Source organism: Nocardia sp. NPDC005978 (genome assembly GCF_040614455.1).
In the GTDB taxonomy this organism is placed as follows: Bacteria; Actinomycetota; Actinomycetes; order Mycobacteriales; family Mycobacteriaceae; genus Nocardia.
In genome coordinates this window covers 1-56,792 of record NZ_JBEXUS010000032.1, presented here as the reverse complement: position 1 = coordinate 56,792, position 56,792 = coordinate 1, and the positions used below count along the sequence as shown (strand labels likewise).

General features: G+C 69.1%; 51 protein-coding genes, 1 pseudogene and 1 riboswitch (1 of these 53 running past the window's edge). Of the genes and pseudogenes, 25 read left to right on the top strand and 27 right to left on the bottom strand.

The genetic code is table 11. From position 1 onward, the window contains the following. From ABZ319_RS17050 to bluB, 3 genes are all read left to right on the top strand, one after another. A protein-coding gene (locus ABZ319_RS17050; protein WP_354987355.1) for a fatty acid desaturase crosses the window boundary here: on the top strand, positions 1-622 show its 3' portion. It extends 824 nt beyond the left edge of the window; the window shows 622 of its 1,446 coding nt (coding positions 825-1,446); its start codon lies off the left edge, out of view; its stop codon occupies positions 620-622. Positions 623-717: 95 nt separating this feature from the next. Next, positions 718-1,968 carry a fatty acid desaturase gene (locus ABZ319_RS17045; protein WP_354987354.1) on the top strand — a complete coding sequence of 417 codons (1,251 nt, stop codon included), beginning with the start codon at positions 718-720 and terminating at the stop codon, positions 1,966-1,968. 341 nt (positions 1,969-2,309) lie between these two features. Further along, the gene (gene bluB / locus ABZ319_RS17040; protein WP_354987353.1) at positions 2,310-2,948 is read left to right on the top strand and encodes a 5,6-dimethylbenzimidazole synthase; all 639 of its coding nucleotides are present in this window, start codon (positions 2,310-2,312) and stop codon (positions 2,946-2,948) included. A gap of 375 nt (positions 2,949-3,323) precedes the next feature. Here the strand turns inward: bluB and ABZ319_RS17035 are convergent, their stop codons facing one another. From ABZ319_RS17035 to ABZ319_RS17005, 7 genes and pseudogenes are all read right to left on the bottom strand, one after another. Further along, positions 3,324-4,616, bottom strand: a complete 1,293-nt coding sequence (locus ABZ319_RS17035; protein ID WP_354987352.1) for an acetyl-CoA C-acyltransferase — start codon at positions 4,614-4,616, stop codon at positions 3,324-3,326. A gap of 239 nt (positions 4,617-4,855) precedes the next feature. After that, entirely contained in the window at positions 4,856-5,536 is a 681-nt protein-coding gene (gene raiA / locus ABZ319_RS17030) for a ribosome-associated translation inhibitor RaiA (RefSeq protein WP_354987351.1), read from the bottom strand. 227 nt (positions 5,537-5,763) lie between these two features. Then, positions 5,764-6,420 (bottom strand): ComF family protein, encoded by a 657-nt coding sequence (locus tag ABZ319_RS17025; protein WP_354987350.1) that lies wholly within the window; start codon positions 6,418-6,420, stop codon positions 5,764-5,766. Between the two features lie 15 nt (positions 6,421-6,435). Beyond that, positions 6,436-8,244 (bottom strand): MtrAB system accessory lipoprotein LpqB, encoded by a 1,809-nt coding sequence (lpqB, locus tag ABZ319_RS17020; protein WP_354987349.1) that lies wholly within the window; start codon positions 8,242-8,244, stop codon positions 6,436-6,438. Positions 8,245-8,732: 488 nt separating this feature from the next. Then, positions 8,733-10,274 (bottom strand): annotated as a pseudogene (mtrB, locus tag ABZ319_RS17015) (MtrAB system histidine kinase MtrB); the annotation flags it as partial. A 44-nt stretch (positions 10,275-10,318) separates the two neighbouring features. Next, complete coding sequence (mtrA, locus tag ABZ319_RS17010) at positions 10,319-10,996, bottom strand: MtrAB system response regulator MtrA (RefSeq protein WP_029931579.1); 678 nt, start codon at positions 10,994-10,996, stop codon at positions 10,319-10,321. Between the two features lie 77 nt (positions 10,997-11,073). Then, positions 11,074-11,721: a dTMP kinase gene (locus tag ABZ319_RS17005; RefSeq protein ID WP_354987348.1), complete on the bottom strand. Its 648-nt coding sequence runs from the start codon at positions 11,719-11,721 to the stop codon at positions 11,074-11,076. A gap of 498 nt (positions 11,722-12,219) precedes the next feature. Between ABZ319_RS17005 and ABZ319_RS17000 the strand changes: the two genes are divergently transcribed. After that, on the top strand, positions 12,220-12,495 hold the full coding sequence (locus ABZ319_RS17000; RefSeq protein WP_354987347.1) for a hypothetical protein: 276 nt from the start codon (positions 12,220-12,222) through the stop codon (positions 12,493-12,495). Positions 12,496-12,666: 171 nt separating this feature from the next. Here the strand turns inward: ABZ319_RS17000 and ahcY are convergent, their stop codons facing one another. The 4 genes from ahcY to ABZ319_RS16980 form a co-directional block, all read right to left on the bottom strand. Then, positions 12,667-14,142: an adenosylhomocysteinase gene (gene ahcY, locus ABZ319_RS16995; RefSeq protein ID WP_354987346.1), complete on the bottom strand. Its 1,476-nt coding sequence runs from the start codon at positions 14,140-14,142 to the stop codon at positions 12,667-12,669. Positions 14,143-14,312: 170 nt separating this feature from the next. Next, positions 14,313-15,398 (bottom strand): alkane 1-monooxygenase, encoded by a 1,086-nt coding sequence (locus ABZ319_RS16990; protein ID WP_354987345.1) that lies wholly within the window; start codon positions 15,396-15,398, stop codon positions 14,313-14,315. Between the two features lie 260 nt (positions 15,399-15,658). Further along, positions 15,659-16,351, bottom strand: coding sequence for a response regulator (locus ABZ319_RS16985; RefSeq protein ID WP_354987344.1), 693 nt, complete (start codon positions 16,349-16,351; stop codon positions 15,659-15,661). Continuing rightward, positions 16,348-17,928, bottom strand: a complete 1,581-nt coding sequence (locus ABZ319_RS16980) for a sensor histidine kinase (RefSeq protein ID WP_354987343.1) — start codon at positions 17,926-17,928, stop codon at positions 16,348-16,350. The genes ABZ319_RS16985 and ABZ319_RS16980 overlap by 4 nt, the downstream gene beginning before the upstream one ends. A 269-nt stretch (positions 17,929-18,197) precedes the next feature. On the opposite strand from ABZ319_RS16980, the gene ABZ319_RS16975 reads away from it, so the two are divergent. The 4 genes from ABZ319_RS16975 (at position 18,198) to ABZ319_RS16960 (ending at position 20,588) form a co-directional block, all read left to right on the top strand. Next, a complete protein-coding gene (locus ABZ319_RS16975) occupies positions 18,198-19,505 on the top strand; it encodes a cation:dicarboxylase symporter family transporter (protein ID WP_354987372.1) in 1,308 nt (435 codons plus the stop codon). Between the two features lie 193 nt (positions 19,506-19,698). Continuing rightward, a complete protein-coding gene (locus tag ABZ319_RS16970) occupies positions 19,699-20,178 on the top strand; it encodes a type II toxin-antitoxin system Phd/YefM family antitoxin (RefSeq protein WP_354987342.1) in 480 nt (159 codons plus the stop codon). Between the two features lie 2 nt (positions 20,179-20,180). Next, on the top strand, positions 20,181-20,450 hold the full coding sequence (locus ABZ319_RS16965) for a Txe/YoeB family addiction module toxin (protein WP_354987371.1): 270 nt from the start codon (positions 20,181-20,183) through the stop codon (positions 20,448-20,450). 9 nt (positions 20,451-20,459) lie between these two features. Continuing rightward, positions 20,460-20,588: a hypothetical protein gene (locus ABZ319_RS16960; RefSeq protein WP_354987341.1), complete on the top strand. Its 129-nt coding sequence runs from the start codon at positions 20,460-20,462 to the stop codon at positions 20,586-20,588. A gap of 44 nt (positions 20,589-20,632) precedes the next feature. On the opposite strand, the gene ABZ319_RS16955 is transcribed toward ABZ319_RS16960, so the two are convergent. The 8 genes from ABZ319_RS16955 to cofD all read right to left on the bottom strand — a co-directional run bounded on the left by ABZ319_RS16955 (position 20,633) and on the right by cofD (position 27,227). After that, positions 20,633-21,079: a 6,7-dimethyl-8-ribityllumazine synthase gene (locus ABZ319_RS16955; protein ID WP_354987340.1), complete on the bottom strand. Its 447-nt coding sequence runs from the start codon at positions 21,077-21,079 to the stop codon at positions 20,633-20,635. A gap of 77 nt (positions 21,080-21,156) precedes the next feature. Further along, positions 21,157-21,322: riboswitch (FMN riboswitch) on the bottom strand. A gap of 433 nt (positions 21,323-21,755) precedes the next feature. Then, on the bottom strand, positions 21,756-22,151 hold the full coding sequence (locus ABZ319_RS16950; protein WP_354987339.1) for a hypothetical protein: 396 nt from the start codon (positions 22,149-22,151) through the stop codon (positions 21,756-21,758). After that, a complete protein-coding gene (locus ABZ319_RS16945) occupies positions 22,148-23,545 on the bottom strand; it encodes a hypothetical protein (protein ID WP_354987338.1) in 1,398 nt (465 codons plus the stop codon). Before ABZ319_RS16945 ends, ABZ319_RS16950 begins: the two co-directional genes overlap by 4 nt. Position 23,546: 1 nt before the next feature. After that, positions 23,547-23,846 (bottom strand): WXG100 family type VII secretion target, encoded by a 300-nt coding sequence (locus tag ABZ319_RS16940; protein WP_354987337.1) that lies wholly within the window; start codon positions 23,844-23,846, stop codon positions 23,547-23,549. Positions 23,847-23,859: 13 nt separating this feature from the next. After that, a complete protein-coding gene (locus tag ABZ319_RS16935; RefSeq protein WP_354987336.1) occupies positions 23,860-24,192 on the bottom strand; it encodes a WXG100 family type VII secretion target in 333 nt (110 codons plus the stop codon). A gap of 71 nt (positions 24,193-24,263) precedes the next feature. Continuing rightward, positions 24,264-24,782, bottom strand: a complete 519-nt coding sequence (locus ABZ319_RS16930; RefSeq protein ID WP_354987335.1) for an NUDIX domain-containing protein — start codon at positions 24,780-24,782, stop codon at positions 24,264-24,266. A gap of 139 nt (positions 24,783-24,921) precedes the next feature. Beyond that, complete coding sequence (locus ABZ319_RS16925; protein WP_354987334.1) at positions 24,922-26,271, bottom strand: coenzyme F420-0:L-glutamate ligase; 1,350 nt, start codon at positions 26,269-26,271, stop codon at positions 24,922-24,924. Next, on the bottom strand, positions 26,268-27,227 hold the full coding sequence (gene cofD, locus ABZ319_RS16920) for a 2-phospho-L-lactate transferase (protein WP_354987370.1): 960 nt from the start codon (positions 27,225-27,227) through the stop codon (positions 26,268-26,270). Before cofD ends, ABZ319_RS16925 begins: the two co-directional genes overlap by 4 nt. A 626-nt stretch (positions 27,228-27,853) precedes the next feature. Here cofD and ABZ319_RS16915 point away from each other — a divergent pair. After that, positions 27,854-28,081: a WhiB family transcriptional regulator gene (locus tag ABZ319_RS16915; protein ID WP_033089244.1), complete on the top strand. Its 228-nt coding sequence runs from the start codon at positions 27,854-27,856 to the stop codon at positions 28,079-28,081. A gap of 59 nt (positions 28,082-28,140) precedes the next feature. On the opposite strand, the gene ABZ319_RS16910 is transcribed toward ABZ319_RS16915, so the two are convergent. Beyond that, the gene (locus tag ABZ319_RS16910) at positions 28,141-28,620 is read right to left on the bottom strand and encodes a metallopeptidase family protein (RefSeq protein ID WP_354987333.1); all 480 of its coding nucleotides are present in this window, start codon (positions 28,618-28,620) and stop codon (positions 28,141-28,143) included. A 152-nt stretch (positions 28,621-28,772) separates the two neighbouring features. Here ABZ319_RS16910 and ABZ319_RS16905 point away from each other — a divergent pair, with 152 nt between their 5' ends. The 5 genes from ABZ319_RS16905 (at position 28,773) to ABZ319_RS16885 (ending at position 34,174) form a co-directional block, all read left to right on the top strand. Continuing rightward, complete coding sequence (locus ABZ319_RS16905; protein WP_354987332.1) at positions 28,773-29,183, top strand: DUF3499 domain-containing protein; 411 nt, start codon at positions 28,773-28,775, stop codon at positions 29,181-29,183. A gap of 67 nt (positions 29,184-29,250) precedes the next feature. Beyond that, positions 29,251-30,627, top strand: coding sequence for a phosphomannomutase/phosphoglucomutase (locus ABZ319_RS16900; protein WP_354987331.1), 1,377 nt, complete (start codon positions 29,251-29,253; stop codon positions 30,625-30,627). A 72-nt stretch (positions 30,628-30,699) separates the two neighbouring features. Next, on the top strand, positions 30,700-31,884 hold the full coding sequence (locus tag ABZ319_RS16895; protein ID WP_354987330.1) for a tobH protein: 1,185 nt from the start codon (positions 30,700-30,702) through the stop codon (positions 31,882-31,884). Then, entirely contained in the window at positions 31,884-33,119 is a 1,236-nt protein-coding gene (gene manA / locus ABZ319_RS16890; protein ID WP_354987329.1) for a mannose-6-phosphate isomerase, class I, read from the top strand. The genes ABZ319_RS16895 and manA overlap by 1 nt, the downstream gene beginning before the upstream one ends. Positions 33,120-33,250: 131 nt before the next feature. Further along, a complete protein-coding gene (locus ABZ319_RS16885; protein WP_354987328.1) occupies positions 33,251-34,174 on the top strand; it encodes a cation diffusion facilitator family transporter in 924 nt (307 codons plus the stop codon). Positions 34,175-34,291: 117 nt separating this feature from the next. Here the strand turns inward: ABZ319_RS16885 and ABZ319_RS16880 are convergent, their stop codons facing one another. Together ABZ319_RS16880 and ABZ319_RS16875 are read right to left on the bottom strand one after the other, a co-directional pair. Further along, positions 34,292-35,758 carry an NAD(P)/FAD-dependent oxidoreductase gene (locus tag ABZ319_RS16880; RefSeq protein WP_354987327.1) on the bottom strand — a complete coding sequence of 489 codons (1,467 nt, stop codon included), beginning with the start codon at positions 35,756-35,758 and terminating at the stop codon, positions 34,292-34,294. A gap of 145 nt (positions 35,759-35,903) precedes the next feature. Beyond that, positions 35,904-36,479: a TetR/AcrR family transcriptional regulator gene (locus ABZ319_RS16875; RefSeq protein ID WP_354987326.1), complete on the bottom strand. Its 576-nt coding sequence runs from the start codon at positions 36,477-36,479 to the stop codon at positions 35,904-35,906. Between the two features lie 88 nt (positions 36,480-36,567). On the opposite strand from ABZ319_RS16875, the gene ABZ319_RS16870 reads away from it, so the two are divergent. After that, complete coding sequence (locus ABZ319_RS16870) at positions 36,568-37,008, top strand: DUF4267 domain-containing protein (RefSeq protein ID WP_354987325.1); 441 nt, start codon at positions 36,568-36,570, stop codon at positions 37,006-37,008. Between the two features lie 76 nt (positions 37,009-37,084). Beyond that, entirely contained in the window at positions 37,085-37,303 is a 219-nt protein-coding gene (locus ABZ319_RS16865; RefSeq protein ID WP_354987324.1) for a DUF4287 domain-containing protein, read from the top strand. Positions 37,304-37,387: 84 nt separating this feature from the next. Here the strand turns inward: ABZ319_RS16865 and ABZ319_RS16860 are convergent, their stop codons facing one another. The 3 genes from ABZ319_RS16860 to rfbD all read right to left on the bottom strand — a co-directional run bounded on the left by ABZ319_RS16860 (position 37,388) and on the right by rfbD (position 40,377). Further along, positions 37,388-38,476 carry an NDP-sugar synthase gene (locus tag ABZ319_RS16860; protein ID WP_354987323.1) on the bottom strand — a complete coding sequence of 363 codons (1,089 nt, stop codon included), beginning with the start codon at positions 38,474-38,476 and terminating at the stop codon, positions 37,388-37,390. 78 nt (positions 38,477-38,554) lie between these two features. Next, positions 38,555-39,469, bottom strand: coding sequence for a glycosyltransferase family 2 protein (locus ABZ319_RS16855; RefSeq protein ID WP_354987322.1), 915 nt, complete (start codon positions 39,467-39,469; stop codon positions 38,555-38,557). An 11-nt stretch (positions 39,470-39,480) separates the two neighbouring features. Then, on the bottom strand, positions 39,481-40,377 hold the full coding sequence (gene rfbD / locus ABZ319_RS16850) for a dTDP-4-dehydrorhamnose reductase (protein ID WP_354987321.1): 897 nt from the start codon (positions 40,375-40,377) through the stop codon (positions 39,481-39,483). Between the two features lie 352 nt (positions 40,378-40,729). Here rfbD and ABZ319_RS16845 point away from each other — a divergent pair, with 352 nt between their 5' ends. The 3 genes from ABZ319_RS16845 to ABZ319_RS16835 all read left to right on the top strand — a co-directional run bounded on the left by ABZ319_RS16845 (position 40,730) and on the right by ABZ319_RS16835 (position 44,219). Next, positions 40,730-42,118 (top strand): LCP family protein, encoded by a 1,389-nt coding sequence (locus ABZ319_RS16845; RefSeq protein ID WP_354987320.1) that lies wholly within the window; start codon positions 40,730-40,732, stop codon positions 42,116-42,118. Further along, the gene (locus tag ABZ319_RS16840; protein ID WP_354987319.1) at positions 42,106-42,822 is read left to right on the top strand and encodes a TIGR03089 family protein; all 717 of its coding nucleotides are present in this window, start codon (positions 42,106-42,108) and stop codon (positions 42,820-42,822) included. The genes ABZ319_RS16845 and ABZ319_RS16840 overlap by 13 nt, the downstream gene beginning before the upstream one ends. Positions 42,823-42,920: 98 nt before the next feature. Next, positions 42,921-44,219 (top strand): cytochrome P450, encoded by a 1,299-nt coding sequence (locus ABZ319_RS16835; protein ID WP_354987318.1) that lies wholly within the window; start codon positions 42,921-42,923, stop codon positions 44,217-44,219. Positions 44,220-44,255: 36 nt separating this feature from the next. Here ABZ319_RS16835 and ABZ319_RS16830 read toward each other — a convergent pair whose 3' ends face one another. Beyond that, positions 44,256-45,818, bottom strand: coding sequence for a carboxylesterase/lipase family protein (locus ABZ319_RS16830; protein ID WP_354987317.1), 1,563 nt, complete (start codon positions 45,816-45,818; stop codon positions 44,256-44,258). On the opposite strand from ABZ319_RS16830, the gene ABZ319_RS16825 reads away from it, so the two are divergent. Then, the gene (locus ABZ319_RS16825; RefSeq protein ID WP_354987316.1) at positions 45,703-46,167 is read left to right on the top strand and encodes a zinc ribbon domain-containing protein; all 465 of its coding nucleotides are present in this window, start codon (positions 45,703-45,705) and stop codon (positions 46,165-46,167) included. The genes ABZ319_RS16830 and ABZ319_RS16825 overlap by 116 nt on opposite strands. Positions 46,168-46,193: 26 nt before the next feature. Here ABZ319_RS16825 and ABZ319_RS16820 read toward each other — a convergent pair whose 3' ends face one another. Beyond that, complete coding sequence (locus ABZ319_RS16820) at positions 46,194-46,487, bottom strand: SelT/SelW/SelH family protein (protein WP_354987315.1); 294 nt, start codon at positions 46,485-46,487, stop codon at positions 46,194-46,196. Positions 46,488-46,732: 245 nt separating this feature from the next. Here ABZ319_RS16820 and ABZ319_RS16815 point away from each other — a divergent pair, with 245 nt between their 5' ends. From ABZ319_RS16815 to ABZ319_RS16795, 5 genes are all read left to right on the top strand, one after another. Next, positions 46,733-49,795: an SWIM zinc finger family protein gene (locus ABZ319_RS16815; protein ID WP_354987314.1), complete on the top strand. Its 3,063-nt coding sequence runs from the start codon at positions 46,733-46,735 to the stop codon at positions 49,793-49,795. Next, complete coding sequence (locus ABZ319_RS16810; RefSeq protein WP_354987313.1) at positions 49,792-50,910, top strand: AAA family ATPase; 1,119 nt, start codon at positions 49,792-49,794, stop codon at positions 50,908-50,910. Before ABZ319_RS16815 ends, ABZ319_RS16810 begins: the two co-directional genes overlap by 4 nt. After that, positions 50,910-53,621: a DUF5682 family protein gene (locus ABZ319_RS16805; protein WP_354987312.1), complete on the top strand. Its 2,712-nt coding sequence runs from the start codon at positions 50,910-50,912 to the stop codon at positions 53,619-53,621. Before ABZ319_RS16810 ends, ABZ319_RS16805 begins: the two co-directional genes overlap by 1 nt. A 79-nt stretch (positions 53,622-53,700) precedes the next feature. Next, a complete protein-coding gene (locus ABZ319_RS16800; protein ID WP_354987311.1) occupies positions 53,701-54,870 on the top strand; it encodes a VWA domain-containing protein in 1,170 nt (389 codons plus the stop codon). A 251-nt stretch (positions 54,871-55,121) separates the two neighbouring features. Continuing rightward, positions 55,122-56,690 carry a protein kinase gene (locus tag ABZ319_RS16795; protein ID WP_354987310.1) on the top strand — a complete coding sequence of 523 codons (1,569 nt, stop codon included), beginning with the start codon at positions 55,122-55,124 and terminating at the stop codon, positions 56,688-56,690. Positions 56,691-56,792 lie beyond the last annotated feature (102 nt).

The following is a 56,792-nucleotide window of genomic DNA, read 5'->3' as shown; positions in this document are numbered from 1 at the left end:
GCGGCAGATGCTGGGCAGCGCCAATTTCGAGGCGGGGCCGGCCATGGCGTTCATGAGCGGCAACCTCAGCTTCCAGATCGAACATCATCTGTTCCCGGACATTCCGAGTAATCGGTATGCCGAGGTCTCGGTGAAGGTCAAGGATCTCTGCGACAAGTACGACCTGCCGTACACCACCGGCTCGCTGGGCAAGCAATACCTGTTGGCGTTCCGCACCATTCACAAACTGGCGCTGCCGGACAAGTGGCTGAAGCGGACGTCCGACGATGCGCCGGAGACCTCGTCCGAACGCAAGTTCGTCGGCGTCACCCTGCCGTCGCTGCCGCATATGCCACATATGCCGGCGATGCCGTCCATGCCCTCGATTCCGAACGAGGCCAGTGAATGGCTGGCCGAGCATCATTTCACCGGCATCGACCCGGTGACGGGTCAGCGGCGCGGGCTGCGCTCGGCCATGCAGGAAGCCAAGGTTGCGCTGAAAGAGAAGGCGCAGCACGAAAAGCAGATCCTGCGCGAGGCGAAGGCGTCGCTGCAGGAAAAGGCCCGGGCCGAGAAGGCGCTGCTGCGCGAGAAGGCCGGGCGCAAGCACATCCTCCCGAAGTTCCTGCGCCGCAACGCATAGCAGAGCGAAGTGTCGAATACAATGCGGTATTCGACACGTTCGGGATTCAAGAGCTCGTAACCTACGGAGCCGTAACCTACGGTATCGTAGGCCGTATGGCGATATCGGATGTCAAGGAATACGCACACCTCACCCCGGAAGATGTCGAAGCTATCGGCGCAGAGCTCGACGCCATCCGCCGCGAAATCGAATCTTCCCGGGGTGAACACGACGCCCGCTATATCCGCAATGTCATCCGCCTGCAGCGCGCCCTCGAAATCAGCGGGCGCGGTGTGCTTTTCTTCAGTCTTTTCCCGCCCGCCTGGTTCACCGGCGCGGCCCTGCTCGGCGCGGCCAAGATCATCGAGAATATGGAGATCGGCCACAATGTCATGCACGGGCAATGGGATTGGATGAACGACCCGGAAATCCACTCCACCTCATGGGAATGGGACAACGCCGGGCCCTCGGAGCACTGGAAGATCACCCATAACTTCCTGCACCACAAGTACACCAACGTGCTCGGCATGGACGACGACATCGGCTACGGCCTGCTGCGCGTCACCCGCGATCAACGCTGGTCCCCCTTCTATCTCGGGCAGCCGCTGTACAACCTGCTGCTGCAGAGCTTCTTCGAATACGGCGTCGCCATCCAGCATCTGGAGCTCGGCAAGGTCGCGAAGAAGAAGTGGGCCAAGGACTCCCCCGAGTGGAAGCAGTTCGAGGCCGACCGCACCCTGGTGCTCAAGAAGATCGGCAAGCAGGCGGGCAAGGACTACCTGCTGTTCCCGCTGCTGACCGGTCCCGCGTTCTTCGGCACGCTGACCGCGAACCTGGCCGCCAACGTGATTCGCAACGTGTGGACCAACGCGGTCATCTTCTGCGGCCACTTCCCCGACGGCGCCGAGAAGTTCACCAAGCACGACGTGCTCACCGAGACCCAGGGCGAGTGGTACCTGCGCCAGATGCTGGGCAGCGCGAACATCGACGGCGGCAAGCTGCTGCACTTCATGTCCGGCAACCTGAGCCATCAGATCGAGCACCACCTGTTCCCCGACCTACCCTCGAACCGCCTGGCGTCCATCGCGGTTCGCGTGCGCGCCATGTGCGACAAGTACGACCTGCCGTACACCAGCGGTTCGCTGCCGGTGCAGTACTTCAAGTCGTGGCGCACCATCATGAAGCTGTCGCTGCCCAACAAGTACCTGAGCCGCAGCACCCACGACGCGCCGGAAACCAAGTCGGAGAAGGCGTTCGGCGGCGTGGCCACCATCGATCCGTCGACCGGCCGCCGCTCGGGCCTGCGCACCGCGCTGGCCGCCGGCAAGCGCCGCATCACCCGCAAGGAACCCGCGCTCGTCGGCTGAGCCGGATTCCGGCTCGCCACAAAGCCTTCGACAGTGCCCCCGCCGTGACGGCGGGGGCACTGTCGACTGCGTACGCGTGATCAAGCGACGGAAGGTGAAGGCGGGCGGAGGCAGCCGGGGCGGCTGTGCGGCCGCGACATCTCGCCGACATCGACCACCACGAAGCACTCCCCCGAGCAAACCACATCCGGGGGGGAGCACCGGGCGGAGACAGCGGCGGCGGCCGAGGGGCTGCGCCGGCGGTGATTCGCCATCGCGGCGGGCCCCGCGGGGTGCCGGACACGGGGGCGGGTGCGCCTGGTTCACTGGGGGCCGTGTGTTCCGAAGGTCCGATTGCCCCCGTGGAATGTCCCAGCGTCTACGACGCCATTCGCCTGCGCCGCGATGTGCGCGCGGAGTTCACCGGCGAAGTCGTGGACGACGACACCCTGCTGCGCATCCTCGATGCCGCCCATCGCGCACCCAGCGTCGGCAATTCCATGCCCTGGGACTTCACCGTCATCCGTGACCCGGCGATGCTGACCAAGTTCGCCGACCACGTCGCCGACAAGCGCCGCGAGTTCCACGCGGGCCTGCCCGCCGACCGCGCGGACACCTTCGACCCCATCAAGATCGAAGGCATCACCGAGTCCGGCACCGGGATCGTGGTCACCCACAACCAGTCTCGCGGCGGCACCCACGTGCTGGGCCGCGCGAGCGTCCCCGAGACCGGCATCTACTCCACGATCCTCGCGATCCAGAACCTCTGGCTCGCCGCGACCGCCGAGAACGTAGGCGTCGGCTGGGTCAGCTTCTACGACACCCCGGTCCTGGCCGACCTGCTGAACCTGCCCGACCACGTGAAACCGGTCGCCTGGCTCTGCGTCGGCCCGGTCGAGAAGTTCCAGGAGGTCCCCGACCTGGAACGCTTCGGCTGGCGCACCCGCCGCCCCCTGGAGTCCGCCGTCCACTGGGAGCGTTTCACCGACCGCGACGCCTGAACGCCCGTCCCCGAAGCCCGCGCTCCGCACCGGCGCGTTCCGGGCAGCCCTGCGCCGATGAGAAGGGCTGCCTGCCGCCGCGGCCGTATCGACCTGTCCCGCTGCGCAACCCGGCCCCCTCGGCGCATGGATATCGGAGATGTTCTCGGCTTCCGTCACTCGTCTTGCCGGTTGTGTCCGCCGCCGAGACGGTGATCTCGGTCGCCGACGACGCGGCGCGGCCCTCGGGCTGTGCCGCCGGCCTCGTTCGGCATCTCGCCGCGGCCTCGGCTCGTATCGTCCGTCGGCAGCCGTCGGGCCGATGCGTGATGAGTCCGTTCGGTGGCGCGGCGGGTCGCCCCGGTCGCGCGTGCGGGATGGGGCGACCGGGCCGGGTCAGACGCGTTCCAGGACCGCCGACGCGCCGATGCCGCCTGCCGCGCAGATGCCGAGCAGGGCGGTCGACTTGCCGGTGCGGTGTAGCTCGTTCGCCATCGTCGTCACCATGCGGGCGCCGGTCGCGCCGAAGGGGTGGCCGAGGGAGACCGAGCCGCCGTGCACGTTGAGCTGCGCGGGGTCGATCTCGCCGACGGCGGTGTCGCGGTCCAGGCGGGTCTTGGCCCACTCGTCGCTGGCCAGGGCCGTCACCACCGAGAGGGTCTGGGCGGCGAACGCCTCGTGGATGTCGACCAGGTCGACGTCGGCCAGGGACAGGCCGGCCTTGTCCAGGGCGCGCGGCATCGAGATCGCGGGGCCGATCAGGACCTGGTCGCGGGGATCGACGCTGACGTAGCTCCAGGAGCGGAAGGCCGCGAGGGGGGTGAGGCCGAGGGCGCGGGCCTTCTCCTCGCTCATCAGCAGGACTGCGGACGCGCCGTCGGTGAGCGGGCTCGCGTTGCCCGCGGTGACGGTGCCGCCCTTGGCGAAAACCGGTGCGAGAGAAGCGAGTTTCTCGACGCTGGTGCCGGGGCGCACCAAGCCGTCGCGATCGACGACCTTGCCCTCGGGGGTGGTCACCGACAGCACCTCGTCGGCGAAACGGCCGGAGTCGATGGCCGCGGCGGCGCGTTGGTGCGAGCGCGCGGCGAACTCGTCCTGCGCGGCGCGCGAGATGCCGTGGATGCGCGCCATCTTCTCGGCGCTCTCACCCATGACCTCGCCGGTGGTGCGCTCCTCGATCTTGGGCCGGCGCGGCACCAGGTCGTAGAAGGGCGCGAGCTGCGCGGCGGCGGCCAGGTAGTCCTTGGCCTTGGGCTTGCCCAGGGCCAGGGGCGCGGCCGCGTGCACCATCTTCTGCGGGAGCTTCACCTCGGCGTTGCTGGTGGAATCGCTGCCGCCGGCGATCATGATGTCGTACTCGCCGCGCTCGATGGCGGCCGCGGCCGAGGTCACGGCCTGCAGGCCCGAGGCGCACGCGCGCGTGACGGTGTAGCCCTCGCACCCGGGATCGAGCTGGAGATCCAGCGCGATCTCGCGCGCGATGTTGGGCGCACCGCTGGGCAGGATCACCCCGCCCCACACGATGGCCTGCACGGCGGCCTTGTCCAGCCCACTGCGCTCGAGCAACCCGGCGACCGCGATGTCGGCCAGGTCGATGGAGTCCATCCGGGTGAAGTCCCCGAATGCCCGCACGAACGGGGTCCGAACGCCGGAGACGATGACGGCACGGCGAGCGCCCTTGGAAGCCATGGTGATTTCCCTTCGAGAATGCCTGGCCATCAAACTTACCGCGAGGTAAGAAAGAAAGCGATACACCTCGTAACAGGAAAATGCGCCGCCCCGAATGCGCCCGTACGACGCTGATTCCCCGCCGGCGAACATCGATTGCGGGGTCTCCCCACGACCTGCGACGGCCGCGGGGAGGCGAAAGATGAAGCCGGGGCCCGGTCGAGCCCCGGAGGAAGGAACGAACTGACGAGGGCTACCGGTTACGCGAGACGGATGATGCCGTAATCGAACGCGTGGCGACGGTAGACGACCGACGGTCGGTCGGTCTCCTTGTCCTGGAACAGGAAGAAATCGTGACCGACGAGCTCCATCTGGTAGAGGGCGTCGTCGACCGTCATGGGGATCGCGGGATGGGTCTTGGTGCGCACGACATGACCAGGACCGGCGTTCTCGCCGTCCAGATCCTCGGGCGCGTGATCGTGTGCGTCGGACGACCCGTTCGACGACACGAACAGCGAATCATCGATCAGACCGGCGGTCGCCTGAGACACCGAGATGGGTGTCTTGTCCCCATGATGAACGCGACGACGATCCTTGAGCCGGCGTAAGCGGCCCTCCAGCCTCTCGACCGCCAGTTCCAGGGCGGCGTAGAAACTGTCCGCGCAGGCTTCGGCCCGGACGACCGGACCCTTGCCGCGAGCGGTTATCTCGATTCGCTGGCAATTCTTGCGTTGACGACGGTTGGGTTCGTGGGTGAGTTCCACATCGAAGAGATAGATGGTCGGATCGAAGCGCTCCAAGCGAGAAAGCTTGTCCGCCACATGAACTCGGAAATGATCGGGCACTCCGCCCTCACCGAGTGTTCGTCCCTTGACGACGATCTCCGCCTGCTGGGCGGGGGCCGTCTTGTCTTCGGGTTCGAGAGCGTCTTCCAGCAGCACCGAAGTGACCGCGGACTTCGCTGAAGGTCGTGAAGAAGTCGTCACGCGTACCTCCCGGATCTGGCCGCACAAAGCCGCTCGTGCGGCGGGATTGAAACGTGTGCCGATCGAAATCGCTCGGCACATATGGTCCGAGGCGCCACCTCCAAACGTGCGGTTCGGGTGTCTGATCGCCACGCTAGTTCGCCAGCGACCTGTCCGCCAGTGTTCACGCAAATTTCGAAGAATCAAGCGTGGCAGGTAACCAGCGCGGCACGAACCGTCACTCCGGCCGCAGTGAGCGCACGGACCGATTCCGTCACTGTGGCACCGGTGGTCAACACGTCATCGATCAGCACTACCTCGGCATTTGCCGGAAATCGGGCCTGATTCGGGCGGCCGGGAGCCACTATGATTCGCCCGCGCAGATTGTGCTGGCGGTCGCCGCGGCCCAATCCGACCGAATCGCGCACACCGGCCCGCAGCCGCAACATTCGTACCGGTCGGCAATCGGATAGCCAACTCGCCGCGACGAACGCGGCACCCGTCACCGGGTCACCGCCGCGCCGGCGGGCCGCTCCGGCCCGGGTGGGCGCGGGGACCAAAATAAGCGGTCGCGCGCGATCGCGCAAAGTATCCAGCCCCCTGGCCAAGGCGAACCCCAGCGGCCCCGCCAGATCGGCCCGATGCTGTTCCTTGGCGGCCAGCACCGCGCGCCGGGGCGCACCGCGATAGGGCGCCAGCGCCCAGCACGGCACCCGGGGATCGGCGCGCGGGCGCACCCGGATCGGCGGACCGGACAGCGCCGCGGCGCAGTCCGCGCACCAGTCGGTGCCCGGTGTTCCGCACCCGCCGCAGGCGCGCGGCAGCATCAGATCGATCGCGCTCGCGAAGAACGCCCCCATCGATCCAGTGTGCGCCTAGCCGGGCAGCACCGGGACCGCATTGCCGCCCAGACCCGGAACTTCGCGCCAGTAGTACTCGCCGCCTTCGGGATTGCGGGTCAGCTCCAGCACCGCACGCGAATCGGCCACGTACTCGTTGTTCGGGGTCGCGACCACCACGCGCACCGGCGGGGTCAGGTTCTGGGTGGTCTGCGGCTGGTACCCGGAGCCGTCCACCAGCACGGCCGCAACGGGGTCCACGTTGCCCTCTCGCGTCACGATGACGCGTTCGTCGGACTGCCAGTCGATCGACACCGCCGCGGTGCTCAGACCGACGGCCAGCGGCAGCGGCGAGGACAGCCGGAACTTGCCCCCGGGCTGGGGCACCACGACCGCGACGTACACCTTGCCGTTGGCGATGATGGCCGCGCGCGCCCCCGAGGGCGAGATCCGCAACTCGGTGATCGGCCCGCGCGGGGACTGCGCGCTGGAGTTGGCCACCGGCGCGGTCAGGTCGCTGATGTCCACGTCCTGCACCGACACGTTGCCGGTCGCGCGGTCGTGCACCGCGCGGATGACCCGTTCGCCGTCGACCACCGTCCAGGCCGAGCTGCCGTCCGCGGGCCAGCTCGGACGGGTGAAGGTGCCGCCGGTGGCGACCGGGAAACCCTGTCCGTCGTAGGTGCCGAAGATGAGCGTGCGGCCCGGTTCCGGCTCGGGGCGGCCGGATTTGGCGACCGCGGCGACCAGTCCGCCGTCCAGGGACAGCGCCACCGCCTCGAGGGTGTGCGTGGTGCCGAAGAAACCGGGTGCGGGCGCGATGCCGTTGTCGGTCACCGCGACCAGGGAGCCGTCGCGTACCGCGTGCAGCCCGGCGCGGTTGTGCGCCACCGCTTCCGGGCCCAGGACGTCGACGTCGGCGCGGGTCCATCCGGTGGTGGCGTAGCGCTCGTCGAGGGCCTTGCCGTCGGCCAGCAGCATGTACGGGCCGAGCACCTCGGCCCCGGCCAGGGTCAGCACGACCTGGGTCGCCAAGAGCTCCTTGGCTTTCGGGTCCAGCGCGCCCGCCCCGGCGAAGTCGATCTGCACCCCGCCGCCGCCGACACCGATGCCGTCGGTGTCACCGCCGGCGCTGGTGATGGGTCCGCGCAGGGTCACCGGCCCGGACAGCGGATTGCGCACCGCGGGCGCGAGCGCCTCCTGCGGACCCTCGGCGAGCAGCCCGAGCAGCTTCTGCGGCAGCTGATCCTTGCGGGTGGAGATCCAGCGCAGGTCCGGAACCATCGCGGCCCCGGCCAGATTGGGGAAGAACAGCGAGTACCGCTTGTAGGACTTGGCGAAGGCGGTCTGCTCCACGATGACGCCCGACGGCAGATCGTCCACCCGCCATTCGCCGTCGACCTTGATCAGTTCGACCTTGTTCTCCAGGGTGCCGTCGCTGGTGCGGTAGGAGCCGTCCGGCGCCAGCTCGCCGATCTTGCGGGCGCGGATGACGTAGGTGGCGGTGTCCGCGGTCCGCGATTCGCGCAGGGTGTCGGGCCGGTCCACGATGGTGGTGCCGGCGGCGTCGTCCCAGCGGACATTGGCCGCGGGCGAGAGGAATTGGCGGGCGGCCTGATGCCGATTGGTGGGATCGGCGGTGGCCTGCAGGAAATCGCGCAGCAGCTGATCGGGTTCGCGCCCGGAGATCGGCGGCTGCAGCTCGGCGCTGGTCGGCTGCCGTTCCAGGGTGCCCAGCGCCTGCGGCGCCGAGGAGTCGGGCAGATTCGCGCACGCGGTGGCGCTGAGCAGACAGCCCAGCACCAGCAGCGCCCGCACCAAGCGCGAGTTGCTGCCTTTCCTCATTGCCGTCCGTCTCCTGAGTCGGCGAGCACTGTGCCATCGGGTTTCTCGTCCGGTCCGGCGCCGCCCGCGCCGTTGCTGTCCGGGCTCGCGCCGCCGGGGTCGCCTTCTCCGGCGTCGTTCTCGGCGGCAGGGCTTTCGGCGGCGGAGTCCTCGGCAGCGGGGTGTTCGGCGGCGGCGTCTTCGGATTCCGGTTCGGAGCCTGTCGGATCGGGCCCGGTCTCGGGTAGGGCAGAAAGTCCCTCGCCCGACGGCACGAACAGCGGGATCGGGGTGATGCGGCCCGAACCGGTTTCCGCACCGTCCGAACCCGATGCGCCGGAATCGGATTCGGGCACCGAGCGCAGGATGCGGCCGGAGTCGGCGGCCTCCCCGGCCGCAGCCGCCCCGAAACCCGTTGCGGCCGGACCGGCGTCGGGCGCGGCGTCGGAATCCACCGTGCCGATGTCGAGGGCGAGCTGTTCGGCGGTGATGCCGCCGCGCAGCTTGGGCGGTTCCAGCGGCAGCGGGCTCGAACCGAGTTTCTTGGTGCGCACCAGCGGCAGGGTGAGCCGGAAGCTCGCGCCGACGCCCATCTCGCCCCAGGCTTCGAGCTTGCCCTCGTGCAGGTTCGCGTCCTCCACGCTGATGGACAGGCCCAGACCGGTGCCGCCCGAACGCCGCATACGGGAGGGGTCCGAGCGCCAGAAGCGGTTGAACACCAGCTTCTCCTCGCCCGGGCGCAGGCCCACGCCCTGGTCGCGCACCACGATGGCGACCGCGTTGGCGTCGGTGTCCCCGCGCATGCGCATCAGGACGGGTTTGCCCTCGCTGTGGTCGATGGCGTTGGCGAGCAGATTGCGCAGCACACGTTCCACGCGGCGCGGATCCACTTCCGCGACAAGGGGTTCCTCGGGCATGTCGACGACGAGTTCGACGCCGGACTCCTTGGCCAGATGCCGCACCGTGGACACCGCGGCCCGCGCGCACATGCGCACGTCCAGCGATTCCACCTGGAGTTCGGCCACACCCGCGTCGTGCCTGGAGATTTCGAGCAGATCGTTGAGCAGGCCCTCGAAGCGATCGAGTTCGTTCACCAGCAGTTCGGCCGAGCGCGCGAGCGCGGGATCCAGGTCGTCGCTGGAGCCGTGGATGAGATCGGCGGCCATGCGGACCGTGGTCAGCGGCGTGCGCAGCTCATGGCTGACGTCGGAGGTGAAGCGGCGCTGCAGATTTCCGAACTCTTCCAGTTGGGTGATCTGGTTGGACAGACTCTCGGCCATCTCGTTGAACGACATGGCGAGCCTGGCCATGTCGTCCTCGCCGCGCACCAGCATGCGTTCCTTGAGGCGGCCGTCCGCGAAGCGCGAGGCGATGCGCGCCGCGGATCGAATGGGCAGCACCACCTGTCGCGTCACCAGGGCGGTGATGGCGGCCAGCAGGACCAGCAGCACGATGCCGCCGATGAGCATGGTGCCGCGCATGAGGTCGAGGCTGCGCTGTTCGTTGGTGAGCGGGAAGATCAGGTAGATCTCCAGGCTCGGCACGTCGGTGGCGGGGCTGCCGATGATGAGGGCGCGCCCGCGGAAGCCGTCCGGATCCGAGACCGGCGCGAACTGGTAGCTGATCTGCCGTTCCTGCACGAAATGTCGCAGTTCCGGCGGGATTTCCTGGATCGGCCCGGCCGACAGCTCGGATTGACTGTCCCCGACCATGGCCAGCGCGGAGTTGTAACTGCCCGCCTCACCGCCGGATTGGGCGCCGCCGCCACCGGCCAGGGCGCGGCGGGCATCCTCCAGTCGGGCCAGCTGGGTGCTGGAATCGTGCACGCCGGTGAGCGTGGACTGCACCGTGTTTCGCGCACGGGCCATCTCCTCGACGGCCGCGTTGATCTTCGCGTCCAAGAGCCTGTCGGTGATCCGGGACGTGAGCACGACTCCGAGAATCGTGATCACGATCAGCGACAGGGTCAAGGTCGACACGACGACTCGCAACTGCAGCGAGCGCCGCCACACGTGGCCCAGTTGTTCTCCGCGAGTACGGAACCAGGCCACCACTACTGCCAGCCACCGCTGTACGCGGTTTCTGGAGCCAGCGATCACGGCGGTCCGGCCTTGTAGCCCACGCCACGGACGGTGAGCACGATCTCCGGATTCTCGGGATCCTTCTCCACCTTGGCGCGCAACCGCTGCACGTGCACGTTGACCAGGCGGGTGTCGGCGGCGTGCCGGTAACCCCAGACCTGTTCGAGCAGGACTTCACGGGTGAACACCTGACGCGGCTTGCGCGCCAGTGCCACGAGTAGATCGAATTCCAAGGGAGTCAGCGAGATCTGCTGACCGCCGCGGGTCACCTTGTGCGCCGGCACGTCGATGACGATGTCCGCGATGGACAGAAGCTCTTGTGGCTCCTCCTCGGTACGGCGCAGGCGGGCACGCACGCGAGCGACGAGTTCCTTCGGCTTGAACGGCTTGACGATGTAATCGTCAGCGCCCGACTCCAACCCCAGGACGACGTCGACCGTGTCGGTCTTCGCCGTCAGCATCACGATGGGCACTCCCGAATCGGCACGCAGCACACGGCAGACGTCGATGCCGTTCATGCCGGGCAGCATGAGATCCAGCAACACGAGGTCCGGGCGCAGCTCCCGGACCGCGGTAAGCGCCTGTGTGCCGTCACCGACGACGTGAGGGTCGAATCCCTCACCCCGCAAGACGATCGTGAGCATCTCAGCGAGAGCCATATCGTCGTCGACGACCAGAATCTTGGGCTTCATAAGACTATGTTGTCACCTTCCCGGCTCCGATCAGGCCGCCACGCCAACACTCGTGACCTGTCGGCGCACATCCAACCCTATCCAGCAACGTTTTCCGCGATCCGCGCCGCCAGTGTTGCCGGATCGTCACCGGTCCGATGCGTCCACCATGTCCCGTGCCAGTTGATTTCGGCCAGTTCACGGTAGACCGTTCCGGTGCGCCGCTGGAGTCCACCGTCTTTTTCATAGGCGTCGAGCGCGCGCGTCGCGTCGGCCTCCCCGCGCGATCGAGCACGCTCCTCGGCAACATTAACCGGGACATCCAGCAGAATCTGCATATTCGGGACCGGGAGTCCGAAGCGCTCGAACTCCAATTCCGCGACCCAGGCGACGATTTCGCCCGTTGCGTCCTGTTCCAGCCGGGCGGCGGAATAGGCGGCATTGGAGGCCACGTAGCGGTCCAATAGCACGATGTCGTTGTCCGCCAGCAGTTTCGAGAGTTCGTCGCGCGCGTCGAAGCGATCGAGCGCGAACAGCAGCGCCATGGCGTTCACCGACGCGGCCACGTCGCCGTGCCCGCCCCGCAGCGCCTCGGCCGCCAGATCGGCGTGCACCGAGACCCCGTACCGCGGGAACGCGAGCGTGGCCACCCGCAGTCCACGTCCGGTCAGCTCGCCCACGACGGCCGTGGTGAGCGTGCGTTTACCCGCACCGTCGAGCCCTTCCACCGGAACCAGCACACCCATGATCGCGAGAGTACCGAATGAATGCCCGGGCAAACCGGGGCGGGCGTCCCCGCGCGAGCCCCGGAGCTCGACCTCGAGCGCCCCGGGGCGCCCGCAGAGCGCCCGGAGCGTGCGAGAGCGCCCCGGCCGGGCCGCGATTCACGGTCGCGAACGCCGGGGCCCGCAGAATTGGGGGCAGATGTTCAAAACGCAGTTGCTTCATAACCGGGTGCACGACCGGCGGATGTGGGTACAGTGCGACGCACACTCCCCCTGCAAGGAGAGCAACGCACTAAAACCGGCCGGTCGCCTCACGGGTGACCGGCCGCGTGCTGCGTGCGACCGGGGGTAGCCTCCGAACGCGGCGGCTCGCGGCGGTCAGGGCCACGGCCCGGGCAGGCGAGTTCGGTGCCCGATAGGCCCGATGCGCCAAACATGTCGAATTTTCGACGGTTTTTGAAATGCTGACGCTTCAGTTCTTGTAGGGTCCCACGCACTGTCCCCCGCAAGGAGCGCCCCATGAAATCTCGTCTTGCACACCAGATCCCGCGCGCGGCCGTCGGCGCGTTCGCCATCGCCGCGGTCATCTCCACCGCCGGCGTGGCCACCGCCGCACCGGTCGCGGCCCCGGCCGCGCCCGTGGCCGGGCCCAGCACCGGCTCGCTCGACTCCCTCTCGGGCACCGGTCAGTCGGGTTCGCTGGGCACCGGATCGAGCGCGAGCCAGCTGATCCAGGCGGCGCTGTGCACCCTGCAGGGCAAGCAGTGGATCCCGCTGCTGGACATCTGCATCTAGGCGGCTTCCGCCCCCGCGATGCGACGCGACCCCGGCTCGATCGGGGCGCGAAACGGCCGGTCACCCAGTGGGTGACCGGCCGTTCTCGACTCGGCGGCCGACCCGCGGTTCGACCCGCGGTCGTGCCGTGCGCGGTGCGCGCCGCCGTGATCCGGCGACGCGCGGCCGAGCTCAGTAGCGGTAGTGCTCGGGCTTGTACGGGCCCTCGACGTCCACGCCGATGTACTCGGCCTGGTCCTTGGTGAGCTTGGTCAGGGTGCCGCCGAGCGCCTCGACGTGGATCTTGGCGACCTTCTCGTCCAGGTGCTTGGGCAGGCGGTAGACCTCGTTGTCGTACTCCTCCGGCTTGGTCCACAGCTCGAGCTGCGCGATGACCTGGTTGGAGAACGAGTTCGACATGACGAACGAGGGGTGGCCGGTGGCGTTGCCCAGGTTCAGCAGGCGGCCCTCGGACAGCACGATGATCGAGCGGCCGGTCTCCTTGAACGTCCACAGGTCGACCTGCGGCTTGATGTTCAGCCGCTCGGCGCCCGAGGACTCCAGGGCGGCCATGTCGATCTCGTTGTCGAAGTGGCCGATGTTGCCCAGGATGGCCTGGCCCTTCATCGCCTTCATGTGATCGAGGGTGATGATGTCCTTGTTGCCGGTCGAGGTGACCACGATGTCGGCGTCGGCGATGGCCTGCTCGACGGTGACGACGTCGAAGCCGTCCATGAGCGCCTGCAGCGCGTTGATCGGGTCGATCTCGGTGACCTGCACGCGCGCGCCCTGGCCCTTGAGGGACTCGGCGCAGCCCTTGCCGACGTCGCCGTAGCCGCAGATCAGCACCTTCTTGCCGCCGATGAGCACATCGGTGCCGCGGTTGATGCCGTCGACGAGGGAGTGGCGGGTGCCGTACTTGTTGTCGAACTTGGACTTGGTGACCGAGTCGTTGACGTTGATCGCCGGGAAGCTCAGCTCACCCGCGGCGGCGAACTGGTACAGCCGCAGCACGCCGGTGGTGGTCTCCTCGGTGACGCCCTTGACCGAATCCGCGATCTTGCTCCACTTGGTGCCGTCGGACTCGAGGCTCGCGCGCAGCAGGTTCAGGAAGACCTTGTACTCGGCGGAGTGGGTCTCGTCCTCGGGCGGGACCACACCGGACTTCTCGAACTGCGCGCCGCGCAGCACCAGCATGGTGGCGTCGCCGCCGTCGTCCAGGATCATGTTGGCGGGCTCGCCCGGCCAGGTGAGCATCTGCTCGGCGGCCCACCAGTACTCCTCCAGGGTCTCGCCCTTCCAGGCGAAGACCGGGGTGCCCTTGGGCTCGTCCTCGGTGCCGTGCGGGCCGACGACGACGGCCGCGGCCGCGTGGTCCTGGGTGGAGAAGATGTTGCAGGAGGCCCAGCGGACCTCCGCGCCGAGATCCACGAGGGTCTCGATGAGCACGGCGGTCTGCACGGTCATGTGCAGCGAGCCGGAGATGCGGGCGCCGCGCAGCGGCTGCACCTCGGCGTACTCGCGACGCAGTGCCATCAGGCCCGGCATCTCGTGCTCGGCGAGCCGAATCTCCTTGCGGCCGAACTCGGCCTGCGACAGATCCGCCACCTTGTAATCGATCCCGTTGCGGACGTCGGCGGTCATCATGCTGGTCACTGCGGTCGTCATCTGCCTCTCCTGGTCGGCTGCTTCCCCCGCAAGGCTAGTCGGTGCGTTCGCACTTGCCCCCACCCACGGCAAAGCTCGCACCCGGTAGGGGTGCGAGCTTCGCTTTCACGACGTTCGCCGAACCCCGATGCCCTCCCCTGGTTCATCGGGACCGCGTGGCTGCCGCTGTGTCAGGCAACCGCCATGCCGTGCTGGGAGAGAATCCGCTCGCGCTTGCGCGGTTGGATGTTCGCCCGGGCGACGTCGCCCTCGTAGTGCGCCAGAAGCCGCGCGTCCATGACGTACCGCCACAGCGGCGGCACCAGCGCCAGCAGGATCATGGTGGCGTAGCCGGCCGGGAGTTGCGGCGCCTGCTCCGAACTGCGCAGGGTCTGATACCGGCGGCCCGGATTGGCGTGGTGATCACTGTGCCGCTGCAGATGGAACAGGAAGATGTTGGTCACCAGGCGGTCGCTGTTCCAGCTGTCGCTCGGCGAGCAGCGCGCCCAGTTGCCGTTCGGTCGCCGGCGCCGCAGCAAACCGTAGTGCTCGACATAGTTGACCGTTTCCAGCAGCGCGACCCCGACCACGGCCTGAATCACCAGGTAGGGCAGGATTTTCCAGCCGAATCCCAGCAGCAGCGCCCCGAAGAGCACCACGGACATCGACCAGGCCTGCAGGATGTGATTGCGGTAGTTCCACCAGCCGTGACCGCGTCGCTGCAGCCTGGCCTTTTCGATGCCGACCGCCGAGCGGAACCCGCCGATCACGCTGCGCGGCAGGAATCCCCACAGCGTCTCGCCCATGCGCGCGCTGGCCGGATCCTCGGGGGTCGCGACGCGGGCGTGATGGCCCTTGTTGTGCTCCACGAAGAAGTGGCCGTAGGCCGACTGTGCCAGCGCGAGTTTGGAGAGCCAGCGTTCGAGCCGCTCGACCCGGTGCCCGAGTTCGTGCGCGGCGTTGATGCCGATGCCGCTCACGAAGCCCAGGGTGGCCGCCAGGCCCAGCTTGTCCACCACCGACAGCTCGTCCCCGGCCCACATGATCGCCGCGATGATCAGCCCCGCCAGCTGGATCGGCAGGAACAGATAGGTGCACCACCGGTAGAACCGGTCGTTGCTGAGTAGTTCGTAATCCTCATCTCGCGGGTTGCTGCCGTCTTCCCCGACGACCCAGTCCAGTACCGGTATGACTATGAGAACGATGACCGGCCCGATCCACCAGAACACCTCTGCCTTCGTCCAATACACCAGCTGTGACGGCAACAGCGCACTCATCGGGGCGATGAGCCCCAGTACCCACAGGTGACGTTTGGGATCCGGCGAACCCGACCGTTTGCCGACCAATTGCACGTTTGCCCCGCTAATTAGATACCTCAAAAGTTCGCAGGTAGATATATACGTACCTTACGTCTGTTACACCACTGGCCCGACCCCGAAGGTGGCAACTGTTACATCGTGAGCAGTCACAACTCGGACAACTGACCATGTAACACGGGTCACCGCACATCACAGGCAAACCGGTGGTAAATCCGAACTCAGTGCAACCACGTGTAGCGAACTTGTGGCCGCCCGGTGCGACCGTAGTCGGTCCGCCGATCCACCACGCCGTCTTCGGCGAGACGTTCCAGGTATCGCCAGGCGGTAACCCGCGAAACGCCGACGACTCGCCCGCACTCCCCCGCCGACACTCCATCCGGCGACGCGCGGACCGCGCGGGACACTTCCGCCATCGTCTGTGGCGCAATGCCTTTCGGGGAGGTCGCGCGCGCGTCGGTGGTGCGCAGCGCACCGAATGCCCGGTCTATTTCCTGCTGCGACACCGCGGTCTCGCCGGCGGGCAGCGCCGCCCGGTATTCGAGGTAGCGCTCGAGCTTCTCGCGGAACGCCGAAAACGTAAAGGGCTTCAGCAGATACAGCACTACGCCGTGCGCCACCGCCGCGCGCACCATCGCCAGATCGCGCGCGGAGGTGACCGCGATGACGTCCGGGCGCGGGCGCAGGCCCGCCAGCGCCGCCGCGGCCGCCAGACCGCTCATATCCGGTAAACCGATATCCATCAGCACCAGGTCGATGGATTCGTCACGCTTCTGTGACCTCGTGGCGGCGGTGACGGCCTCGCGCCCGGAGTGCGCGACCGCCGCCACCTCGAAGCCGGGAATTCGCTCGACGTAGGACTTGTGCGCGGCCGCGATGGCCCGGTCGTCCTCCACGATCAGTACCCGGATCATCGCGAGAACCGCACGATCACACCGGATTCCGGCTCGCGCTGGGCGCGCAGTTCGCCGCCGTGCCTGGCCACCAGGCGGCGGACCAGCGCCAATCCCAGACCGTGGTGGTCGGTCTTGGTGGAGTAGCCGCGCTCGGTGGCGCGGGTGAACACTTCCTCGGACATGCCCGGGCCGCTATCGGCCACGCGCACAAGGAGTTCGGTCGGTTCGCCGGGCTCCTGCGGCTCGTCGCGCCGGACAGTCACCTCGACCCAGGAGTCCTCGTCGTGCCCGACCGCGTCTAGTGCGTTGTCGATGAGATTGCCCAGCAGCGTGACCATTTCGTGCGCGCTGAGCGGGTCCGTGCTGTCCAGCAGGGTATCGCCGGTCACGGTCAGCTCCACCCCGTTCTCCGCGGCCTGTTCCACCTTGCCCAGCAGCAGCGCCACCACCGCCGGTTCGGCCACCGCGCCGGTGAGCCGGTCGATGAGCGCCTGGGAGAGTTCGAGTTCGGCGGTGGCGAAGGCCACCGCCTCGCGGGCGCGGCCGAGTTCGACCATCGTCACCACCGCGTGCAGCCGGTTGGCGGCCTCGTGCGCCTGCGCCCGCAGCGATTCGGCGAAGCCGCGCACCGAGTCCAATTCGCCGAGCACGTCGCCCAATTCGGTGTGATCGCGCAGGGTGAGGACGGTGCCCATGCGGCGGCCGTCGTGCTCGACCAGGTCCTGGTTCACCACCAGGACGCGATCCGGGGTCACGTGCATCTCGTCGCGCACGACGTCGGCGCCCAAGCGCTGCAGCGAGATCGGCAGATCGCCGCGCAGCACCGGGCCCTGGGCGGGCAGGTCGAGCAGCTTGCGGGCCTGGTCGTTGACCACGTCGGCGCGTTCGCCGGCTTTGTCGAAGACCAGCAGGCCCTCGTGCACCGAGTGCAGCACGGCGTCGTGGTGCTCGTACATCCCGCGCAGTTCGGCCAGGGCCAGGCCGTGGGTCTGCCGTAAGAGCCTGCGCCGCAGCAGCAGTGCGCCGAGGGTCGCCAGCACGAGGCCGGTGGCGGCCACCGCCAGAATGGTCGGCAGCTGGCCGCGCACCTGATCGCCGATGTGCTCGCGGGTCACGCCCGCGGACACCAGCGCCACCACCGCGCCACCCGCGTCGCGCACCGGGGTGACGGCGCGGATCGAGGGTCCCAGTGTGCCGGTGTAGATCTCGGTGAAGGTCTCGCCCGCCAGGGCGCGATCGATGGTGCCGCTGAACGGCTTTCCGATGCGGCTCGGATCGGTGTGCGTGTAGCGGGTGCGGTCCGGGGCCATGACCACCACGAAGTCCACGCCGGTGCGTTCGCGGATGCTCTCGGTCACCGGTTGCAGCGCCGACACCGGATCGGCGCCGCGCACCGCGGTCAGCGTGGAGGGCGCCTGCGCGAGGGTCACCGCGATGTCGGTAACGCGGTCGCGGGTGGCGTCGTCGTGCGCGGTGCGGGTCTGCAGCACCGCCAGCGCGGTGCCGATGCCGATCACCGCCGCCAGCACCACGAGCTGCACCGCGAACACCTGCCCGGCCAGCGTGCGCCGGGACTCCGTTCTTCGAACGCTCACCTGTGCCTCCGTGCCGCGTGAACTCGTGCCGCGTGAACAAAACTTACGAAACAGTGATCGGCGTCACCGCCCGGGTAATCATTCTTCACGAGCCGGTGTGAACGGGCTCACACCTTCGACTTCGGATCGGTATCGAAGACACTCGGAACGAGGAATCCACAGCGATGACGACAACCGCCACAGCAGAGCCGAACCCGCCGGGCCAGCCGGGAGCGGGCGCCGAACCCACGGGAGCCGCGCCCCGCCGCGACCGCACCCATTGGCTGTACATGGCGGTCATCGTGGCGGTGGTGGCCGGCGTGCTGGCCGGCTGGCTGGCGCCCGGCTTCGGCAAATCCGTCGGTGAACTGGGCACCCTGTTCGTGAACCTGATCAAAATGATGATCTCGCCGGTCATCTTCTGCACCATCGTGCTCGGCATCGGCTCGGTGCGGGCGGCCGCGCGGATCGGCAAGGTCGGCGGGCTGGCCATCGGCTACTTCCTGCTCATGTCCACCGCGGCGCTGGCCATCGGGCTGGTGGTGGGCAATCTGCTGCATCCGGGTAGCGGGCTGGATGTGGCGGGGCATGCCGGGGAGACCGCGAAGTACGTGAAGGACGCGCACAGTGCGGGCGGCACTTGGGATTTCGTCAAGGACATCGTGCCGACCACGCTGGTGTCCGGGCTGACCTCGGGCAAGGTGCTGCAGACGCTGTTCATCGCGCTGCTGGTCGGTTTCGCCATCCAGGCCATGGGCACGGCGGGTGAACCGCTGCTGCGCGGCGTCGCGCTGATCCAGAAGCTGGTGTTCCGGGTGCTCACCATGATCCTGTGGCTGGCGCCGATCGGCGCGTTCGGCGCGATCGCGAACGTGGTGGCGCGCACCGGGTTGGACGCGGTCAAGCAGTTGGCGCTGCTCATGGTGGCGTTCTATCTGACCTGCGTGGTGTTCGTGTTCGGGGTGCTGGGTGCGCTGCTGCGGGCGGCGGCCGGGGTGTCGATCTTCAAGCTGGTGCGCTTTCTGGCGCGGGAGTATCTGCTGATCGTGGCGACCTCGTCGTCGGAGTCGGCGCTGCCGCGCCTGATCGCGAAGATGGAGCATCTGGGCGTGGAGCGCCCGACCGTGGGTGTCGTTGTGCCGACCGGCTATTCGTTCAATCTGGACGGCACCGCGATCTACCTGACCATGGCCACGCTGTTCGTCGCCGACGCGATGGGCCAGCCGCTGTCCTGGTCCGAGCAGCTGAGCCTGCTGGTGTTCATGATCGTCGCCTCGAAGGGCGCGGCGGGCGTGACCGGCGCGGGTCTGGCCACCCTGGCCGGCGGCATCCAGAGCCACCGCCCCGACCTGCTCGACGGCGTCGGCCTGATCGTCGGGATCGACAGGTTCATGTCCGAGGCCCGCGCGGTCACGAACTTCTCCGGCAACGCGGTCGCGACGGTGCTGATCGGCACCTGGACCAAGACGATCGATCCCCTCCGGGTGCAGGCGGTCCTGGACCGCCGGATCCCCTTCGACGAGACCACGATGGTCGACGACCACCCGGCCACCCCGGCCCCCTCGGCCACCCCCGAAAAAAGCCTGATTCCCGCCTGAGCTGCCCAAATCTCGGTTGGAATCCGGAACCGCCGGCGCGCAGCCTGCACTGCGCGTCGGCGGCCTTCGCCTGTCCGGCTTCGATCGGCCCGCGTGCGGCGGCACTCGACCGGGGATCGATACTCGTACGACATGTTGTACGAGTACGACGTACGATAAGTCGTACAACTATCGTCACGAAGGAGTGGCCCAGATGCCCTCGCTCCCGATCTCCAAGGTTCGCGAAAACCTCTTCGGTCTCGTGAAACAGGTCAACGACGATCACGACACCCTCACAGTCGTCACCAAGACCGGCGAAAACGCGGTCCTGATCGCCGAGGCCGACTGGAACTCGCTCATGGAGACCCTGTACGTCCTGCAAACCCACGGCGGCATCCAGCTGCTGAAATCCGCCGCCGACGCGCGTGCGGGCCGCACCAGCGTCCACGCCCTCATCGACCCCGACGACGACGATGCGACGCCGGCCGAACTCATGCGGGTCGAACAGGTGACCGAGCAGATCGCAGAGGCGATCCTGGGGCTGGGCGAACCCACGCTCACCCGTCTCATCCGGGACCGTGAAGTCCTGTACCAGCTCGTTGCACTACTGCTCGATGACGACGCGACCACGGAGTTCGCGCAAGAACTACTACAGCGGCATACGACGACAGGCAGCGCGAAACCCGGGGCGTGAGCATGCCGGATCGCAAGCTGACCTTCACCGATCAAGGCTGGAAGAGCTACGAGAGCTGGCTCGCGCGCGACCGCCAGGTCCTCAAAGCTGCCAACAAGATGATCAACGCCGCGCTGTCCGACCCGTTCACCGGAATCGGAAAACCCGAGCCCTTGCGACACCAACTCGCCGGGCACTGGTCTCGGCGTATCACTCAGGAGCACCGGCTCATCTACTACGTGACCGACACCGAGATAGCGATTGTCCAGGTCGGTGGCCACTATGACGAATGAGCCCTGCCCATGTCGCGCTCGCAGGTGAGCGCTCGCATCGCCGAGCAGGCGGGCGTATCGGTATCGACCGCGAGTTGCTTCGCGGCGACGCGTGATCGGCTGCCTGCCAACCTTTTTCGCTACCGCCGCAACGACTGAGGCCGGAATGCCGCTGCGCGGTGTGCACCGCGCAGCGGCAGCTGTCAGTTCGCGGCGACCGGCTCCAGGGCCAGCGTGGCCGCGATCGCGTTGGCCAGCTCGGTGCCCTTCACCACGAAGTGGCGGGTGAAGTAGTCGCGGTGTTCGGCGTGCTCGTGGAAGTGGTGCGGGGTCAGCACCGCGGAGAACACCGGGACGTCGGTGTCGAGCTGCACCCGCATGAGGGCGTCGACGACGGTGCCCGCGACGAAGTCGTGGCGGTAGATGCCGCCGTCGACGACCAGCGCCAGGCCGGCGATCGCCGCGTACCGGCCGCTGGTGGCCAAACGCTTTGCCTGCAGCGGGATTTCGAAGGCGCCGGGCACCTCGATGACGTCGATCTCGTAACCCCGGTCCGCGAGCCCGATGCGGGCGGCCTCCACGGCCTGCCCGACGATCTCGCTGTGCCACTGCGCGGCGACCAGAGCGATTCGGCTAGAGATGGGTGACATGTCCTGCTCCTGTTCGTGTTGTCACCCAGGGCAAGACGGCACGGCCGGCCCGCCGCCGCAGCGGAGGTACGCCCGTGTCGCGTTCTCTTCCATCCGGACTATGACCGTCGGCTCCGGGTTCACACCGGAATCTGCTGACCCGCCCTGTCCGAGGACAACGCGGCGCTCGCGGGCCCGTGCGCCCGGGTCGGTCCGGACACCATCACCGCCGGTAGGGACTTCCACCCCGCCCTGAGAACGTGTACCCGCCAAACTCTATGCGCTCACATACTCCCGATCAACACGGACTCCACTCTGTGGAAACGCCCCCCGCCCACCGGGCCGGAACCCGCGGGGTTACCCGCCGGCGGCTCCACCCCTCCGCGCCAGGTCCCGCGCGATCGGCCCGGCAGCGCCCGCACCGCCTCCCGCACCCGATCCCGGATCAGAAGCGCGGCACAGAGATCGTGTTCGTTCCACACGGTCGGGTCCGACCACGCGAGCGCCCGGTCCCGATCGATCTTCTCGACGTGCGCGGCCCACGCGTCCGCCAACTGGATCCCGTCCCGCTCGCCCCCGGCTCCCACCGGCCAGGAATCAGCGGGCGTGGGCGAGGTTGGCCAGAGTCCTACCCCGGCCATCTCGACACCCCCGTCGACACGATACCTGTTGCCACTAAACAACTTACGGGACATCCTCAGCCTGAAAATTCGCCAGCGATCCGATCCAGAGCATTGACGATACGATCCAAATCGGATACCGATCTACGGCAGAAATCCTGATCTTCCGCCATCAAAATGCTTCGCGCCTCCGCCGCGGTCCCCAAGCGTCGCTTCGCCCGCTCAGCCAATAGCAGACTGGGCATGAGGACCCAATTTCTCCGTTCGGCGTCAAACGACCAATCTACTTCCAGGTTCGGATCGCTGACGATTTCGCGAAAGACGTCGATCAATCCGATCGGGCGAGGTTCAGAAAACCTCCATACAAGCAATGGCGGCACCGCGATACCATCGACATCCACCCCACCGGAATGCCTGAACCATTCCAAATCACCGAACTGCCTGAGACGGTCGATCAGATCTTGTGAGTTCAATATTCCGTCTTCTCGATCGTCGCCTTGGGATTATCACCCAGAATACCGTTTCGCCATACGTCTATCGGGATAGGATTTGGATCCACCCTCGGATCATACACATACTTTCCATCGGTGAATATCTGATGATAGTCGAAGTTCTCCCACACTCCGAATTCCTTCAATCGCAATTGCTCTCCGGCAGGTGGCAGCACCTTCAACATTTCACCTTCACCGCCTGCCAGCTTCTCGAAACGCGCGGCGATCTCAGAGCAATCGAGGCCGTCATCGATTCCTTCCGCGAGCATTCTCGCCATCTCGTCGGTGACGGCCTTGTTGGGAACTGCCGCTCCCGCTTCAGAGCCTCCTCCACCGGCATTTTCCCCCTCGTCCATGCTGTCGATCGCGACCTTGATCGCGAGGATGGTGGCCAGGGTGCCGGTGAGCGTCTGGATGTTCTTGGCGGTGTTGAAGGCGGTGACGACACCCACCGCATTGGGACCGAGGCGGCCCAACAGGCCGATGATGCGGATGAGTTTGCTGCCTTCGTAGGCGGTGCGGCACGCGTTGAGGGTGTTGGTGATGATCGCGCCGATGCCTCCGGCGGCCGCGGCGCCGCCTCCGCCGAATGTGAAGCAGGCGGCGATGACGCCGACCACCGCGGTAACGGTGACACCGATTATCGCCGTGCTCAGGATCGTGCTGATGGCGCTGCGGACCTCGGAAGTTCCCGTGCTGTAGTCCTCGACGGCGGTGCCGATGGACAATCCAGCCGACGCCAGGTCGGTCGCGCCCTGGCGCAACGAACCCAGTTGGGCCAGCAACGTGTCCTTGTTCGGATCGCTAAGGGTCTCGAACAAGGCGATGACGGTGCCGACGCTGTCCGCCGCTCCGGTGACTGCGGCGTTGCCGTTGAAGGTCTTCCAGGCGGATGCCGCAGCGGCGAGTCGATCGGTGTCGCCGTTGGGAAGCGCGCCGAGCTCGTCGCGGATCTTGTCGACGAATCTGTTGTAGAGATCGGAGTCTCCGTCACGCTGCTCGGCACCGAGACCATTGGCACCGGTCGCGGCGGGCATATCCATCTCGGTGTCGTAGTAGAGCGAGGATTCGACGGGTTTTTCCGGCATGTTGGTCGGGCGCTGGCTGACCGCGTAGTTCCAGCCGTACGCGTAGAGCACGTCGCCGTAATGCGCGAGCGCGTTGACCAGAGCGGCAGCGGCGCGCGTGAAGTCTGCGGCGGCGGTGTCGTATTCCTGAGCCCACTGCAAACAACCCGGCGCGTCACCGGCCATACCTTTGCAATTGTGCACAAGGGTTGAATGCAGCGGACCGAAAGCCAGCGACAGCTCACCCGCGAGATCGTGACACTTCTTGCCCGCCGCGTACGCCACACCCCATTCGATGCGGATCGCCATGTCAGGACCCGCCGAGCATGCGACTGTTGAGATCCACCGCGCGCTGAATCCGTTCGTGCGCAAGGCGCGCGGCCTCCTGCGCGGTACTCACTCCGGCAGCGAACTCACGAGCCTTCGTCGCCCACGTTTGGTGGGCTTCCGAATACGCCTGCGCGGCTGCGGAATTCCATACTCCCGGCCCCAATCCAGCAACCGTGGTATCGATCGCGTCGAGCTGGTCGGTGATGAACCCCGCCAGCGCTGACAGGCGCGCGACTATGCCATCGAGTTGATCGAGATCAACCCGGAAACCGTCTTCCATGCCCCCCGGCCCTTCACATGTTCAGATTGGTCAACTGCACGGTCGAGACCTCTTCGGTCTGTTCATAGGTGTTCGCGGCCGCACCGAGCTTGCCCGCCAGCGAATCGAGCGTCGACAGGATCGCGAGACCACTGTCGCGGGTTTGGGTCCAGCCGTTGGTGAACCGCGTCGCCGCGGGGCCGGCCCAGTCGGCGTCCAGGAACGAATCCACCTCACTGCCCGCCGATTCCAGCGCGCTGCGCAGATCCACCGCGGCCTTCGATACCAATTGTCCGATCGCACGTACCGCCGCCGGAGTCACGTCCACCCCGGTTCCAGCGGTCGTCGAATCCCCCTCGACCCCCATGGGCGGGAACGCTAACCGACCGACCGGGCATTGTCGACTCGGGAGCCGACCACGGTCGGCCGGTTCGCCGCTCAGCGCAGCAGGACGTCCGCGTCCGGGGGGAGAGCGTCGACCGGCCAGAACCGGAGGTCGGTGGACTCGTGGCTGCGGACCGGGACCGCGCCGGGTGGGGCGGTGATTTTGAACAGGAGGTCCAGGTGGCGGGTCGGGACCCCGAGGGAGCAGGTGATGGGGTGGGCCTGGGCGGCGTAGAGGCCGGGGTGGAGGTGGAGGCCTTCGATGCCGGACTCCTCGGTGGCCTCGCGGTAGGCCGCGCCGGACACCGAATCGTCGGATTCCTCGCAGTGGCCGCCCAATTGGATCCAGCGGCCGACGCGGGGGTGCAGGGTCAGCAGGACCTCGGACTCGTCGTGGGACAGGACTATCGCCGACGCCGTGATGTGGCCGGCGGCGTGCTCGCGCAGGCAGCCGCGGGGGGCCGAACCCAGGAACGCGAGCATCGCCTCGCGCAGGGACGAGTCCGGACCCGTTGCGGGGGACCACTTTTCGAGCAGCTCGGTCGCCGAGCGGTGCAGGGATTCAGCGCTCACGGTTCCACCGGTCCCGTACCGCGCGCCGCGAGGTCGGCGCTCGCCCAACACAAAGACTCCGGACGGGTGGGGTGGAGCCGATGTCCGCGATCGGGGGTGGCGCCCGAGCCGCGCACGCCCTGTGCCCAGGGCCCCCTGCTCACAGCTCCACCAGCCCGGTGCCGGGGTCACGAGCGGCGCGGGGCTCGAGCTCCTCGAGGGGGTAGCCGATCGCGATGGCGCCCAACGGATTCCAATCCGCCTCCAGACCCAGCACCTCGCGGGTCAGCTCGGGGGCGAAGATCGTCGAGCCGATCCAGCAGCTGCCGACGCCCTTGGTCGCGAGCGCCACCAGCAGGCCCTGCACCGCCGCGCCGACGGCGACGTTGAACATGGTCGCCTCGTGGCCACGCCGGCGCTCGTCCGGATAGTCGTGCGCGCCGTCGGGCACGCAGAACGGGATGATCACCTCGGGGGCGTCGAACAGGATCCGCCCGCGCGCGACCCGGCGTTCGACCCGTTCGGAATCGAGCCCGTCCGCGCGCAGATCCGCACGCCACTTCTCGGCCATGGCCTCGAGCAGCCGCTCGCGCAGCGCCCGATCGCGCAGCCAGACGAACCGCACCGGCCGGGTGTGGTGCGGCGCGGGCGCGGTGAGCGCCTCCCCCACCGCGGCCCGGATCAGCTCGGGTTCGACCGGGGCCTGGGCGAACTGCCGCACCGACCGCCGCACCAGCAGCGCCTGCGAGCGCCCGAGCTCGATGGCCTCCCGGGTCCCGAGCCAGAACAGATCCTCGACCCCGCGCCGCGGCAGATCCGCGGCGGTCGAGCCGTCGTCGGTGTAGTCGAGCCCGCGCACCACCGCGATCGGCACCCCGCCGAGTTTGCCCTTCACCAGATCGGCGGCCGCGGCCAGCTCGTCGGCGATCGCGACCAGGGTGACGTGCAGTTCGTTGCCCTGCCCGTCGATCGCGCCGTCGTAGTCGTGCAGCACCCGCACGCCGGAGGAGCCGATGGCGGCGTCGATCTGGCCGTTGCGCCATGCCCGCCCCATGGTGTCGGTGACGACCACGGCCACGCGCACGCCGAGCCGGTCGGCGAGCGCGGTGCGCAGGGCCTTGGCGCTGCCGTCGGGATCGACCGGCAGCAACACCAGTTCACCGGATTCCACATTGGACCCGTCGATGCCGGACGCCGCCTGCACGATGCCGAGTTTGTTCTCGGTGATCAGGGTGCGGTTCTTCTGCGCCAGCACGCGAACAGCCTCCTGCCGCACCAGTTCCCGGCGCGCGGCGTCGCGCTCCTCGGGATCGGAAGGCGCGGCGACGATCCGGCCCTCGACCTTGGAGACGATCTTGCTGGTGACCACCAGCACGTCGCCGTCCCGCAACCAAGGAGCCTGTGCCGCAATGTGTTCGGCGATATCGTCGCCTGGCCGGAACTCGGGCAGACCGGTGATGGGCAGTATGCGGAGTTCGCCTCCGGCCGCGTGATCGTGCACGGCGCTCATGGTTTCACGCCGGCGAGATCCAGGGCCTGTCCGACCATCAGCGCGGTGGTGGCGGGATCGGTCATGAGCAGCGGAACCGCGCGCACCTCCACGCCGGGGACGTCGGCGGTGTCGCCGGTGTGAATGAGCCAGCCGTCGAGGATTCCGGTGGCCGACCGCGCGCCGAAGTGGTTGCCCACGGCCTCCGCGGTCGTCTCCACCCCGATGACCGACAGGCATTCATCGGCCATGCCGCGCAGGGGCTTTCCGTCGATCACCGGGGACAGCCCGATCACCTTGGCGGTGGTGGTGCGCAGCGCGCCGCGAATGCCCGGTACCGCGAGGATCGCACCCACGCTCACGACGGGGTTGGAAGGGGCCAAAAGCACCACATCCGCGGACTCTATGATTTCTGTCACACCTGGCGCCGGTTTTGCTTGATCCGCCCCAATAGTCACGAATCCATGGGTCTCCACGTTCGCGCGGTACCGCACCCACCACTCTTGAAAATGGATCGCGCGACGTTCGCCAGGGTTCTCCGGGTCACCGATAACGACGTGTGTTTCACACCGATCGTCCGTTGCCGGGAGCAGTTTCACACCCGGCTGCCAGCGATTGCAGAGGGCATCGGTCACCGCGGAGAGCGGGTATCCCTGACGCAGCATTTCGGTCCGGATGAGATGGGTGGCGATATCGCGGTCACCGAGCCCGAACCAATCGGGCTGAGCGTTGTATTTCGCCAGCTCCTCCTTGGCATTCCAGGTCTCGTTCGCATGCCCCCAGCCGCGTTCGGGATCGATGCCCCCACCCAGCGTGTACATGCAGGTGTCCAGGTCAGGACAGATTCGCAGCCCGTGCATCCAGACGTCGTCGCCGACGTTCACAATGGCGGTCACTTCGGCGCCGGGGACCAGCTCACGCACGCCCTGCAGGAACCGCGCACCGCCGACTCCGCCGACCAGTACCGCAATCCGCAGACCGGTTCCGGGCGCGGTATCCGCTTGTTCTCGAGTCACATCCGCACAGCCTAAGCGGTACACGCGCGAACACTCCCGGCAGGATATTTGCTGTGAATTTGCTATTTGATCTGCGGGAACCCTGGAAAATGGGGTCGCAGATGGTAACGGAATAGCTTCGGCGGCTTGACCACCGCCACGCCCGGCGTGTCTAATCACAAGCATGTCATTCCGGGTCCACGCGAGAGCTCAAGGCGCGGACCACTTTTCGAACAGATGTTCGTATCGGGATGGCCAGCAGCTCGGGGATGGCCGCGGGACTACGTCGCGGTGTTGGGCCGTCGGTGGGATCGGCTCCGACGGATTAATCATTCTGCGCTAACACACAGTGAGGAGGCGGAGCGATGGCCGATGAGCTGGCCCCGTCAGGAATTCCGGGCGGTGTATCGCAAACCGATTCCCAAGCTGGCGCAGCTTCTGACTTCTGCGCCGACGTTTGGAACGGACACGAGGGGGGTGAACTGATGACGCCGCGCCCAGGCGGCGGTCAATGGGCTCGTGCGCAATACCAGCCCGAACCGCCCCGCCTGAGCCTGATCGTCACAGGCACCGATGAGGGGTTCGACAGTTTTTCCCGCGGGGGTCGCATGACCGAGGCGGAGCAGTGGCAGGAACGGGCGCTGTGCGCCCAGACCGATCCGGAGGCGTTCTTCCCCGAGAAGGGCGGCTCCACCCGCGAGGCCAAGCGCATCTGCCTGGGCTGCGAGGTACGAGACGAATGCCTGGAATACGCGCTCGCCAACGATGAGCGCTTCGGCATCTGGGGCGGGCTCTCCGAACGCGAACGCCGCCGCCTCAAACGCGGCATCATCTAGAGACGCCGGGCCCCTCGCACGAAATCTCTTGTAGCGAGGGGCTTTTCACACTCTCCCGACTACTCCGGCTCCGGGTCGATCACATCCGGATCGACCCCGAGATAGGTCGCGATCTGCTGAACGAGCACCTCGCGCAGCAGGTCCACCAGATCGTCCGGATCCCCGGCGCGTAGTTCCAGCGGCTTGCGGAAGATCACGATGCGGGCGCGTGTCGCCTGACCGTAGCGGTCGACCCCTGCCGGGATGAGGCGCGACAGGGGCACCGGCCCGTCGGCCACCACCTCGTCCGGCCAGGTGACCGAATCCGGGTTCAGCGGACGGATTTTCGGTACGTCGTCCACCGCGATGTCGAGATTGGTGAGTTGGTCGTGCCAGCGACTTTCCAAGGGCGCGAACGCTTCCAGCACCAACCGGTCGAACTGCTGACCGCGCGTGCGGCGAGCCGGAACGGTGGGCGGCAGCATCGGTCCACGCACACCCCGCCCGCGGCGGATGACAGACCGCGCCGTGGGGGCGGGTCGCTTACGTGAACGGGTCATACTCCGAATCTAACCGCATCGGAACGTCCCGATGGACTCGACTCGACTTACCCGTCCGACCCGCCGTAATACGCCGTCGAAGCACGATTGTGGCGTGTCCCATTGCGCGTGTCTGACCGCGCGGAGGCTCCCGGAGGGTTACCCTGCATGGCGTGATTCCCATGCGTCGTTGCTGCCGACCCGGATGCAAGAACCCGGCCGTCGCGACGCTGACCTATGTGTACTCCGACTCCATGGCGGTGGTCGGTCCACTGGTCACGGTCGCGGAGCCGCACTCGTGGGATCTGTGCGAGACGCACGCCTCCCGCATCACCGCCCCGAAGGGCTGGGAACTGGTCAAGCACGAGGGCGGTTTCTCCTCGGGCACGCCCGATGACGACGACCTCACCGCTCTGGCCGAAGCCGTTCGCGAGGCCGGATTGCGGCGTCGCGCACCCGAACCCGATCCGCGCGGCTATTCCGACTATCCGGGCGGCGCGGGCCCCGCGGCCCAGCGCACCGGCCGCCCCGCACGCACCGGCCGGCGCGGTCATCTCCGGGTCCTGCCGGATCCGCCGAACTGACAGATGTCCGTATACAGCTTCCCGGCCGGGCGCAAAAGTCTCGGGCAGGCGGGATAGTGTGGTCGGCATGACAGTCGCCCGCTCCGCCGAGTCCGTGCACGCAGTCATCAAGGCGTATGACGTCCGCGGTGTCGTCGGCGAACAGATCGACGCGGCGTTCGTCGCGGCCGTGGGTGGCGCGTTCGCCCGGCTCATGCGCGCCGAGGGCGCGGCCCAGGTCGTCATCGGCCACGATATGCGCGACTCCTCACCGGAATTGGCCGCGGCCTTCGCCGACGGCGTGCTCGCCCAGGGCCTGAACGTGGTGCACATCGGCCTGGCCTCCACCGATCAGCTGTACTTCGCCTCGGGCCACCTCGAGTGCCCCGGCGCCATGTTCACCGCCTCGCACAATCCGGCCAAGTACAACGGCATCAAGCTGTGCCGCGCCAAGGCGCTGCCGGTCGGTCAGGACACCGGCCTGGCCACCATCAGCGACGAGGTCATCGCCGGCGTGCCCGCCTTCGACGGCCCGCGCGGCACCGCCACCGAACAGGACCTGCTCGCCGATTACGCGGCCTTCCTGCACAAGCTCGTCGACCTGAGCACGAGCCGCCCGCTGCGCATCGCGGTGGACGCCGGCAACGGCATGGGCGGCTACACCGTGCCCGCCGTGCTCGGCACCGTCGGTCAGTACGAGATCAAGCCGCTGTTCTTCGAGCTGGACGGCAATTTCCCCAATCACGAAGCCAATCCCCTGGATCCGAAGAACCTGGTGGATCTGCAGGCCTACGTCCGCGAGACCAACGCCGACATCGGCCTGGCCTTCGACGGCGACGCCGACCGCTGCTTCGTGGTGGACGAGAACGGCGACCCGGTCTCCCCCTCGGCGGTCACCGCCCTGGTGGCCGAGCGCGAGCTGGCCAAGGAGCCGGGCGCGACCATCATCCACAACCTGATCACCTCCAGGGCCGTGCCGGAGCTGGTGAACCAGCTGGGCGGCAATCCGGTCCGCACCCGCGTCGGCCACTCGTTCATCAAGCAGCAGATGGCCTCGACGGGCGCGATCTTCGGCGGCGAGCATTCGGCGCACTACTACTTCCGCGACTTCTGGGGCGCCGACTCCGGCATGCTCGCGGCCCTGCACGTGCTCGCCGTGCTCGGCGAGAAGGACCGGCCGATGTCCGAGCTCGCGTCCGCGTATGCAACATATGCGTCCTCCGGGGAGATCAACTCCACGGTGGCCGATGCGAAGGAGCGGACCTTGGCCGTACTGGAAGCGTTCGGCGCGCGCGCGAAGTCGGTGGATCGCCTCGACGGGGTGACCGTGCAACTGGCCGACGGCGCGTGGTTCAACCTTCGGGCCTCGAATACCGAACCGCTGCTGCGGCTCAACGTCGAAGCCCGATCGCAGGAGGATGTAGACGGACTCGTAACCGAGATCCTGAGCATCGTCCGCGCCTGACTGGAATAGTGGAATCACAGAGCTTGGATTCGCCAGCGCCTGGTGACCTGTGAGGGGAGGTGGCAACGCCCGATGATCGCTGGGACACCGGTACTCGATCTCGATGACGTCGCCTCGCTGGAGGCGGCCGACGTCGCGGGCACGCTGCGCTCGGCGGCGTCCGGCGGAGCCCAGGTGCGGGCGACCGCCGCCGCCCTGGCGGAGAACGCCCTGACGCGCCTGACCGAGCTGCGTCCGCGCAGCGTGGTTCTGGTCTCCGGCAGTGGCCGGGCCGCACGCGCGGCCGCCCTGCTGGTCGCCGCGCTCGGCGACAGAACCAGCATGCCCGTGGTGACCTCGACCGCGATCCCCCCGTGGGTGGGCCCGCTGGACGTGGTACTGGTCGCGGGCGACGACGCGGGCGATCCGCGCCTGGCCGAAGCCGTGGATTTCGCGGTGCGCCGGGGTGCGGAGGTCGTGGTCGCGGCGCCGGACGAGGGTCCGCTGCGGGCCGCCGCCGCGGGCCGGGCCACCATGCTGCCGCCGCGCATTCCCGTGCTGGACCACAACCGCATGCTGCGCTTCCTGGCGATCGGCATGGCCGTGCTGGCCGCGGTGGATCCGCATCGCACCGGCCCGCTGGTGCCGGATCTGAACGCGCTCGCCGATCTGCTCGACGCCGAAGCGCTGCGGGACGGCCCGCAGCAGGAGGCGTTCCGCAATCCGGCCAAGACCCTGGCCACCCGCATGCAGCAGCGCAAGCGCCTGATCATGTCCGGTGATTCGCCCGCCACCACCGAGCTCGCCGCGCACGCCTCGGACGTGCTGCTGGGCGCGGCCGGGCAGGTCGGGGCGGCCGCCGGGCTGGCGGAAGTCATTGCCGCGCACGGGCGTCTGATCCAGGCCGCGGGCGTCGCCGCGCCGGATTTCGACCCGCTCTTCCACGACGCGGAACTCGACGGGCCCGCGCCGGTCGAGCAGGTCCGCATCTTCGTACTCAGCGCGGACACCGATCAGGTGCTGGTGCGCAGACGGCTGGCGGTGTTCGGTTCCGACGCCGGGCTCGTGGACGTCGATCTGGTGAATCTGGACGCGGAGGCGGCGGGTACCGCGCCGGCCGCGGAGGCGGCGGGGCAGGCCGTGCCCGCCGGTCGGGGCGGCGAGCTGGAACAGCTCGCGGTGCTGACGCTTCGAATCGAGATGGCGGCCGCGTATCTACGACTACTCGGTTCCCGCCCGGTCGCAGATCCGGGACGCTACGACGGGGGACACTACTAGTGCACGAACTCGTTGGTGCGCTGCGTTCTTACGCATGGGGTTCGCGCACCGCGCTCGCTCAGCTGTGCGGACGACCGGTTCCATCCGCGCATCCGGAGGCCGAACTCTGGTTCGGCGCGCATCCGGCCGATCCCGCGCAGGTGCGAATCAATGGACACAGCACATCGCTGCTCGACGTGGTCACCGCGAATCCACAGCGCGAATTGGGCTCGGTCGCGGGTGAATTCGGCGGACGGCTGCCGTTCCTGCTGAAGATCCTCGCCGCCGAGGAAGCGCTCTCGCTGCAGGCGCACCCCAGCCTCGAACAGGCACGGGTGGGCTTCCAGCGCGAGAACCGCGCGGGTATGGCGCTGGACTCACCGCTGCGCAACTACCGGGACGAGAACCACAAGCCCGAACTGGTGGTCGCCCTGGATCGCTTCGAGGCGCTGGCCGGCTTCCGCACGCCCACCGTGACCGTGCGGCTGCTGCACGCGCTCGAGGTGCCCGAACTCGAGCCGTACGCCGAACTGCTCGCCGCCCAGCCGGATTCGGCCGGATTGCGCACGCTGTTCACGACCTGGATCGCGCTGCCGCAGGTCAGTCTGAGCACGCTGCTGCCCAAGGTGCTGGACGGCTGCGTGCGGTATCTGTCCGGCCGGGACGAGGGCTCGGACAGCAAGCGCCGCGAATTCACCGCCGAGATCCGGACCGCGCTGGAGCTGGCCGAGGCGTACCCCGGTGACGCCGGCGTGCTGGCCGCGCTGCTGCTCAACCGCATCACGCTCGAGCCCGGGGAGGCGCTGTTCCTGGACGCCGGGAACCTGCACGCGTATCTGCGCGGGGTCGGCGTGGAGATCATGGCCAACTCCGACAACGTGCTGCGCGGCGGGCTCACCCCCAAGCACGTGGACGTGCCGGAGTTGTTGCGTGTGCTGGACTTCGAACCGCTGGACCTGCCCAAGGTGCAGCCCGAGGTGCTCGGCAACGGCGTCTTCCGGTATCGCACGCCCGCGTCCGAATTCGTGCTCAGCCGGTTCGAGCTCGCGCCGGGCGACGAACCGGTGACGGTGCCGCACGCCGGGCCGGGCATCGCGCTGTGCACGCACGGGGCGGTCGGGCTGCTGCTGGGCAAGGATCAGCTGCGCGTCGAATGCGGGCGCGCGGCGTGGATCTCGGCCGCCGACGGCGAGATCCGGGCCCGGGCGCTGGACGGCGCGGCGCAGCTGTTCTGCGCGGCGGTCAGCGAGAACTGAGCGAGGGTCGCGCACCGGCGTGCACGGGCGGCCCGAAGCCTGTGTCGCGCGCGGTGTGAATCCGACACCGGAGTCCGCCGCGCACGGCGTGGGTCGCCGACCGCGCCCGCGCCGTCGGTAGCGTCGTTCCCATGGCCTCCGGTGATGACAGTCGTAAGGCGGTACTGGCGGCGTTCTCGGCCGACGCGGGAATCACCGTGGCGAAATTCGCGGGCGCGGTGATCACCGGCTCGTCGTCCATGTACGCCGAGGCGGTGCACTCGCTCGCCGACACCGCCAATCAGGGCCTGCTGCTGATCGGGCGCAAGCGCGCACAGCAGCCGCCGGATCAGCTGCACCCCTTCGGGTACGGGCGCAACCGCTACTTCTACTCGTTCGTGGTGGCGCTGGTCATCTTCGCGCTGGGCTCGCTGTTCGCCATCGACGAGGGCATCACCAAGATCCGCCATCCCGAACATCTCTCGGATGCGGGGATCGCCATCGGGATCCTGGTCATCGCCATGGCGCTGGAGTCCTACAGCCTGTTCACCGCCCGGAACGCCTCGGCGCCGCTGAAGGGCCGCAAGAGCTGGTGGCGGTTCATCCGCACCACCCGCAATCCGGAACTGCCGGTGGTGCTGCTGGAGGATTTCGGCGCGCTCATCGGCCTGCTGCTGGCCTTCCTGGGCGTCGGCCTGACCGAGCTGACCGGCGATCCCATCTGGGACGGCATCGGCACCCTGTGCATCGGCGTACTGCTCGGGTTCATCGCGATAGTGCTCATCGTGGAGATGAAGAGCCTGCTCATCGGCGAGGGGGCCACCCCCGACGAGGAGCGCCGCATTCGGGCGAACCTGGTGGACGGCAAGCGCATCGACCGCATCATCCACCTCAAGACCCAGTACCTGGCCCCCGACGATCTCCTGGTCGCCGCGAAGGTCGGCATGGCCCCGCACCTGGACCTGATCGGCGTGGCCCAGGCGATCGACGACGCGGAAGCCCGCGTCCGCGAAGCGGTTCCGGTGGCGCGGACAATTTATCTGGAGCCGGACCTGTACCGCCCCGAGCTGAATTGACGCACACGGGCGGGCTCGCCACGGTCACCGGTGCTGAATCCGATCACTCCGACTGTCCGCCGGGCACTCTCGTGCCGGTCGCTCGACCGTGCGGGCCGATCAGCTCCCCGCGGGTGTTCAGCTCCCGGCGAGGAGTGCCAGGGGGTCGGTGCGGTGGCCGAACTCGCGGCGCAGGGCGTGGCGGGCGGCGAAGTAGCCGTTCATGCCGTGGACGCCGGGGCCGGGCGGGGTCGCGGACGAGCACAGGTACACCCCGGGCAGCGGGGTGCGGTAGGGGTTCCAGCGGGGTACGGGACGAAAGACCGTCTGGCGCAGGGTGACCGCGCCCGCGGAGATGTCGCCGCCGATGTAATTGGCGTTGTGCGCGGGCATTCGGGCCGCGGTGCGGACGTGGGTGGCGAGGATGAGATCGCGGAAGCCCGGGGCGAAACGTTCGACCTGGGCGATGATCTCGGCGCTGACATCGCGCTTCGACCCGTTCGGGACGTGCGCGTAGGTGTAGAGGGTGTGCTGCCCGGCGGGCGCGCGGGTGTCGTCCACGACGCCGGGCTGGATCGCGAGCACGTAGGGCCGTTCCGCGTGCTGCCCCGCGGCGACTGTCTTTTCGGCGGCCTCGGCCTCGGCGCGCGAGCCGACCAGGTGCAGGGTGCCCGCCCGATCGCAGCCCAGCCCCCGCCACGGCACCGGGCCGGACAGCGCGAAGTCGACCTTGCACGCCGCGCCGCCGTACCGGAAGTTCTCCAGCGCGCGGGTGTAGCGCCCGGGCAGCCGGTCGCCGGCGATCCGCTGGAGTTCGGCCGGGGCCAGATCCAGCAGTACCGCTGTCACGGAATCGAATTCGTCGATGTCGTCCACCCGGTGTCCGGTGTGTATCCGGCCGCCGTGGGCCCGCAGATCGGCGACGAGCGCGTCCACGATCGCCTGGCTGCCCCCGCGCGGCACCGGCCAGCCGCCCACGTGCGCGAGGGTGCCGAGCAGCAATCCCACACCCGCGCCGGGGATTCCGCGCGGCGGCCGGATCGCGTGCGCGGCGACGCCGGTCAGCAGCGCCGGCGCGATGTCGTCGCGAAAGCGCAGATTCCACAGCGGTGACGCCTGTTCCAGCAGACGGCGCGCGACCCCGATCTCGGTGCGCAGCAACCCGCCCGGGCGAATCGGCGGCGGCCGCAGATCCGACATGATCAGCCCGACCACGTCCTCCCAGTTCCGCACCATGGGCCCGAACAGCCGCCGCCAGGCCGCCCCGTCCCGGCCGAGTCCGTCCACGGTGGCGCCCAGATCGCGCCAGGCCAGCCCGGCCCGCCCGCCGTCCAGCGGATGCGCGTAGGACACCTGCGGCACAAGCAGTTCCACCCCGTGCGCGGGCAGGTCGAAGGCCCGCAGGAACGGCGAGGCCACCGCCATGGGGTGCGCGCCCGCGCACAGATCGTGCCGGAACCCCGGCAGCGTGATCTCCGCCGTCCGGCAGCCGCCGCCGATCGTGTCGGCGGCCTCGTACACCTCCACCGCGAGTCCCGCCCGGGCCATCAGCACCGCCGCCGCGAGCCCGTTGGGCCCGGACCCCACCACCACCGCGTCAGCCATGATCTCAGCCTAGGCGCGTTCGCGCGGGCGGCACCGGACCGTGGTGAATCCCATCCGCGGAGCACGGTTCACACCCGCGTGCTAGGAGCTGCCGGGCCACGCCGAGCACCACGACCCCGCTTCGGCGCGACCGCGCCCGGGCCACTCAGCCGCCGATCCATTGCGCGACAAGCACATCGAGTCGGCGGGCGCGAAAGTCCGGCCGCAGTCGGCCACCTCGATCCAGGGTCGCCATCCCGTGCAGTGCGCTCCAGGCGACCTCGGTGAAGGTCTCCGGGTCGTGCGGGGCCGCGAACGGCGCGAAGGTGAGCAGCAGTTCCACGAAGCACTCCTTGAGAACCTCGGGGGCGTCCGGCCCGAATTTCAGGTCGGTGCGCAGCAGGAACATGGCGTCGTAGAGGGCCGCGCTCTCCCGCGCGAAATGCAGGTAACCCTCGGACACCAGGGCCAGCGCCTGTTCCGGGGTCTCGGCGCGGGTGCGGATCTCCCGGGTGGCGACGGCCAGCTCGGCGAAGCCCTGCTCGGCGACGGCGGTGACGATGGCGTCCTTGCCCGAGAAGTGGCTGTACAGCACGGGCTGGCTGTATTCGATGGCCTCGGCCAGTTTGCGCACGGTGACCGCGTCCCAGCCCTGGGTTTCGGCCAGTTCGCGGGCGGTGTCGACGATGCGCTTCTCCCGTTCACCCCGTTCGCGTTCACGACGGCTCTGTGATGCGTTCATGACCGAAATCCTAGCACCGCTAGACAACCTATCGACGCGAATGCTAGCGTTGCTACATCAACAAGCACCGCTAGAACCGGAGATCGACATGACGCTTTCCCGCATCAACACCGCCCTCACCCTGGCCGGCGCGGCCTTCATCTTCTACATCGGTCTCAACTACCTGATCACCCCGGAAACCTTCGCCGCGGGCTTCGGCCTGCCGGAGTGGCCGACCGGCGACGCGGTCGCGTTCATGAACCTCAAGGGCGTGCGGGACACCGCGTCGGGCGTGCTGATCCTGGCCCTGCTGGCCACCGGGCAGCGCTTCGCGATGGGCGTCACCATGGTGGCGATGTCGCTCGTGCCGATCGGCGACATGCTGACCGTGCTGAGCTACCACGGCTCCACCGCCACGGCCCTGGGCGTGCACGGCTTCACCGCCGCGCTGGTCCTGCTCACCGGCGGCCTGCTGATCCGGGAAAGCCGCACCGCCGCGGCCGAATCCGCGCAGGCCCCCGCGACCGAATCCGCGCCCACCGCCGCGTGAGGCCGATCACACTACGATGAATCTCGACCGTCCGGTCCGTCAGTACGGGCAACACCCCATGACAAGGAGCGACACCATGGCGACGACCAAGCCCCACGGACCGGCCTCGTACTTCCCCTCCATCGAGACCAAGTACGGCCGCTCGATCGACGAATGGTTCGAGCTCCTGGCCGCTTCCGGGCTCACCGGCCAGAAGAGCATGGTGGAGTGGCTCAAGTCCGAATACGAGCTGGGCCACGGGCACGCCACCGCGCTCGCCCAGTTCCACCTGAACCCGGGCAAGTGGGAACGCTGAGCCCCCGCAGAACCCAGCCGCACAGCGAAAAGGCCGCTCCCCCACGGGGAGCGGCCTTTCGAGTTCGGGTGACCCGATGAATCCCTACACGTCGGTGGAGAAGCGAATGCCGCCGTCGGGGATCTCGACGCCGGGCCACACGCGCGCACCGCGGAGCAGTTCACAGCGCGCGCCCACGATCGCGCCGTCGCCGATGACCGCGTCGCGCACCAGCGCCCGCGGCCCGATCTTCGCGCCGAAGCCGATGATCGAACGTTCCACGGTCGCTCCGGCTTCCACGCACGCACCGTCGAACAGGATCGCGCCGTCCAGTCGAGCGCCCGCGCCGACCTCCGCGCCGCGGCCGACGACGGTGCCGCCGATCAGCAGCGCGCCCGGCGCGACGCCCGCGCCCGCGTGCACGAGCGACTCACCGCGCTGGCCCGGCAGCGCCGGGGACGGTGCGATGCCGCGGACCAGATCCGCGGAGCCGCGCACGAAATCCTCGGGGGTGCCCATGTCGCGCCAGTACGAGGTGTCCACGTGACCCTGGATGTGCGCGCCCTCGGCGAGCAGGGACGGGAAGGTCTCGCGCTCGACCGAGACCGGGCGCCCGGCCGGAATCTTCTCGATGTACTCGCGGCGGAACACGTAGCAGCCCGCGTTGATCTGGTCGGTCGGCGGATCCTGGGTCTTCTCCAGGAACGCGGTCACGCGGCCGTTCTCGTCGGTCGGCACGCAGCCGAACGCCCGCGGATCGCTCACGCGCACCAGGTGCAGGGTGACATCGGCGTTGGACTCGTGGTGCGTGTCCAGAATCCCGCCGAGGTCGGTGCCGCCGAGCACATCGCCGTTGAACACCATGACCGTGTCCGCGCGCAGCTTGGGCAGCACGTTGCGGATGCCGCCGCCGGTGCCCAGGGCCTCGGACTCGAACACGTACTCGAGTTCGAGCCCGAGCGCCGAGCCGTCACCGAAGTGATCCTCGAACACCTCCGCCTTGTAGGAGGTGCCGAGCACGACGTGGGTGATCCCGGCATCGGCGATGCGGGCCAGCAGATGCTGCAGGAACGGCAGACCGGCCGTCGGCAGCATCGGCTTGGGAGCGGACAGGGTCAGCGGACGCAGGCGGGTGCCCTGGCCGCCGACCAGAATCACCGCATCCGTGGATCCGGCACCATTGCCGCTGTTCACCATGTTCTCCCCTGTGGTCAGGTGTCTATCGAAATTCGCTGATGCGTGCTCCGGGACCCGCCGGAGCATGCGGCAGGCTCAGTGGGTCGAGCCGGCCGCGGCCTCGGCCGCATCGCGTTCACGCAGAGCGGATCGAACCGCAAGCTTGCAGCGGATCGCAAGTCCGGCCTTCAGCGCGACCCGCAAAGGCGCCTGCCACCAGTGCGGATGCCGGTCCGCCTGGAAGCGGTAGGCGCTGGCGTGGTGCGCGGGCAACATGGTCTCGGGGTGCTTACCGGCGGCGTGACCCTTCGCATGGGTGACCTCGGCGGTCGGCACGAACACATTGTGCCAGCCCGCCTTGCCCATGCGGTCACCGAAGTCGACATCCTCCATGTACATGAAGTACCGGGAGTCGAACCCGTCGATGGCGTCGAAGGCCGCGCGGCGTACCAGCAGGCAGGAGCCCGAGAGCCAGCCCACGGTGCGCTCGGAGACCTGCTCGTTCTCCTGGCGGTAGCGCCGAGTCCAGGGGTTCGTGGGCCAGATGCTGCCCAGGACCGCGTGGCCCGCGCCGTCGAGCAGGCCGGGCACCGAGCGCGCCGACGGGTAGAGGCTGCCGTCCGGCTCGAGCACCTTGGGCCCGAGCGCGCCCGCGCGCGGCCAGCGCCGGGCCGCGGTCAGCAGTTCGTCGATGGAGTCGGTGCCCCAGCGAATGTCCGGGTTCACGATGGCGATGAACTCGATGTCCGGGTCGATCTCGGCGACCGCGCGGTTGATGGCGCCGCCGTAGCCGAGGTTGCCGCCGGTGCGCAGTAGGCGCACGTGCGCGTTGGCTTCGGCGATCAGCTCCGGCACACCGTCCACCGAGCCGTTGTCGGCGAGGATCACCTGGGGCTTCTCGCCCGTCGCGGTGGCTAGGGTGGTGATGAAGTGCTGCAGGTGCTCACCGGGCGAGTAGGTCACCGTGACGACGGCCAGTGACGGCGGTTCGACAGAATCCGAGGGGCTCACGGACGCCCAGCCTAGTCGGAGATGTCGGTCAGTGCGTCGTGCAGTGCCACTCGCCATTCCCGCAGGGGCGTGAGCCCCGCCGCAGCCCAGGCCGTGCCCGAAAGGACCGAATATGCCGGGCGCGGAGCGGGTCTCGGGAAATCGGCCGTGCCGCAGGGGCGCACACGTTCCGGATCGGCGCCCAGACCCGCGAAGACGGCCCGCGCGAGGTCGAACCAGCTGGCCCGGCCGGCATTGCCCGCGTGCAGAATTCGCGGGATGACCGACGGGCCGCCCGCCGTGCCGGACTCGGCGTCCAGGCGACCCGACAGTTCCAGCAGGCCCCCGGCCAGATCCGGTGCGTAGGTGGGTGATCCGATCTGGTCGGCGACCACGTTCACGGTGTCGCGTTCGCGCTCGAGGCGGCGCATGGTCGCGACGAAATCGCCGCCGGTTCCGGTGTAGACCCACGCGGTGCGCACGATGCGAGCGCGCGGATCCAGCTCCAGCACGGCCCGCTCCCCCGCGAGTTTGGATCGGCCGTAGACGGTGGCCGGTCCGGTGGGGTCGCCGGGTTCGTAGGGCCGGGTCGCGGTGCCGGGGAACACGTAGTCGGTGGAGATGTGCACCAGCCGCGCGCCGATGTCCGCGCACGCGGCGGCCAGCACCGCGGGTCCGGTGGCATTGCCGGCGAAGGCCGCGTCCACCTCGGTCTCGGCCTGATCCACGGCCGTGTAGGCGGCGCAGTTGATCACGGTATCGCCCGGATTCAGTACCGCGCGTACGGCATCGGCGTCGGTGATGTCGAGCTCGGCGCGGCCGTAACCGCGGGCGGCGGGCGCGTGCCGCAGCAGCGCGCGGCCCAGCTGTCCCCGCGCACCGGTCACCACGAGCCGCTCGGTGATGGGTGTCACGGCGGGGGAAGTCACGGCGGCCAGTGTGACACGAGCGGCGATCGGTTTCGCGCACACCCTTGGCTACCTGCGCGAATGTCCAGTTCTCGCGCGCGCCTGCGCGACAGAGCAACACGACTCACGGAGCTCCGGCTACACGGACATGTCCGACAGCGCGTCTAGCCTGCATTTGGGGGCACTCCACAGACATCACCCCGACCGCGAGCGCGGTCGGCCGAGGACTGGAAGAGGGAGCAAGGGGTTGTCGCAGACCAGGAGAGCATCCGCACCGCTACCCTCTCGCCCGGCCGGGCCCCGAGTGCGTGGCGGCCGGGATCGGTCGCATCCCCTGCGGGTTCTGTCCGCGGCGGCCGCGATCGTGGTGCTCGTGGTCACCGGACTGGGCTGGCGGAGTGTGGATCAGCTCGTATCCAGCATCGAGCGGATCAGCGACCTGGGTCTGGGCGGGGGGAAGGACGGCGCGGTCGACATCCTCATGGTCGGCATCGACTCGCGCACGGACGCGCACGGCAATCCGCTGTCGGAGGACGAGCGCGCGATGTTGCACGCCGGGGACGAAGTCGGGCTCAATACCGACACCATCGTGCTGATCCGCGTGCCCAACGACGGGCAATCGGCCACCGCCATCTCCATTCCGCGCGATTCGTACGTGGATATTCCGGGACTGGGCAAGGGCAAGATCAACTCCGCGTACGGGGTGACCAAGCTGACCGAGCAGCAGAAGCTGCTCGACAAGGGCGAATCGGCCTCGGAAGCCGACAGCGAATCCACCCTCGCCGGGCGGCAAGCCCTCATCAAATCCGTTGCCACGCTGACGGGTATCACCGTCGACCATTACGCCGAGGTCGGACTGCTGGGCTTCGTACTGCTCACCGACGCCGTGGGCGGAGTGGACGTCTGCCTGAACAACGCCGTGTACGAACCGCTTTCGGGCGCGGACTTCGCCGCCGGCGAGCAGAAGCTCGACGGCGCCGAAGCACTGAGCTTCGTCCGCCAGCGGCACGAGCTACCGCGCGGAGATCTCGACCGCATCGTGCGCCAGCAGGTGTACATGGCCCAGCTCGTGCACCAGGTGGTCAGCGCGAAGACCCTGACGAACCCGGGACGATTGAGCGATCTGAGCAAGGCGGTCGGGCGCACGGTCGTGCTGGACGATAATTGGGATGTGCTGGCGTTTCTGACGCAATTGCAGGATCTCTCGGGCGGGCAGGTGAAGTTCGAGACGATTCCGGTCAAGGATCTCAACGGCTGGACCGACAACGGCGAATCGGTGGTGCGCGTCGATCCGGCCGCCGTGCAGAAGTACGTGGCCCGCACCATCGGCGAGGGATCAGCGGACGATTTCAAGGAAACCGGCGGCATCGATCCCGGCACCGTGGTGGCCGATGTCTACAACGCCAGCGGCACCGGCGGCCTGGCCGCGGTTGCCGCACAGGCGCTGGCGGGCAAGGGCTTCCGCACCGGGACGGTGGACAACTGGATCGGCGGGCCCGTGCAGAGCAGCCGCGTGCTCGCGCTGAACGGCGGCGATCCGCGGGCGCGGGCGGTCGCGCAGGCCCTGGGCGGACTGCCGGTCTACGCCGAGCCCGGATTGGCGGAGGGCTCGGTCCGTGTCGTGCTCGCGAGTGACTACTCTGGTCCGGGTTCGACGACCGGCACCGGGGTGGATTTCACCATCAGCTCCACCACCATGACGCCGGTTCCGCCAGCTGCACCCATCGATGCCGGTAAGAACGGACCGAAATGCGTCAACTGAACGAGACCCTCACCGACGCGGTACTCGACCCCATCCTGGCCCGCGATCCGGCGGGTCCGCGCGTCACCTACTACGACGACGCGACCGGCGCGCGCATCGAACTGTCCGCGCTCACGCTCGCCAACTGGGCGGCCAAGACCGCCAATATGATTCGCGACGAATTCGGCCTGTCGCCGGGTTCCCGGGTGGCGGTGCTGCTGCCCGCGCACTGGCAGACGGCAGCGGTGCTGCTGGGCTGCTGGTGGGCGGGCGCCGAAGTCGTGCTGACGGCCGATCCGGACGCCGAACTCGCGCTCGTCACGGCCGAGCGCATCGACGAGGCCGGCGACATCCCGGAGATCGCGGCCCTGTCCCTGGATCCCATGGGCATGCCGGTGCGCGATCTGCCCGTCGGCGTCACCGACTACGCGACCTCGGTCCGCGTGCACGGCGATCAATTCCGCCCCGGCGACAGCGGATGCGCCCTGGATGGACTCTCGGTCTCGGCGGTGCTCGAGCAAGCGCGCAAATCCGCGCAGCGACAGGGCTTCACGGCCGAGGACCGCGTGCTGTCGAGTACACCGTGGGAAACTCCGGCCGAATTGATCGACGGCTTCGTCGCGGTGTTGGCAGCGGGAGCATCATTGGTGCAGGTCAGCCACCCGGATCCGGCCCTCGTCGAACGACGCGTGGTATCGGAGAAGGTCACCGCCCGGCGGTCCTGAGTCCTACCCCGGTAGGAGCGCGAATTCCCTCCTCGGGACCTTTTTCACCCCGTCGGCTTTCCGTACGGTGAGAGATACCCGAGGAGAGGGGATCAACGATGATGAGCCCGCGATACCGACTGCGGTGGCTGTTCGAGCAGGGTGCCGCCCGCTACATGTTGCGCCTGCAGGCGCGGCGGGGTGATCCCTTCGGCCGACTGTTCGGCAGTCGCGCGGCCATCGCCGATCCCTACCCGTACATAGAGGAATTGCGCGGCCGCGGGCGACTCGTGCGCAGCCCGTCCGCGCACGCCACCGCGGACTACGAATTGGTCCGGGGTATCTTGCGCGACAATCGATTCGGCATATTCGGCCTCGGTAATCTGGATGTCCCCCAGGGCCTGCGCGACACCATCCGCTCGGCCAAGCTTCCGCCCAACCCGGTAGAGCCGCCGTCCATGCTGGTCATCGACCCGCCGGACCACACCCGCCTGCGCAAATCGGTCGCGGCGGCCTTCACGCCCCGCGCCGTCGGCCGCCTGCGCGAGCGCGTGGAGACGGTGACCGAGGAACTCCTGGACGCCCTGCCGGAGAACGGTTCGGCGGATCTCATCGGCGACTACGCGCAGCAGATTCCGATCGCGATCATCGCCGAGATGCTGGGCTTCCCGCACGAATCGCGCGACGAATTCCTGGAGTGGGGCGACGCCGCCAGTCCACTGCTGGACTTCGGCATCTCCTGGAAGTCGTGGCGCACAGCCGCCGAAGCCATGATGGACATGGACGATTACCTCAACCGGCACATCGCGCAACTCCGGCGCGAGCCGGGCGAGGACATTCTGAGCAGTCTGGTCAGCGCGGGCGACCTGGACGATCGCGAACTCAAGGCCACCGCGAGCTTGCTCATGGGAGCGGGCTTCGAGACGACGGTGAATCTCATCGGCAACGGCATCGTGCAGCTGCTCGCGCATCCGAGCCAATTGGCGCTACTGCGTGAGGATCCCGCACTCTGGGCGCCGGCGATCGAGGAAGTGCTGCGCTTCGACGCGCCGGTGCAGTCGACCGCGCGACTCGCGCTGGCCGACGCGGAGATCGGGGGCGTGCAATTCCAGCGGGGGAACGTGATCGTCATGTCGCTGGCGGGGGCCAATCGGGATCCCAAGGTATTCGAGAATCCGGCGTCGTTCGATATCACCCGGGCCAACGCGCGGGATCATCTGACGTTCTCCAGTGGGATTCACACGTGTCTCGGGGCGAGTCTGGCGCGGATGGAGGGGGTTTACGCGTTGCGGGCGTTGTTCGATCGATTCCCGGAGTTGGCGTTGGCGGGGGTGCCCGAGCGGCGGCCTTTGTACACGTTGCACGGGTATTCGCGGATGCCCGCCCGGCTGGGGAAGCGGGCCGCCGCTGTCGTTTGAGAGCGAAATCCCACCGGCAACGAAATCCGTTCCGGCTCAGAAGAATCCGACGACCTGATCGCCCCACACCGAATTCCGGTCGTAATCGGGATCATCCACGATCCGATCGGTGGCGTCGATGATCAGCGTCCGCCGATCGGCGGCGGTGTAGGGCGGCCAGTGCTTGGACCCGTCGATGGCGGCGGGCACGCTGTGCGCCGCGAACGCCGTCCAGCGCCGCATCGTCCGCCCGGACACCTCCTGCGCCGCCTTGCGCCCGCCGAGCCAGAACGTGGGATCGCGGTCGAACGACCCGAAATTGCCGAATACGTACGGCAATTCGGTGGCATGGCCCGCGCCGACCCGGGCGGCCTTGAGCATCGGGGTGGCGTGGTCGAAACGGTACATCCAGGTCGGTGAGTGCTGGGAGTGGGCGATAGCGACCCAGTGCGCGGGCATCCGGAAGGCGGCGTCGCCGGACATGGTCAGGGCACTGCGCGCGGTGTTGAGATCGCCGTAGGCGGAGGCGATTTCGGCGATCCGCTCGGGCGACATGCCGGGATGCTCGGCGGCCACCCCGCGCAGCATCGCGTTCACGGCGTCGGGGGTGACGGGCATGATCGGCGAGCGGAACAGGCGGAACATCGACGCCTCGTCCTTGTTCGTGCCGATGATCAGCGGGACCCGGTGCGAGCGGCCCTGCTGGAAGCGGTCGCTCGGGTACGCGGGCAGCACCTCGCCGTCCACCACCGGCGCGGCGGCCAGGCGGCCGGGTTCACGGGTGGGCACTTCGTCGAGCAGAATTCCGGCCCCGGCGATGATGCGCTCGATAGGCATGTCCAGCAGGTCCGCGCCCTCGCCGGGCTTCAGGTCCAGGATCTCCAGGAAGCGGCGGGCCACGCCGGCCGCCCGCTCCTGGCCGAACACCGTTGTGGCGGGCGGTGATTGGGCGATGGCCCGGTGGAACAGCCCGGCCGACAGCGGGGAGGTGAGCAGGGCGGTCACGCAGCCCGCGCCGGAGGATTCGCCGAAGAGGGTGACGCTGCCGGGATCGCCGCCGAACGCCTCGATATTGTCGCGGACCCATTCCAGGGCGGCGATCTGATCGCGCAGGCCGAGGTTGGGGGTGAACTCGGGACCCAGGGAGGACAGGTCCAGGAAGCCGAGGGAACCCAGGCGGTAGTTCACCCCGACCACGATCACGTTGCCGGTCTCGGCGAGTTTGCGGCCGTCGTAGATGGCCTGGGCGGCGGTTCCGAGGCAGAACGCACCACCGTGCAACCACACCATGACCGGGCGGGGCTCGTCGCTGGGCGCGGTGGGGGCCCAGATGTTGAGCCAGCAACAGTCCTCACCCATTCGCAGGCCGGAGTCGACGGGGACGAAGCCCGCGCTCTGGGGGGCGACCTCGCCGAAGTCGAAGCAGTCGCGCACGCCGTCCCAGGGTTCGGGGGGCTGGGGCTTGCGGTAGCGGTTCGGGCCGCCGGTCGGGGCCGCGTAGGGAATGCCGCGCCACACCGCGATGCCGTCCTGCCGACGGCCGCGTACCCGGCCGTATTCGGTCCCGGCCACCGGTTCGGCGTGTTCGTCCGGCAGCGTCTCGAAGAACGTAGTGTTCATCGCCCACCTCCTCGTACTCCGTAAATCGAGGGTACCGGGGAGATCGGCAACGGTCCGGCCACCGGGGACCGCGCGCCGTCACGGGGCTCGAGGGCGGGCGGTGGCCTACGCTGGGCCGGTGCCGAGTTATGCGTACCGCTGCCGCAGCTGCGGGGACAGTTTCGAAGTGACCCGTCCCATGGCGGCGGCGTCCGATCCGGCCGACTGCCCGCAGGGGCATTCGGACACCGTCAAGCTGCTGACCACGTTCGGAACGGTGAGCCGCGGGGGTGGCGGCGGGCTGCCGGTCGCGCCGGTCGCGCCCGCGGGTGGGGGCGGCGGATGCTGCGGGGGCGGCGGGTGCTGCTGACCCGGTGAGACGGGTGGGCGGCTGAACTACTCCGCGGGGCCGGTCTCGGCGGCTTTGTCCGAGTGACCCAGGGAACGGCCGGGGGCGACTCGGTCGCGTACCCGCTGCTTCAGCACGGTGATGTCGGGAAAGCCGCCGTCCGCCTTGCGCTCCCAGATCTGCTCACCGTCCACGGTGATACGGAAGATTCCGCCGTCGCCGGGTACCAGCGCGACCTCGGACAGGTCCGTGGTGAAGGTGGTGAGCAGCTCCTGCGCCATCCAGCTCGCACGCAGCAGCCAGCGGCACTGGGTGCAGTATTCGATCGCTACGCGGGCCATGGCCGAACCCTACCGCGTGGACGGTGCGGGGCCGGGGTGAGTGCTCGCGGTGATCGCCGTACACCGCACGGCGAATGACTCGGGCCGATATCTTCGACATTCGAATTCTATTTGCGGACAAGCTATTTCACAGCTTCGGTGCCGAGAATTCATGATCGCGCCCAGCGAAATACCAGCAATATCACCACCCGTGCACTTGTCGGTGGGCTGCGATAGACATGCGGTGAACGAACGAAGGGGGCACGATGACCACCGCCTGGACCGCCGAGCAGATCGCGGCGCTGGCGCCCGACGCGGCGTCGCTCACCGCGGCGCGCAAGCTGCGGGGCAAGTGGAGCGGCAGCGGAGCGCACGGGGACGCGCTGTGGGGGCTGTGCGCGGGCAGCGGCAGTCGCCCGTATCAGACCGTGATCGACACCTCGGGGCCCGCGTACAAATGCTCGTGCCCGAGCCGGAAGTTCCCGTGCAAACACGCTCTCTCACTGCTGCTTTCCTGGGCCGAGGGCAATGTTCCGGCTACCGGGGCGCCGGCCGATTTCGCGGCGGAATGGCTGGCGGGGCGGGCGGCGCGCGAGGCGAAGAAGGCCGTGCCCGCCGCGCGGCCGACCGGCGCCGCGCCGGCTCGTGACGGCGGGGCGAGCGCCGATCAGCGGCGGGCTCGGGTGGCGGCCGGGCTCGCCGATCTCGACACCTGGCTCACCGATCAGGTGCGGACCGGGCTCGCGCAGACCGACCGCTCCGCGCTCGCCTTCGAAACCGTCGCCGCCCGCATGGTCGACGCGCAGGCCCCCGGCGTCGCGGCCACGCTGCGGCATCTGCCGCGCGCCGCGACCGGCGCGGACTGGCCGCAGGTTCTGCTGCGCGAGTACGCCCGCCTGCATCTGCTCTCCGCCGCGCACGCGCGTTCGGACGAGCTCGAGCCGGCGCTGCGCGCCAGCGTGCGCGCCCATATCGGCTACCAGGTTCCCGCCGAATCCGTGCACACCGAACCCGCCGTGCGGGACCGCTGGCTGGTGCTCGGACAGCACGTCACCTCCGACGAAGCGCTCTACACCCGCCGAATCTGGTTGCGCGGGCACGAGACCGGCCGCTGGGCGCTGCTGATCGATCACCATCACGGCAGCCCGAGTTTTCCGCCGGACACCCCGCTGCCGGGCTTCCAGGTGGACGCGGAGCTGCACTTCTATCCGAGCGCCGCTCCCCTGCGCGCGCTGTGGGGCGCCCGCCACGCCGCTCCCGAACCCTTCACCACGATCCCGCGACTGCCGGTTGCGCGAAACAGCTCGGCGGCAACGGATCCGGGCGCGGCGATCGACGCCGAGTCCGGCCGCGGCGGTGTCCGGGACGAGGCGGAATCCGCGTCCGCCACGGGGTCTGCCCACGCGATGGTTCCCCGCTCGCGGACGGCCGCCACCGATGGAGGTGCCCGAGCTGTGCCCGGCGACCGGCCGGGGAATATCGCCGCGGCGCTGCTCGAGTACGCGGCGGCGATCGGGGCCGATCCCTTCCTGCGGTCGTGGCCCGTGCTGCTGGCCGAGGTCGTGCCGGTGCGGGACGAGAGCGGCTGGTACGTGGTCGAATCCGACGGGGCGGCGGTGCCGATCGCACCCGGCGACGGGGAGCCGTGGAAGCTGCTGGGATTGTCCGGCGGGCATCCGGTGACCGTCGTCGGGGAATGGTCGGCGGGCGGGCTGATTCCCGTGGCCGCCCTGCACATCGGGATCGTCACCGATGTCGCTGTCGCGGAGCGGAGTTCGGCGGGGGTCTCCGCGGGGCGCGGCGATTCGGCGATGACCGAACTCGTGTCGGCCGCGCTGGTGGGGACGGCGCGGCGGCAGGCGGGCGGGGGTGCGCTGCCGGCGCCGGTGGCGGCGCTGAGCGCGCGGCTGACGGGTGAACCCGCCGCGCTGCTGCTGGAAACCATTGCGCTGCAGGATTGTTTCGCGCGCGGCGCGGTCACCGCGGGTGCGGTGAAGCAGCCGGATCCGGCGCAGGACGATGATCGGCTGCTCTTGCCCCGGGGTGCTGGGGCGCATCTGGCGGAGCTGCTCGGGGAGAACTCGCCGTTCCTGGACGAATGGTTCGCGGCGGCCGCCACCCATGACTTCCGGGCGCCCGACGAGCTGTGCAGCCTGCTGCTGGATCGGGCGAAATCGCTGTCGGCGCACCGCGAATCGCTGCTGGCGCTGGCCGGGGCGCGGGGGCGGTGGCTGGCCGCGCAACATCCGGGGTGGCGGTCGCTGGTGCGGGCGCCCGTCGACGACGAGTCGGTGTGGTCGCACGGGCGGCCCGCCGAGCGCCGACTGTGGCTGGCGCAGTTGCGCGCTCGCGATCGGCACGCGGCGCTGGCGGCACTGGCCGGGTCCTGGGGCACCGAATCCGGGCCGGGCAAGGCCGAATTGCTGCTGGTGCTCGCGGACGGTCTCGGGCTCGGCGACGAGGCGATGCTCGAGACCGCCCTCGACGACCGGCGCGCCGAGGTGCGGCGGACGGCGGCTGATCTGCTGGGGCGGTTGCCCGATTCCACCTTCGCGGGACGGATGGCCGAACGGGCGGGCGCGTGGCTGAGCTTCGGGCCGCGCCTGCGGCAGCCGGTGCTGACCACGACCGGTCCGGGCGTGCTCGATGAGGCCGCGCGCCGGGACGGCGTGGGAGATTCCTACGGCTACACCGCCTATCGGGCGGAGGGCGCACCGGATCTCGCCGCGGAATGGCTGCACCGGGTGGTGGCCGGCACGCCGCTGCGGCATTGGGAGCGGGTGCTGGGACCGCCGGAACAGGCGGTGCGGGTGGCCATGTCGCAGGGCATGCGCGGGCCCATGTTCGCGGGCTGGTCCGATGCCACGCTGGCGCAACGGGATTCGGCGTGGGCCAAGGCGCTGTTCGGGGCGTTCGCGGCGCAGGAGGCGGGCGAGTCCGACAGCGAGAAGCTGCGTGAGCTCTTCGCTCTGCAACCGCTGGACGATCAGATCCGGCATCTGCGCCGCCTCGACAGCAGCTGGCTGGCCGAGATCGAATCGCTGCTGCGCGCGGTGCCGCACCCGTGGCCCGCCCCGATGGCCGAGCACGTGCTGCGCCTGCTGCTCGAACGCGCGCAGTTGTCCGCCGATCGGCCGGGCGCGCCCTCGCTGGTGCCGGGTTCCTATCGCACGCTGTTCCGCGCGTCCTCCGCGCATTTCCCGGTGACCGGCGCGGACATGGTGTCCGGGATCGCCCAGCGCTGCGGAGATCCCTACTGGGAGCAGGCTTTCGACCAGCTCGCCCACGACCTGATTCAACGCAAGACGATGCTCGAGGAGCTGCAGTGACCACTTCCGACGTTCGCACCACCGGGCACGGCGAGTCCGCCACTCTGTTGCGCCCGCACGCCGAGCAGGCTTTCGCCGGCGAGCTGGCCGCGCTCGCCGCCGCCGACGATCGCCCGCGCCCGCCGTCGTGGCAGCTCTCGCCGTGGGCGGTGGTGACCTATCTGCTGGGCGGCGCGCTGCCGGACGGCACGGTCATCTCGCCCAAGTACGTGGGACCGCGCCGGCTCATGGAGGTCGCGGTCTCCACCCTGGCCACCGATCGCGCGCTGCTGCTGATCGGCGTGCCCGGCACCGCCAAGACCTGGGTGTCCGAGCATCTCGCGGCGGCCGTCTCCGGCCGGTCCACGCTGCTGGTGCAGGGCACCTCCGGCACCGCGGAGGAGGCGATCCGCTACGGCTGGAACTACGCCCGCCTGCTCGCGGAGGGGCCGAGCGAGGCCGCGCTGGTGCCCTCGCCCATCATGACCGCCATGCGGGCCGGGTCGATCGCGCGGCTCGAGGAGCTGACCCGTATTCCGTCGGACGTGCAGGACGCGCTCATCACCGTGCTGTCGGAGAAGACGCTGCCGGTGCCGGAGCTGGGTTCGGAGGTGCAGGCGGCCAAGGGCTTCAATCTCATCGCGACGGCCAACGATCGGGACCGCGGCGTGAACGAGCTGTCCTCCGCGCTGCGCCGGCGCTTCAACACCGTGGTGCTGCCGCTGCCGGCCGGGGAGGACGAGGAGGTCGACATCGTCACCCGCCGGGTCGAACAGCTGGGCGCCGCACTGGAATTGCCCGCCGTGCCCGCGGCGGCCGAGGAGGTGCGCCGGGTGGTGCGCATCTTCCGCGAACTGCGCTCGGGCTTGACCGCGGACGGCCGGACCAAGCTCAAGTCGCCCTCCAGCACGCTGTCGACCGCCGAGGCGATCTCGGTGATCACCAACGGGCTGGCGCTGGCCGCGCATTTCGGCGACGGCGTGCTGCGCGCGGGCGATGTGGCCGGCGCGGTGCTGGGCGCGGTCATCAAGGATCCCGTCGCCGACGGCGTGGTGTGGACCGAGTACCTGGAAGCCGTTGTGCGCCAGCGCCCGGACTGGGCCGACTTCTACCGCGCCGCGCGTGAGGTGAGCTGATGCGCGCCGACGACGGCGCCGGGCCCGCGGTTCCGGAGTCCGGCTCCGCGGCGCGGCAGGGCGGGCTCGCGGACTCCGTATCCCCTGCGCGGCAGACGAAGTCGAATGATTCCGGCGGCGCGGCCCGCCCGGAGCCCGAGACCCGGGTGTTCGGTATCCGCCATCACGGTCCGGGGTCGGCGCGTTCGCTGCGCTTGGCGCTGAACCGGTTCCGGCCGGACGTGATTCTGATCGAGGGTCCGGCCGACGCCGACCCGCTGCTGGGTTTCGTCGCCGCCGACGGCATGGAACCCCCGGTCGCGCTGCTCGGCTACCGCCCCGACGAACCGGCCAAGGCCGCGATGTGGCCGTTCGCCGAGTTCTCCCCGGAGTGGCAGGCCATGAGCTACGCCGCCGAGAACGGTGTGCGCGTGGGGTTCTGCGATCTCCCGGCCGCCACCGTGCTGGCCATGGACCAGGAGGTGGGCGCGACGGGCGACCCGCTGGCGCTGCTCGCTGAGGCGGGCGGATACGACGACGCCGAGCGCTGGTGGGACGCGATCGTCGAATCCGCCACGGACGCCGACATCTTCCCGGCGGTGAACGAGGCCATGGCGGCGCTGCGCGAGCACGCCGAGCAACTCGGAGTGGAAGGAGAGCCCGCCGCCCGCGAGAGTGGGCCACGGGATGCGGACACCACTCCGGAAGAGGGCGAGCGGGCGGCAGGCGCTTCGGCCGCAGGCGAAACCTCATCGGCGGGAGCCGAGTCCACCGCGGGAAAGCCCGCGACTGCGGGCGAATCTGCTACTGCGGGAGGCGAATCCACCACCCAAGGTGGCGAGTCCGCTGCCGCGAGCGGGGACTCCACTGTGCTCCCGACCGGCGCGGCGACGCCCGGGAAGATCTCGCCGGCCGGTGAGAAGCCCCCTTCCGCTCCGATTTCCGCCGATCCGGCGTTCGGAGGCGGAACCGGCGCTCCGGGATCGGCCGTCGGCTTCGACCCGAGCGATCCCGCCGCCGCACCCGCACCGGCCCGGATCGTGGTCGACGCGCACACGCTGGTGCGCGAGGCGTACATGCGGCAGGTCATGCGGAAGGCGTTGAAGGACGGCGCCGTTCGACTCGCCGTCGTGTGCGGGGCGTGGCACGCGCCCGCGCTCAAGGGCAAGCTCGGGCCGGCGGCGGCGGACGCGCGGGTGCTCAAAGGGTTGCCCAAGGGGAAGGCGACGCTGACGTGGGTGCCGTGGACGCATTCCCGGCTGTCCAGTTCCTCGGGGTACGGGGCGGGGATCACCTCGCCGGGGTGGTACCACCATCTGTTCACCGTCACCGAGCAGCCGATCGCACGGTGGCTGACGCGGGTGGCGGGGATGCTGCGCACGCACGATCTGCCGGTGTCGAGCGCGCACATCATCGAGGCGGTGCGGCTGGCCGAGACCCTGGCGACGCTGCGCGGGCGGCCCCTGGCCGGATTGTCCGAGGTCACCGAGGCCACGCGGGCCGTGCTGTGCGACGGCGACGAGGTGCTGCTGCGGCTGGTGAGCACCGAACTGGTGGTCGGGGAGGCGCTGGGCGCGGTGCCCGACGGAACGCCGACGGTGCCGCTCGAGGCCGATCTGCGGGCGCGGATCAAGACGCTGCGCATGAAACAGCAGGCGCTGGAGCGGACCGTGGATCTGGATCTGCGGACCGATCAGGGCCTCGCGAAATCCCGCCTGCTGCACCAGCTGCGGCTGCTGGGAATCGGGTGGGGGCGGCTGACCGACAGTCAGGTGCGCGCCACCGGCACCTTCCGGGAGACCTGGGTGCTGCAATGGCGGCCCGAACTCGCCATCTCGATCGTGGAGGCCGCGCGCTGGGGCACCACGCTGCGCACCGCCGCCGAGGCCAAGATCCTCGACACGGTCGCGGCCCCGGACGCGACGGTCGGGCAGGTGGCGAACGCGCTGGAGGCGGCGCTGCTCGCCGATCTGGGCGGGGCCACCGACGGGCTCATCACCCGGCTGGAAAGCGTTGCGGCACTGGATCACGACGTCACGCATCTGCTGGCGGCGCTGCCCGGGCTGCTGCGCACGCTGCGCTACGGGGATGTGCGCGGCACCGACACCGCCGCCCTCGCCCGGGTCGCGGACGGGCTGCTGGTGCGGGTGTGCGCGGGGCTGCCGAGCGCGGTCACCGGCTTGGACGCCGACTCCGCCGCCGCGCTGCGCGCGCTGATGGACGGTGTGCACCAGGCACTGTCGGCGCGGAACGACGACTGGGCCACCCGGTCCTGGCTCACCGCGCTGCGCGGGGTGGCCGATCGCACGGACATTCACGGCGGTCTCATCGGCCGCGCGGTGCGCCTGCTCTGCGACGCCGAGATCATCGACGCCGCCGACTCCGCGCGCAGGCTCTCGGCCGCGCTGTCGGTGGGCCACACCGCCGCCGACAAGGCCGCCTGGATCGACGGCTTCCTGGGCGGTCGCGGGTTGCTGCTGGTGCACGACCGAAACCTGCTGTCGCTCATCGACACCTGGCTGTGCGGGCTGGACGAGGAACAGTTCGTCGCCACCCTCCCGCTGCTGCGGCGCACGTTCGGCGGGTTCGATTCCGGTGAACGCCAGGCCATCGCCCAGGCGGTGCGCCACACCGGCGCCGCCACGATGTCGCCGACCGTCACCGAATACGACACCGCCCGAGGCGAACTCGCCCTGCACGCGGCCGCCGCGATTCTCGGGCTCACCGGATGATCGGCCGCGAGTATCCGATCGGCCCGGACGGCGCGCCGGGGCGCACACCGCTGTCCACCACGAGAACCGGAGTGATGTCATGACCGAAGTGGACGAAGCACAGGCGCGGCGGTGGCGGCTGGTGCTGGGGGCGCCCGCCGAGGGCGGCGGGATGGGCGAGCTCGGGGCGGCCGCGGACCAGGCCATGGATCGGGCGCTGGGGGCGCTGTACGACGGGGGCGGGCAGGGCGGGAGCGGGCGGCGCTCGGGTGGACTGGGCGGTTCCGCGCCACAGGTCGCGCGGTGGCTGGGCGACATTCGGCGGTACTTCCCGTCGACGGTCGTGGAGGTCATGCAGCGCGACGCGGTGGATCGGCTGAACCTGACCGAACTGCTGCTCGAACCCGAACTGCTCGAGGCGGTGGAGCCGGACGTGCACCTGGTCGGCACGCTGCTGAGCCTGAACCGGGTCATGCCCGAGACCACCAAGGCCACCGCGCGCGCCGTCGTGGAGCAGGTCGTGCGCGAGATCGAGCGCCGGCTGGCCGCGCAGACCATCGCGGCCGTCGGCGGCGCGCTCAACCGCGCGGCCCGGGTGTCGCGCCCCAAATTGCGGGATATCGACTGGGACCGCACCATTCGCAAGAATCTGGTCAACTATCTGCCCGAGCACCGCACGGTGGTGCCCGAGCGGCTGGTCGGCTACGGCCGCAAGGCCCAGGCGGTCAAGCGCGATGTGGTGCTGGCCATCGACCAGTCCGGTTCGATGGCCTCCAGCGTGGTGTACGCCTCGGTGTTCGGCGCGGTGCTGGCGTCGATGCGGTCGCTGAAGACGTCGCTGGTGGTCTTCGACACCGCGGTCGTGGACCTCACCGAGCAGCTGTCCGATCCGGTGGACGTGCTGTTCGGCACCCAGCTCGGCGGCGGCACCGACATCAATCGCGCCATCGCCTATTCGCAGTCGCTGATCACCCGCCCCGCCGACAGCCTGTTCGTGCTGATCTCCGACCTGTACGAGGGCGGTGTCCGCGCGGAGATGCTGCGCCGCATCCGAACCATGAAGGAGGCGGGCGTCCAGGTCGTGGTGCTGCTGGCCCTCTCCGACGAGGGCGCACCGGCCTACGACCACGACAACGCCGCGGCCCTGTCCGCGCTGGGCGTGCCCGCGTTCGCCTGCACCCCGGACCGCTTCCCGGACCTCCTGGCGGTCGCCCTGAACCGAGGCGACATCCAGGCCTGGGCAAACCAGAACGCCGGAAAGCCCGCCTGACCCCACTCAAACAACCCCACCCCAAATCGCCACAAGGCAGAGCCCCACACCAGCCCCCACTCTCCGACCTCCCCTCGAAGATCGCGGCCCGCCCGGTTCTGGACTGAGTGGAGCGGGGGAGCCAAGCGGAGGAGCGGAGGGAGGGAAGAACCGGGCCAGGGGGGCCGCGATCCGCCCGGAGCGAAGCGGAGGGCAAATTAGGCACGGTAGGCTCGCATCCGGATCTATCTCGTGGAAACGGGGGCTCGGCATTGCGCTCTGGTGATGTGTTCGCCGGTTACGTCATCGAACGCGAGCTCGGTCGCGGCGGTATGGGCGCGGTGTACCTGGCTCAGCATCCGCGGTTGCCGCGGAAGACGGCGTTGAAACTGCTCAATCAGGAGATGTTCACCGACACCGAGATTCGCGCCCGGTTCGTCCGGGAAGCGGACCTGGTGGCACAGCTGGACCATCCGAACATCGTCACGGTCTACGACCGCGGCACCGAGGGCGAACAGCTGTGGATTTCCATGCAGTTCGTCGACGGGGTGAACGCGGCCGCCGTCAAGGCCGGGAACCTGCCGCCCATGCGCGCCGTGCAGATCATCACCGAGACGGCCAAGGCCCTGGACTACGCGCACGGGCGCGGCGTCCTGCACCGCGACGTGAAGCCCGCCAATATTCTGCTGGCCCGAGCCTCGGCCAAGTCCGGTTCCGGCGGGGAACGCGTCTACCTCACCGATTTCGGCATCGCCCGCCTGCGCGACGACACAGGCCATCTCACCCAGACCGGCACCGTGACCGCGACCCTGGCCTACGCCTCCCCCGAACAGCTCACCGGGGCGACCCTGGACGGCCGCTCCGATCAGTACGCGCTGGCCTGCACGCTGTTCCAATTGCTCACCGGCGCGGTGCCGTTCGAGGGCACCAGCCCGGCGGCGGTGATTCGCGGGCATCTGCAGCAGCCCCCGCCTCCCGCCACCCCGCTGCGCCCGGAACTACCCCGCGCCATCGACGGTGTCCTGGCCCGCGCACTGGCCAAGCGCCCGCAGGACCGCTTCCGCTCCTGCACCGAATTCGCCGCGGCCATCGAGCGCGTGCTCACAGCTCCGCGCACGCCCCCGCGCCCGCCGACCCCCGTGCGGCCGCAGCCGATCGTCAATCCGCCCGCGCCGCCGCGTCAGCCGACCCCGGTGCACCCGCAGCCGGTCGTCAAACCGGCGCCGCCGGTCACCCCGCGCCCGCAGTCGCCCGGCCCGCAGCCGGGTCCCGGCCCGCGGCCCGCGTTCCCGAACCAGCCGCCGCCCTCGACCCCGGCGTACCCCAAGCAGTCCGGATCCGGCCCGGCGTATCCGGTCCCCAATTCCGGTGCGGCGTACCCGAACCAGCAGTCGGGGCCGGCGTATCCGCAGCAGGGCGGCGGTTCGTCCCCGGCGTATCCGAGCCAGACGGCCACACCGGGCCCCGCGTACCCGAGTCAGTCCGGATCCGCGCCCGCGTACCCCAACCAGCCGCCGATCGCCACGCCCTCGTATCAGAACCCGGCCAATCAGGGTTTCGTGCATCAGGCCCCGGTGCCCGCGTACGGCCAGGCCGGCCAGCCGCCGCGCAATCCGTCGCAGCAGATGTACCGGCAACCGCAGCAGCAGAATTCGAGTCCGATCGGCTGGATCATCGGCGGCATCGTGGTGGTGCTGATCATCGTGATCGTGGCGATCGCGATCATCGCGAACAGCGGCAAGTCCAGCTCGCTCGGCCCGATCGCGCCGGAATCCGCGCTCTCGCTCGCGGCCGAGTCACTCGGCCCCGGACCCCGTGCGGGAGAACTGTTCCGGCCCTAGGCCGGACCGGCGGTCTCCGCCGAGCACGGCGGCGCGGCCCGTCCGCCCGCCACGCCGATCAGCACCGGAACGACTCCGGCCGGTCACCCGAAGGTGACCGGC

Bases quoted from the DNA above. Each gene is read 5' to 3' on its own strand.
- mtrA (WP_029931579.1), bottom strand. From the start codon at position 10,996: ATGAAGCCCAAGATTCTGGTCGTCGACGACGATATGGCTCTCGCTGAG.
- ABZ319_RS17000 (WP_354987347.1), top strand. From the start codon at position 12,220: ATGAAATCTCGTCTTGCACACCAGATCCCGCGCGCGGCCGTCGGCGCG.
- ahcY (WP_354987346.1), bottom strand. From the start codon at position 14,142: ATGACGACCGCAGTGACCAGCATGATGACCGCCGACGTCCGCAACGGG.
- ABZ319_RS16910 (WP_354987333.1), bottom strand. From the start codon at position 28,620: ATGACCCGTTCACGTAAGCGACCCGCCCCCACGGCGCGGTCTGTCATC.
- ABZ319_RS16870 (WP_354987325.1), top strand. From the start codon at position 36,568: ATGACGCTTTCCCGCATCAACACCGCCCTCACCCTGGCCGGCGCGGCC.
- ABZ319_RS17045 (WP_354987354.1), top strand. From the start codon at position 718: ATGGCGATATCGGATGTCAAGGAATACGCACACCTCACCCCGGAAGAT.
- ABZ319_RS16865 (WP_354987324.1), top strand. From the start codon at position 37,085: ATGGCGACGACCAAGCCCCACGGACCGGCCTCGTACTTCCCCTCCATC.
- ABZ319_RS16970 (WP_354987342.1), top strand. From the start codon at position 19,699: ATGCCCTCGCTCCCGATCTCCAAGGTTCGCGAAAACCTCTTCGGTCTC.
- ABZ319_RS16935 (WP_354987336.1), bottom strand. From the start codon at position 24,192: ATGGGGGTCGAGGGGGATTCGACGACCGCTGGAACCGGGGTGGACGTG.
- ABZ319_RS16945 (WP_354987338.1), bottom strand. From the start codon at position 23,545: ATGGCGATCCGCATCGAATGGGGTGTGGCGTACGCGGCGGGCAAGAAG.
- ABZ319_RS16960 (WP_354987341.1), top strand. From the start codon at position 20,460: ATGTCGCGCTCGCAGGTGAGCGCTCGCATCGCCGAGCAGGCGGGCGTA.
- ABZ319_RS16990 (WP_354987345.1), bottom strand. From the start codon at position 15,398: ATGAGTGCGCTGTTGCCGTCACAGCTGGTGTATTGGACGAAGGCAGAG.
- ABZ319_RS16835 (WP_354987318.1), top strand. From the start codon at position 42,921: ATGATGAGCCCGCGATACCGACTGCGGTGGCTGTTCGAGCAGGGTGCC.
- ABZ319_RS16915 (WP_033089244.1), top strand. From the start codon at position 27,854: ATGACCGAGGCGGAGCAGTGGCAGGAACGGGCGCTGTGCGCCCAGACC.
- ABZ319_RS16820 (WP_354987315.1), bottom strand. From the start codon at position 46,487: ATGGCCCGCGTAGCGATCGAATACTGCACCCAGTGCCGCTGGCTGCTG.
- ABZ319_RS17035 (WP_354987352.1), bottom strand. From the start codon at position 4,616: ATGGCTTCCAAGGGCGCTCGCCGTGCCGTCATCGTCTCCGGCGTTCGG.
- ABZ319_RS16815 (WP_354987314.1), top strand. From the start codon at position 46,733: ATGACCACCGCCTGGACCGCCGAGCAGATCGCGGCGCTGGCGCCCGAC.
- ABZ319_RS17025 (WP_354987350.1), bottom strand. From the start codon at position 6,420: ATGGGGGCGTTCTTCGCGAGCGCGATCGATCTGATGCTGCCGCGCGCC.
- ABZ319_RS16895 (WP_354987330.1), top strand. From the start codon at position 30,700: ATGATCGCTGGGACACCGGTACTCGATCTCGATGACGTCGCCTCGCTG.
- ABZ319_RS16830 (WP_354987317.1), bottom strand. From the start codon at position 45,818: ATGAACACTACGTTCTTCGAGACGCTGCCGGACGAACACGCCGAACCG.
- ABZ319_RS16880 (WP_354987327.1), bottom strand. From the start codon at position 35,758: ATGGCTGACGCGGTGGTGGTGGGGTCCGGGCCCAACGGGCTCGCGGCG.
- ABZ319_RS16885 (WP_354987328.1), top strand. From the start codon at position 33,251: ATGGCCTCCGGTGATGACAGTCGTAAGGCGGTACTGGCGGCGTTCTCG.
- ABZ319_RS16875 (WP_354987326.1), bottom strand. From the start codon at position 36,479: ATGAACGCATCACAGAGCCGTCGTGAACGCGAACGGGGTGAACGGGAG.
- ABZ319_RS16805 (WP_354987312.1), top strand. From the start codon at position 50,910: ATGCGCGCCGACGACGGCGCCGGGCCCGCGGTTCCGGAGTCCGGCTCC.
- ABZ319_RS16825 (WP_354987316.1), top strand. From the start codon at position 45,703: ATGCCGCGCCACACCGCGATGCCGTCCTGCCGACGGCCGCGTACCCGG.
- ABZ319_RS16925 (WP_354987334.1), bottom strand. From the start codon at position 26,271: ATGAGCGCCGTGCACGATCACGCGGCCGGAGGCGAACTCCGCATACTG.
- ABZ319_RS16940 (WP_354987337.1), bottom strand. From the start codon at position 23,846: ATGGAAGACGGTTTCCGGGTTGATCTCGATCAACTCGATGGCATAGTC.
- ABZ319_RS16975 (WP_354987372.1), top strand. From the start codon at position 18,198: ATGGCGGTCATCGTGGCGGTGGTGGCCGGCGTGCTGGCCGGCTGGCTG.
- ABZ319_RS16955 (WP_354987340.1), bottom strand. From the start codon at position 21,079: ATGTCACCCATCTCTAGCCGAATCGCTCTGGTCGCCGCGCAGTGGCAC.
- ABZ319_RS17005 (WP_354987348.1), bottom strand. From the start codon at position 11,721: ATGGGTGTGCTGGTTCCGGTGGAAGGGCTCGACGGTGCGGGTAAACGC.
- ABZ319_RS16840 (WP_354987319.1), top strand. From the start codon at position 42,106: ATGCGTCAACTGAACGAGACCCTCACCGACGCGGTACTCGACCCCATC.
- ABZ319_RS16900 (WP_354987331.1), top strand. From the start codon at position 29,251: ATGACAGTCGCCCGCTCCGCCGAGTCCGTGCACGCAGTCATCAAGGCG.
- lpqB (WP_354987349.1), bottom strand. From the start codon at position 8,244: ATGAGGAAAGGCAGCAACTCGCGCTTGGTGCGGGCGCTGCTGGTGCTG.
- ABZ319_RS16800 (WP_354987311.1), top strand. From the start codon at position 53,701: ATGACCGAAGTGGACGAAGCACAGGCGCGGCGGTGGCGGCTGGTGCTG.
- ABZ319_RS16965 (WP_354987371.1), top strand. From the start codon at position 20,181: ATGCCGGATCGCAAGCTGACCTTCACCGATCAAGGCTGGAAGAGCTAC.
- ABZ319_RS16985 (WP_354987344.1), bottom strand. From the start codon at position 16,351: ATGATCCGGGTACTGATCGTGGAGGACGACCGGGCCATCGCGGCCGCG.